The sequence below is a fragment of the Siminovitchia thermophila genome (genome assembly GCF_016909185.1).
Classification (GTDB): domain Bacteria; phylum Bacillota; class Bacilli; order Bacillales; family Bacillaceae_C; genus Siminovitchia; species Siminovitchia thermophila.
Genome location: NZ_JAFBFH010000010.1, coordinates 57,672 through 115,342, shown reverse-complemented (window position 1 = coordinate 115,342; position 57,671 = coordinate 57,672). Strand labels below are relative to the sequence as shown.

The following is a 57,671-nucleotide window of genomic DNA, read 5'->3' as shown; positions in this document are numbered from 1 at the left end:
ACAGAAATCGCTGAGGTTCATGACGGATTTAAAGTGATGGTAGATGGTCTAAATGAATCTTTTCAAAAACAAGTGGAATTAGAAGATGAACGGCGGTTTGTGATTTCTGCTGTTGCCCATGATTTACGGACACCGTTATTCGCCTTACGGGGTTATTTGGACGGCCTGGAGAAAGGCATTGCCGATTCGCCGGATAAAATGACAAAATATTTGGCGGTTTGTAAAGAAAAGTCGGCACAATTGGACCGACTTGTAGAGGAGCTTTTTACATTTACAAAGACAGAATATTTAGATGTGAAACTGAAAGAAAACACGATTGATCTTCCACTTGTGCTACAGAAGTCGATTGACAGCCTGAAACCTTTAGCTCGGAAAAAGCACATCTCGATTATCGTGAATCATTTTGGGGAGGATTGCGCAATCATGGGCGATTCGCACTTGCTGGAGAGAGCCATGAACAATTTATTGGATAATGCGGTCAGACATACACCATGCTACGGTAAAGTTTTTATCCAATGCTTTAAGGATGGTAACAAAGTGATCTTTACTGTTCGGGATACAGGGGAGGGTTTCTCCTCGAAGGACCTCCAACGAGTATTTGAACCACTATATCGTGGGGAAGCATCGAGAAATCGTTCAACCGGAGGCGTGGGATTAGGATTGACTATTTCACAAAAAATCATTAGGCGACATGGAGGTGACCTAATGGTAGATAACCATTCTGACGGTGGTGCACTCCTGAGAGGTTGGATCCCCTCCCATGGCTAAAAATCCTCTGTTTAAATGCTTGAAAGCCTATAGAGAACCTTGTTAATTGACTTCTTCTGACTATGGGTTCTTACGTAAGAAAAATTTCAGCCTTATCATATGACAATAGCTCCTGCGTTCTAGAACACTAATCATCTACATGAATATCCTGATATGGGAGGTGTTTCATATGAGAGACTCGATCAAGCGAATAGCTCAACAGTTTATCGTTTCCCACTTTCCTGAATCAGATATAGTCTTGATAGGTGGAAGTGCTGTTTATGGAAATTTAACAACAGAATCTGATATCGACTTAATTATTATGGATGAAACAGAAACACCAAGAATTGAATGTTATCACTTTCTTGGATGGAAAATAGAAGCATTTATTTTTACGGCTTTTTCTCTAGAGGTTGAATTTCAAACAGCTAGATATATAGGAATGCCCACCATCATTAAAATGTGTGCCGAAGGTCTACTTATAGAAGATAAACAAGGGAAGGGAAAGGAACTCCAAAAAGAGGCAAAAATACTTTATGAACAGGGTCCACAACTTTGGGATGAGGAGCAAATAAATAAAGCCAGGTATCAAATGACAGATTTTTTGTCAGACTTTAGAAGTTCAGAAGACTTCGAAGAAAGTTTATTTATTTTAAATAAGTTAATAAATACGTTAACTGAACTGATTCTAAGGGCAAATGGCCATTGGGTTGGTGAAGGCAAGTGGGTTGCCAGGAGCCTTAAATCATATGATAAAGACATGTGCGATAAACTAGCTAAATATACAAAAACATACATGAGTACAAATGATAAAACTGAACTAATTTCATTCATTCAATCTACACTTGATCATTATGGTGGAGAATTGTTTGTTGGTTATAAAAGATGCTTTTTGTAAGGGTTTCGAGGGGCGAGTGAATGAAGAAATCAATTGAGGAGGACAGAGTAATCCTATTCATTATTCGACAAGATTTAGCAAACTCCTGGTCGTGGCACCAAAAATGAAAGAAACTTTTCTAAAAGTAAACGATCCCTTGTGCTTCTATTAACTTTACCTTTTGACGATTCCCCTAACTTTGTGGCATAACCTATAATATCTTTCCATAAAGAGGGAATTTTTTTATGCCATTATTCATAGATAGTTTCGGTGGTCCACGTTTCCGTTTCCGTCGACGTCCCATTTTGAGAGCACGTTTTGTTTTCGCCGTGTCCCATTTATCTATTACTGGTTGCTACTTTTTTTGATAATAAATGTGAGAAGTTTGGATAGTCTACACTTAATTAGACAAATATTATAAGGTCATAAAAATACAACTTAAATCGGCTTAAATTGTTTCACACTGACCGTGGAAGTGAGTTTAAAAACAGCCTGATTGATCAAGCATTAGACATGTTTGGTATCAAACGGTCATTGAGTGAAAAAGGAACTCCGTACGACAATGCGGTCGCTGAGGCGACATTTAAGATCATCAAAACAGAGTTTGTTAGTGGAAGAGTTTTTCCTAGCCAACAATCACTTGAATTTGAACTTTTTGATTTTGTACATTGGTTCAACAATTTTCGTATACAGGATCGTTAAACTATCTTACACCAAATGAATACAAGTTAATGCACCTTTCATTTTTTGTACAGTTTAGTGTTGACATTCCATCTTACGGCACCTTGCATGCGGGATAAATTGTCCTAGTGTATAATAGGCAAGCTTTTAGCGTAGTCAAAATATGTAGACTCCTGCGGGAATAGCTCGAGCTGAAGATCCCGCAGGAAAGCGAGCTTTGCTTTCCGAGGAAGCTGAAGCCGTGCCCGCGGAAAGCGAAATATTTTGACGTAGCGATGATAGGGATTTTTTAACACAAATAAACCGAACAATTATAAATGAATGGTTCAGTTTTTTCTATTTCTTATTTGCTTGTGTCTAAGCCTTTTTTATTCCACAAAAGGACCATTTTGTACATAGTGTATAGAGGAATGAACGACGGAAAGACATATCTAAATGTATTGTTTGAAACTTTGTTTTATTTATAAACGTATATAATTGGAGGTGAATTTTATGGAGAAGGAGGTGAAGTTTATGGAGAAGAAAATAGGTATTTCTCTGTCTTTTTTGCTACTTGGTTTCGTTGTCAGTTATATCATAACATCAGCATTCGCTCATTATGGGATGAATACATCATCTTTAATAACTGGATTGCTTGTTGTCGGTGTTAGTGTTTTTCTAATTTCATTGTTTGAAAAGATTTTTCCCGGGAAATCAGAAGCCGCAAATTAATCACATCATCTATTTAACCTAAGGGAGTAGTTATACGAAGGACTATTCCCTTAGGTTGGTTGCGCTGTTTGACCACAGTCTTCCGCAATGGGGCGCAATTGTAGCGCGCTACTATTAGGAAATGGTCTCATACTTAGCTAAAATAAAAACCTCTATTTTGATCCATCCTTTTTCAAAATGGAGGTTTTTTTATTTGCCGTTAAATAAGGATTGAATAGGATCTTTTAATCAAATTTTATTCCAATTGTTGGGTTTCATCTTACTTAGTAAAAAGCATAGACGTATTTTTCATCGTTCCAATTCTTTTCTTTAAAATGATTACAGTCGTCATCATTACAATTTAAAGGATAGATTCATACATGTTCATAAAGGCAGGGAAGGGGCTATGCGATGACCTCATTTCATCAGGGAGCATTGAACAGATATTAATAGACATTTGCAAATTTTTTCCATAGCCAATCATCGCTATTTCTGCCATACGATCTCCAACAAAAACTGCCACTTGGCAGTTCACAAGCTTTTCCACTGAATCTTGTGGAACGGATACTGTTTAAGGACAGAGATCACGAAAAAAACAGGCCCCTGATCATCGGTTGATGAGGTAAGCTCGGTAGCGATATCCAATCCACTCAATGACAGCGATGGTGTCATCCTTCCCTATTATGTAACATACGGTCCCCCAAATGGCTTATCTTGCTCTCAAATATTTTTTTATTTTATTCAGCCAACTTCTCCCTTTTGTAAATCGCAATGATTACGATTTACAACACCTCATCACATTATTTACATTTCAAACCATTTTTTTTAGGAACCTTTTCTCCTCCAGGTCATATGGAAGAAGGAACAGGTGTAGCCTGCGGCACTGTATACCTATTTGTCATGACGTTAAATAAAACGGATTTTATTCAATCTAAAAAGGAAGATATGAACAAATGGAATGAGGGTCTGCGCTGATCTGTTTTAGCGGGAAAATATTGAAACTTCATTTCGTTAAGGTTAAAAGTCCGCCTCTCTGTATGAAGTGGGAGGGAGCAAGCCATTTTTACAACAGATGATAATTAAAGTAATTTGATAATAATTATCATTTTTGAAAAAGCTAAATGTCTGTTATAAATAGTAATGATAATCTTTATCAGTAATAATAGTTCTCAATTAGAATAATAAATTCTCAATTACACTTGACTGGAGGGGAGGAATTTAGTAATATATTTATATAATAATTATTATAAATAGCTTGGGCGAGTTTTAGATAAAAAGGGAGGGCGAGCAAATGAATTTATCAACACAATATGTAAAAGATCATTCAATCGTAAAAAGTAATAAAGTTTGGGGGAAAATGAAAACACATATTGAACTGATTGCGGCTATTTTTAGTGGCGTGTTGATCTTTCTCGGCTGGCTAATTGATATAAATGGTTATCAAACAACTTCCATTGCTTTTTTTATCCTCGCGTTTGTGATTGGCGGGTATTTTAAAGCAAAGGAAGGCATTGAAAGCACGATTCAGAACAAAGAGCTTAATGTAGAGATGTTGATGATCATGGCGGCGATCGGGTCTGCTATTATCGGATTTTGGATGGAGGGCGCCATATTGATCTTTATTTTTGCCATGAGCGGCGCCTTGGAAACTTATACGATGAATAAAAGCCATAAAGAAATATCGGCGTTAATGGAAATTCAACCTGAAGAGGCATGGCGGATCACTCCATCCGGTACGAAAAGGGTGCATGTTTCCGAGCTTGTGGTTGGCGACATGATACTTATTAAACCGGGGGAAAGGGTTCCATCCGACGGGGAAATTATGAAAGGCAGCACAACAATGGATGAGTCGGCCATCACTGGTGAATCCATGCCCGCTTCCAAAGGATTGGGCGATGAAGTGTTTGCGGGGACAATGAATGTGAATGGATCGATTACAGTACGGATTACAAAGCCGAATGAGGAATCACTATTTCAAAAGATTATCGAGCTTGTTCAGTCTGCCAAAAGTGAAAAATCGCCATCACAGCTTTTTATTGAGCGATTTGAAGGAAGGTATGTAAAGTTCGTTTTGGCCGCCGTTGTCCTTATGATGTTTCTGCCCCATTACCTTGTGGGCTGGAGCTGGACAGAGACTTTTTACAGGGCCATGATTTTGCTCGTTGTCGCTTCGCCATGTGCGCTTGTCGCCTCTATTATGCCTGCCACATTATCGGCTATTTCAAATGGCGCAAGGAAAGGCATTTTATTTAAAGGAGGCGTCCATCTTGAACAATTAAGCCATATTAAGGCGGTTGCTTTTGACAAAACGGGCACATTAACGAAAGGAAAGCCCGAAGTGGCCAATTTCGTTGTTCGGGAAGGTTTGGACAAAGAACCTGTTCTGCTTGCAGTGGCATCAATTGAAAGGCATGCCAATCATCCTCTCGCCAACGCCATCTTACAGTATGCCGAGAAGCATTTATCCGAATCGTTCATGGAACCTGAATCATTGGAAAATGTGGCCGGTTTTGGAATCAAAGCGTCCATCGACAATGCGGCTTGGAAGATTGGCAAGAAAAGTTTTGTTGATACGACTAGGGCTGATCAGTTCTTATTGGACGAAGCAGAAAAATTGGCAGACGAGGGAAAAACGATTGTTTTTGTTCAGAAGGAAGATGAGTTGGCGGCAATCATTGCTTTAAAAGATATGGTGAGAAAAGAATCGATGGATGCGATTGATCGGTTGAAAAGAATGGGGCTGTATACGGTGATGCTTACAGGGGACCATGTTAAAACAGCTCAAGTTATTTCCAAAGAGAGTCATGTCGACGACTATATAGCAGATTGCCTGCCGGAACAAAAGGCTACTTATTTGAAGGAATTAAAGAAAAAGTACGGGACTGTTGCGATGGTCGGGGATGGAATTAATGATGCGCCTGCACTTGCGACAGCCAACGTGGGGATTTCCGTCGGAGACGGGACTGATGTGGCCTTGGAAACAGCAGATATGGTTCTCATGAAAAATGATCTGTTGCGCATCCCGGAAGCGATACGCCTTTCGAAACGAATGAATCGGATCATCAAGCAAAATATATTCTTTTCCATCGGGGTTATTGTTGTGCTGATTTTATCGAACTTTACACAGTTGGTCGATTTGCCGTTGGGTGTCATTGGACATGAAGGAAGCACGATTCTCGTTATATTAAACAGCTTGCGGCTTTTGAAATAATGTGTGGTGTGTAACGTTTGAAAGATGTAAAACATAAGAAAGGAAAGGCCTGCTTTCAAGGTTGCCGGCCTTTCCTGTTTTTTGAGCGAACGTATTGGCGAAAAGTCTATTTGCCATAGCGAACGGGTGAGAGTTCGCCTGCACACTCGCCAAGTTTTGAATTTTTACTACTCTTTTTCTGTTTTTGCGGCATCATGACATTTTACATTTTTCGGTGTTTTAATCGGATCGATGATTTTATCGTCATGTACCCGGACTTGGTATGTTGTTCCATTGTATACATATTTAAATATCCCGTTATTAAAGTCTGTCCCTATATCCTTAAAAAAGATGCCATCGTAACAGACGTCTTTTTGATAGGCGAAACTGACACGGTAGCCATCTCCGTCTTCAAGTAAATAGCAGCGAACCCCGGGTTCGAAGGCCATATTTTCTTCGGTATGGACCGTTCTGTCGATGGATACGATATGAATATCTACAAAAGAGATGGCTCTTAAAAGGACGTTGACGAACGAACCACGTGTGATTTCTTCCCACCTGTTTTGCGCGGTTTGGCCGATCACAATTTGAGTAATATTGTGACGGTGGGCAACTTCGGCAATCACTTTGGCGGTTGGTCGCTTTTCATTATCTCTGAGAATAAAATTCTCTGCCCCCAATTCATCAGCCAGTTCTTTCCATCTGTCGACGTAGGCGGACTTTTCCGCATCGAATTCATCAAATGGGAGTGGGTCCACTGTTAATATATAAAAAGGGCAATCCAGCATATTGGCAATTTTAGAACCGCGTTTAATTAACCGCTCTCCATTTGGGCCGTAATACACACAGACGAGAATACTCTCATCCATCCGTCCCTTTATTTTTTTCATGACACATTTCACCTCGAAAGTAGATGATACATTTCATTTGTAACTGGCCAATACTCACGATATAAAACTCCTCTATTATAAATGATCGTTCGGGTAAATTCAATATTCACCCAAATATGTGAGTGGCCATTTTCAAAGAAACCGTCTGGACGATAGAGAAAACAGCATCTTCTGTGCGGAAATACCCGGTTTCGTGTATAATAGTGAAGGAAAATTCATCAAATACCCGACGGTGATTTATGCCTGTCCTCTTCATCGCAACGGGTCCAAAATAAAATCTCCTGCTTAACCAGCATAGGCTCAACACCTCTCTAACTGATATATATAATAAAGAGATCCTATGGTTTCCCATTATCTCGCGAGCCAACCAAAGAGTCAAGTACCGATGAAGGGCTTCCCAGATTTGTTTTTCGCTGCTTTGAATATCTTATGCCTGTTCGTATTTTTGTTTACCAGACGGGAGATAATCATTATTTAATGAGCTGCCACTGAAATTTTATGTTGAATGGGAGGCATGATTTTGTTCACTGCAAATACGATCATTCTTATTCCTTTTTTGGCTGCCATGATCCTTCCCTTTTTATACAAAAGAATATCCTTTCAGATCGGCTGGATCGTTCTTTTTGTACCGGCAGTTTTGTTTATTGTTCTTGGAAGTTACATTCCTTCCATAGCAGGCGGAAGCACTTATTACCACACGTTTTATTGGATTCCTTCACTTTCCATTGATTTTACTACATACCTCGATGGACTTGGCTTGATATTTGGGCTGTTAATTACAGGTATAGGCGGTCTTGTAATCCTCTATTCTATTTACTACTTATCCTCAGAGGAATCTTTACTGCATTTTTATATGTATGTACTGATGTTTATGGGGAGTATGCTTGGAGTTGTCTTTACCGACAACTTGCTTGTATTTTATGTGTTTTGGGAACTGACGAGCATTTCTTCTTTTCTGCTGATTGCTTTTTGGTTCCATAGAAAGAGATCGCGATATGGGGCGCAAAAGGCGATGCTGATCACAGTAAGCGGCGGATTGGCCATGTTGGTGAGCTTTATCATGATGTACATGATGGCTGGCACAATGAGTATTCGGGAACTGATCAAAACAATTGATGTGAATCATGAATTGTTTATACCGGCTCTGATATTGTTGCTGATTGGAGCGTTCACAAAATCGGCCCAGTTTCCTTTTCATATCTGGCTTCCGGATGCCATGGAGGCTCCGACGCCTGTCAGCGCCTATTTGCATTCTGCGACCATGGTCAAAGCGGGGATCTATTTAGTGGCCCGCTTTACTCCCGTATTTGGTGTGGAGGAGATTTGGACCTTGCTGATTACCGGGGTTGGACTGGCAACTTTGTTGTGGGGATCGATTACGGCTGTCCGCCAAACAGATTTGAAGGCATTGCTCGCGTATTCCACTGTGAGTCAATTGGGTTTGATTATGAGTTTGTTCGGGATTGGGGCCGCAGCCTTGCGCATGGGTTCGAGTACCGAAACGGCCATATATGCCCAAGCCATTTTTGCCGCTTTGTTTCATCTGATCAATCATTCCACTTTTAAGGGAGCGCTTTTTATGGTGGTGGGCATTATTGACCATGAAGTGGGAACGCGGGATATTCGCAAGCTTGGAGGGCTCATGTCCATTATGCCGATTTCTTTTACCGTTGCTTTGATTGGCGCCTTTTCTATGGCCGGACTGCCGCCTTTTAACGGCTTTCTGAGTAAAGAGATGTTCTTTACAGCTGTTTTGGATGCAAGAAACCTCCAGCTTTTTTCATTATCTGAATGGAGCGGGCTGGTTCCCGTGATTGCCTGGATCGCAAGTATTTTTACTTTTATTTACAGTATGATTATTGTGTTTCAAACATTTTTTGGTCGTTCTCGTTTGGAGAATGAAGAATTTCCTGTTCGCGAAGCTCCGTTTGGCATGTTAGTCTCTCCCCTTATTTTGTCCATTTGCATTTTGGGGATATTCTTTTTTCCGAATATTGTTGGAGATTACTTGCTGCGGCCGGCTTTGGCGGAAATTTATCCAACAATTCCAGAAATATCGGGCCTCATGAAACCTATTACGATTTGGCACGGTTTTAATGCCGAATTATTCATGACATTTGGTGTCGTTGTGTTGGGAATTGTGCTTTATAAGTATCTGTCAAGATGGAAAGGCCTATTGTATCTGCTTCCGTCAGCCTTGTCTTTCGATGCGCTTTACAACAAAACGCTGGAATGGGCGGAAAGTGCTTCTATACGCGTCACCGGTTCTTATATGACGGGAAAACTCTGGCATTATGTAACGTATATTTATCTCTTTTTTATCGTGATGATCGGCGGAGCCTTATTGATGACAGGAGCATTTTCTTTTGACACATCCGGTAATGCGGAAATCCGTTCATATGAATGGCTGATCGTTTTTGTTATGATGGCAGCTGGTTTAGCCCTTCCTTTAGCCAAATACAGGGTGACGGCTGTTCTGCTGAATGGTGTTCTCGGATACGGCATAGCCCTTTTATTTGTTATTTTCCGCGCGCCGGATTTGGCTCTGACGCAAATCGCTGTTGAGACTGTTACAACGGCATTATTCTTGGTTTGCTTCTATTTCTTGCCGGCATGGGAAAAAGAAAAGAGACCGGCTGGAACAAAGCTGTTCAATGTGATTATTTCCATTTCCGTCGGCGCCATCTTTATTATGGTGGCTTTGTCCGTTCAGAGTGAAAGATTGTTTCAAACGATTTCCGGCTATTATGAAAAAGCCTATGAACTAGCCGGGGGCAAAAATATCGTGAACGCGATTATCGGCGATTTTCGGGCATTTGATACAATGCTTGAAGTAGTGGTCCTTTTCATTGCCGGGATTGGCGTTTACTCTTTGACGAAGCTAAAGGCCGGCAGAGGGGGAGAGAATATTGGAGATCAATAATGTCATCCTCAAGACCGTTACTAAAATTGTCGTATTCATTATTTTAACTTTTGCTGTCTATTTGTTTTTTTCGGGACACCACACGCCAGGGGGAGGATTCATTGGCGGCCTTGTACTCGCTTCAGCATTTATTTTGCTGTTGCTGGCACACGATATAGAAACAATACAAAAAGGTATTCCCTTTGATTTTAAGCTTGTAGCTGCATTGGGAGTATTGATCGCCGTCTCTGAAGGCGCTGGTTCTTTATTATTTGGCAAACCTTTTTTGAGTCAGGCGTTTGCTTATATCGGCATTCCTTACTATGGCAAAATCGGGCTGGCGACCATTACGCTTTTTGAAGCAGGTGTCGCATTGACGGTGGTCGGTGTCGTTGTAACGATTATTTTGAGCATAAGTGAGGGTGTTTAACTATATGGAAACGTTAACGATTATTTTGGCGGGAGTCCTCGTTTCAGTGGCCACATATTTCATTCTTTCCAAGAATCTGTTGCGGGTGATTTTGGGATCGGCGGTCCTGTCGCATGCCGTTCATCTGCTTTTGATGGCCATGGGGGGATTGAAAAAAGGCAGTGTTCCGTTGCTGGGAGAAAAGGCGGAAGTCTATGCCGATGCACTTCCCCAAGCGCTTATTTTAACGGCTATTGTGATCAGTTTTGCCGTAACGGCGGTATTCCTTGTTCTGGCTTATCGTACTTATCAAAGCGCCAGATTAGATCATTCCGATTCATTAAGAGGTTCTGAACATGAATAATATTCTCGTATTACCGATGGTTCTTCCGATTTTAACGGGTATATTACTTGTGTTTTTTCGCAAGTTTATCCGAACCCAGCGCTGGATCAGTTTCGGGACGATGCTTCTTACAGCGGGGATTAGCCTGTACATTTTACACCTTATACAGACCAATGGGATATTGTCTCTACATTTTGGAGGATGGAAGCCGCCATTTGGAATTGTCTTTGTGGCTGATTCCTTTTCGATGCTTCTTGTCTTGACGACAAGCATTGTTACCACCATTTGTCTTTTGTTTTCCTTTTATTCCATAGGAGAATCATTTGAAAAAATGTTTTTTTATCCATTTGTCCACTTTATGGTGGCGGGTGTCAACGGTTCTTTTTTAACGGGGGATTTATTTAATCTATTTGTTTGTTTTGAAGTAATGCTTTTGGCATCTTATATCCTTATTTCCCTGGGGGGATCCAATAGACAACTGAGGGAGTCGGTCAAGTATGTAGCGATTAACGTATTGTCCTCTTGGCTTTTCCTTGTGGCAATCGCTTATTTATATGGAACGCTTGGGACGTTGAACTTGGCCCAGTTGTCCCAGCGGATTGCAGAAGCCGGACAGACTCCGATTTTAACGGTAATTGGTATTTTGTTTTTGATTGTTTTTTCCTTAAAATCGGCGCTGTTGCTTTATTTCTGGCTTCCCGGTTCTTACAGTGCGCCGCCGACTGCTGTTGCGGCTTTATTCGGCGCTTTATTGACAAAAGTGGGCATTTATTCCATGTTTCGCGTGTTTTCTCTGCTCTTTTATCATGAACCGCATATTACCCATACGATCATTGGAATCATGGCCGCAATGACGTTGGTCGGAGGAAGTATTGGTGCGATTGCGTATAAAGACATTCGTTATATTATTTCCTACAATGTTATTATCGGTGCGGGTTTTATTTTAGTCGGACTGGCGGTAGCTACACCGGCAGCCGTGGAAGGTTCCATTTTTTACCTTGTTCACGATATGATTACGAAGGCAATGCTGTTTTTGTTGGCGGGAACGATGATCACCTTGACTGGAACAAGTAAGATGAATGAAATGAGCGGGCTCATTCGTAATTATCCTGTGTTGGGATGGTTGTTTTTTATCGTTATGCTTTCATTGGCCGGCATCCCGCCGCTTAGTGGTTTTATCGGGAAAGTATTGATCAGTCAAGGTGCAATCGAAGGGGAATCTTATATTCTGCTTGCTTTATCCTTGTTATCGAGTATATTTGTTCTTTATTCTTTGCTTCGTATCTTTCTGCAGTCGTTTTGGGGAGAAACGATTATTGGTGAAGAAGAGGAGAAGCCGCTCAAAAAAGGCTGGATATATCCAAGTATACTGTTTGCTGCCGCCACGATCGGTTTTGGCTTTGGGGCAGAGTGGTTGGTCCCCTATGTACAAGATGCGGCATCCATACTTATGAATCCCGAAAAATATATTGAAGCTGTATTATATCAAAATCAATAAGAATGAACCCAAAAGGAGGTGGAATCATGCCTGCCCAATTTATTTTGAATTTGTTTATCGCCTTTCTTTGGATGGTCTTAAATGATGAGGATGAGCTAAGGTTTTCCACTTTCTTTACTGGTTTTTTGACTGGTATCGTCATTATTTTTCTTATGCATCGTTTTTTTGGACAGCAGTTTTACCTTCAACGTTTTTATTATGTAGTAAAACTGATTTTTATTTTTAATTGGGAGCTATTTTTATCCGCTTTTTTGGTTATGAAACATATTGTGAGCAGAAAGGTGGATATTAAACCAGGCATTTTTTCATATAAAACGGAGCTGCAGAGCGATTGGGAAGTGACAACGCTTGCCCTGTTATTAACGCTGACCCCGGGATCCGTCGTGATGGAAATATCACCCGAAGGAAATGTGTTCTATATACATGCCCTGGATATTGAACGTTATAAAGCATCATTATTGCGCTCGCTTGGAAAATTTGAAAAAGCAATTATGGAGGTAACCCGTTAATGATTAAAATCATGCTTACTGCTGCGCTTGTTCTCTTTTCTGTTGCCATTGCGATCGCGCTTTATCGCATTATCAGCGGGCCTTCCCTCCCTGATAGGGTCGTTGCCATGGATATGATTGTGGTAAATCTCATTTCGGCCGTTGCCATCATTTCGATTTTGCTGGAGACAAAAGCGTTTCTTGAAGTCATTTTGATTTTGGGTATTCTTGCTTTTATCAGTACGATCGCCCTCTCTAAATATGTTGAGAGGGGTGTTATCATTGAACGCAAGCGAAATCGGTGAGTTTTTGGTTGTATTGCTTATTTTAATAGGCAGCATAATAAGTGTCATTAGTGCATTGGGGATTATCCGCTTTCCTGATGTATATACCCGTTCCCACGCTGCCACAAAAAGCGCGACTTTGGGTGTGTTGCTATCTCTTACGGGAGCCTTTATATACATTTGGTTGACGGACCATTTTATAAGTGTCCGCCTAATACTTGGAATTTTGTTCGTTTTTATTACCGCCCCCGTGTCGGGACACTTGATTATCCGGGCGGCTTACCGCTCTCATGTGGAGATGACGGAAGATACTGTGGAGGATGAATTAAAACCCGTTTTAAATGATAAAAGGTAATGTTTAAGCCGATTTTACACGATAAAAGGAACTGTATATGAGTGAAAAATGCAATGTTTGCAGGAAAAAGATCATGCTTCTTTTTCCTGTTTTTTTATGATGTGCAGGTTGCTTCCGGCATACGGAGTGAGGTTGTTTTTATGAACATAAGAAATTGGGATCTTTTGTAAAGATTTAGGAAAAAATAACCATAATATGTTGAATTTTGTCAGGTGTTGTAGTATTTTTTAATAAACTACATCAATATTCATGATTTTTTTCCTATTTTTGTAGTTCTAAAGTCCCATCATTAAGCTTGGTTTTGAAAATCTTTTATCAGGAAAGGCGGTATGGGCTGGAAAGAACAATAGGTGTTTTCGGTATAGATATTTGAATATTAAAAATAATCCATGTGAGAAAGGTGTAGGGCAATGAAATTATTTAGCTGGTTCTATCATTTAAAAACCTCTGTCAAGTTGATATCTGTGTTTGTGATCCTGGCTGTTTTTCAAATTGGTATAAATTTATTAGGGTTGGCAAATATGGGGGAGATAGAAAAAAATGTTGATGACATGTATAAAGAGAGATTGGCGCCCGCGGAGTACTTATCTGAAGCGAGATTTCTTTTTCAGGAATTAAGGGTGAAGTGGCGTGATGTAACGATTACGGATTCCAGTGATGAATTAATGAAAGATGTGAACGGACTTAGGGAGAAAATAGAACAAAATATACAATTGTACGGCCAGTCCTCTTTAACGAAGGAACAGGAGGCATTATTGACGAAATTTGATCAAGCATATGAAGAATATAAAACTGCTTATGATGACTCTATTTACGCCATTATTGACAGAAAAGAAGATTATAATCAGTTTGTAAATGGGGATTTGGCTGATTCACAAAGGGCCTTAGTGGATATTCTTGATCAAATGGCAGACATGGATGCTGATGTAGCATTGGAACAGTATAAACACTCGCAAGAGATGTACTCTTTTACAAAAACGGTAACGATTGTCTCTAGTGTTATTACATTTTTGTTGAGTATTGGACTTGGCCTGTTCGTAGCACGCACGATCTCAGGTCCGTTGAACAAGGTAGTCGGTTTGGTTGAAAAGGTGGCTAGCGGGGATTTAACGGAAACCGTTGATATCAAAACAAGGGATGAAATCGGCGTCTTGTCACAATCAGTGAATAAGATGGTGAGCAATCTAAGAACAACGATCCAACACATATTAAAGGCCTCCGAAAATGTATCGGCCTCCGCGGAACAATTATCTGCCAGTACTGAAGAGATTGCGGGTACCAGCACTAATCAGGCAAATGCGGCTCAGACTATGAATGAATTGTTTAAGGAACTGTCAGACGCGATTCAATCTGTGGCTTTAAATACAGAACGCGCGGCTGAGCTATCAAACGAAACGAACAAGATTGCCCAAGAAGGAGGGCAAGTCGTCCATTCTTCGGTAGAAGGGATGAATGTGATCAGCAGCCAGATGTCCCGCTTGGAAGAAGATTCAAATAAGATAGGAGAAATTGTGGAAGTCATCAATGATATAGCTGATCAAACCAACCTTCTCGCTTTAAATGCCGCCATAGAAGCCGCGCGTGCTGGAGAACAGGGACGCGGATTTGCGGTTGTTGCCGATGAAGTTCGCAATCTTGCCGAAAGAAGCAGTAAAGCTACCAAGGAAATCGCAGATATTATTAAAAACATGCAGAAAAATACTGTGCAAAGCGTTCAAGCGGTTGAGGATGGAGTCGCTTTTACAGAAAAAACAGGAGAAGCTTTTGATCACATCATTCACATGGTTAACGACACCGGACAAAAAGTAACGGAAATTGCCGGAGCAAGTGAAGAACAGGCTGCCCAATCCGCGGAAGTGCTCCGGTTTATAGAAAGCATTTCGGCCGCCACCGAAGAAGCAACAGCAAGCAGTGAAGAAACGGCCTCGACTGCTACGGCGCTTGCTGACTTGGCGGAAGAGCTCAATCAGTCAGCGGCATCGTTTAAAATCAGTTAATAGGAGGTCAGTCCCATCATGGAGACTTGCCCATAAGAATACACTTTAACAGACTATACTCAACAATATTGCCATCACAACGGTTTTTAAAAAGGAGAGGGGGTGTCAAAGGTCGGATAAATCGACTGATGGCCCCTCCTGTTTTAAGTTTGATGAGGCCCGCTGTTTTTCGGAAACCCTCTCCCCTTTATGGGTATCACCATTGTTCAATAGACCGGGAACGATTTTATGGGCCAGATGAGCACGTCATGTTAGATTGAGTGAAAATTTGTTTTTCCATAAAGAACGTTTACAATGGTGTATAACAGTAATGTTCCGACGATCGCATGTATGGCACGAAACAGGTTTCCGATTTATATCACAAAGTCGTCCCATCTTTTTCCCGCACAAATAAACATTTTCCAAGTTTGACGATCGCTTAAGGAGAGTATCGCCATGAAAAGAACAGCATTTATATGTTTACTTGTCGCGGCGTTTTTGACAGCTGCGGTTATGTTGATTGAATTGGTCGTCCGTTCACCAATGTCATCACCGCTTATACTGTTTGATTCCAAAAGTGAAGCGAAAGTCCCCAAGCTTTTAACCGGATATTCCATTTACCACGGACATTATCTTCTGGAAATGCAAAGGGATACACAAAGCGATGAAGGACGTCCGCTTGCTTTTCGCATAGGAAGCGAAGATTATCAATTGAAGCAAATACATCCGGAAAATGTGTCGTTGCCGGCGGGACAAGAAATGAAGGTAATGACGAGAAGGGGGATTGATGTCGATATTAGTAATAAGACAAGCATTCAATCCAATGAACGGAGCTTCTTTTTTAATGAATATACAATAAGCCCTGCTGAAAGCGAGACATCAATTTCTATTCAATTAAGATCTGAGTTTGGTCTAGCTCTCACCCTTTTGATCTATTTCGGCTCATTTTTATTGCCAAGTATGCTGGCGTTGGCGTTTAATCATGTTTTTTCCTGGCGCCCTCTTTTTACACTGTTTTTCCCATTTATATTGGCCGGTCTTTTGCCTTTGTTATTAAACTATCACTTTACGATGGGGTATGGGTTGCTGTTAACCGGCTCTTATATTTGGAGCATTGTTTTGTGTATTTTCCTGCCGGCGTTTCTGGCGATTGCGTTGACGGCTGCTATATATCAATACACGTTGAACAGTGAAGAGGATGAGGTTTCCCTGCCGGAAATGGAAGAGACAGGCTTTCTTTATTGGACAAGGAGGGAGACCATTGGCATTTCGCTGCTGATGGGCGGCGGTATTGCCTATTTCTTCGCACTTTTTTCCATTCCTTTATCGGTATATGTAAATATTACTGAAAAATGGTATTTGTTTATCGCTTGGTATTTGTCGGTTACCTTCATGATCATGATCGTTTATACTGCTGGGCACCGTTTTATCGGAAACTATGAAAACATTGGGCTTCAAGAGCCGTTTGCTTCTTTGAAAAAAGCGGTAGAGCAAGCGTGCGGAACGAACGTCAATCTTTTTAAGAAAAAGGAATCCCGGGACGAGACAAATGCCTGGGTGTATACTGTTCCGTTTGCTTCCAAAAAAGGCATTAACATTTATATGACCGAAGGATTAATGAAAAACTTTACATTGGCTGAGTTACAAGCTATCTTATTTCATGAAATTGGCCATATTAAGCTGAAACATGGCCGATTAATCTTGGCGACCACTATTTGTGCAATGGTCGCAATTAGTTCGCTGATGTTTTTCGCGAGAAAAATCATGTTGGGATATGGATGGGGATATTATACTTTCTTGCTTTCGATCAGCATGGTTGGGGTCGTAATGCTTATGAAATGGCTCCCGAATAAAATCAGTAAACTGTTCGAACATCAGGCTGATGAATATGCCGTGAGACAATTGGGGGATGCGGAACTATATATTCGAACATTGGTGAAACTTCATGATATCAGCGAAGAAGAGGAAGGCGAATGGACGCCGAAAAGGAAAGAATGGAAGGAAATTCATCCATCCTTGCAAAAAAGAATTCATTATATTAAAGGTTTACATGGGGTATAGGGCGGTGTTTATGATCACTTGGATTTAACAGTGGATAAAGAGTTTATTTATACCCTTTCCAATTTTTTATGAATGAAGAATATGTGAAATGCATGGGGGAACGAGGTCAACCTTTGGTATGGCTTCTTGTTATACGACATTGCTTTTAAGCGAACCATTATGGTCGGTGATCGTTCGATGGCAAGCGCAGTAAATAATTGGCTTGCCGTGAATAAAAGTGCTTGGTAATATCCAATCATGAGAGTGCTTATGACTAACTTATTACTTGAGACTTCTATTTCGTGAAAAAATGAATGAAGCTTTTCAACGCTGTTTCCATTTTGTTTCTTATTTGTTTCAAGTTTTCTCTTACTTTTTCCTGTCGCGGTCGAATTATGGTCTATGGGAGAAAAACTCCACGGGATTTAACAGGAAACAATTTATCCATATGTAAGCCACTAATACGCTCCACGTTATTTCTCCATACATACAATACCCTATTTTCTAATTGATTTGGATTTTGTTCCTCATCATAGCCATAGCGAATGGATCATGTCTTTCATATGTGTTTTCCCTCCTAAATGACTCCGTTATAGGCGTCTGGATCACCGATTATTCTACATAATAAACAATTTCTTTTGAGCTGCATTCCTCCTGTTCCTACGTCATTCGATTTTCTCCTGGGTAAGGGGATTTTTTCCTCTTTTTGCATCTGATCGTGCGCCACAAACAACGATTGGTGAGACTTATGATTCTGTATTTTGGATTACGTATGCGGGTCTATTTTCCCAATAATGTTTATCCTGATTCAATTGGATTTTCAGTCTTTATTCCTGAAACTATTGGAAATTTTAACAAAATTACTAATTCTTAAGCATTGTTTTCTTCGGAATGTAAACAAAATTCAGAATAAAGTGATATAATCTTCTATGCTTAGACAATTTTTAGGGGGAGGGTAAAAATTGAGAGCAAAAAGGTTGTTGTCATTTCTTCTTGCTGTCACAAGTACTTTGGCGTTAACTGCCACTTCATTTGTTATCACCCCATTGGAAGCAATATCTGCAGAACCTGTTTCTGAAAAGGAAGTCGAGTTGGAGCAGGAAATGGCGCATGTCCAAATGATTGTCCCAGATCAAAAGACATTAGAAGAGTTGGTCGCCAACGGTTATGATATAGCAGGAATAAACACGCGGAATGATGATATCGAGGTTCAATTAGTTGTGAGCCAGGCGGAAATGGAATTGCTAAAACGTCAAGGCCTAACGGTAAAAGTTATTCAAACATCCGAAGAGGCAAAACAGCAGTTAAGGCAGCAGCAAAAGAAAATGCAGCGTCTCCAACAACAGGCGGAAGATAAATTGAACATTTTCAGATCGGATTATTTCAAGAACCAATCGGGAACATTTTTATACTTGGAAGTGAAGTCTAGCGCGGGTCCGGATGTCGCAATGACAGCTGAGTGGACAAACTCGAATGGTGAAAAAGAGACGGCAATGATGACAAGAAAAGTCGATTCCGGCGAGTATCTCTATCACTATGTCTTAAAAGATATTGAAGCGGTTCCGGAAAAGGTCACTATCACAACACAACTGGGCGGGAAGATTGAAACAACATTAAAAGAATGGATTGGTGATGGAACCCCTTCTGAAGATGAGTACTTCAGCGATTTTGTTGATCACTATATGACACCTATTGAAATCACCGAACGAATAGAACAACTGGCAAAAGAGTTTCCCGAACTGGCTGAAATCGTGACGCTGCCTAATAAAACAAACGGATATAGAAGAAAGGCGCAAGCGACAATTGGAAGCACGGTGAATTCAGCGTTCGTTTTGACATCACAGGCATGGGGGCATGAAGGCGGAAACGACATAGAGATCGATCTAAAGGCTCCCGATAAAGCAAATGAACATATAAGCGTTTCTGTTGAAGGTAATAAGATAACCGTTCGTTTGGGAACGGATGGTTCTTCCAAGCCAAACAGTACAGCTGATCAAGTCATTGCTGCCATGAATGGGGCGGCCGGTCAGCTAATAAAGGCGACAAGATATAGAAATTCAAACGGGACTGGAATCGTTCAACCAGAATCCGGGATCAAACTCTCAGACTTTTTGAATGCGCCGAAAGAGGTTTCCAGGGAGCCGCAAGAAGTGAAAGCCATCCGAATTGGAAAAGTAAGGGACGGTTCCAAACCGGGAGTATTGGGATACTCGCAGGAACATGCCCGTGAATGGGTAACCCCTCTCGTTTCTGTAGAAACTGCAGAGCGCTTGCTGCGAAACTATCATACAGATGAGAATACGAAAACACTTGTAGATAATTTGGATATTTTTATTGTGCCAAGCGTCAATCCTGATGGCGGGCTATATTCCTTCTACGATTATAATATGCAGCGAAGAAATTTGGTCAATTATTGCGGACCGGAAGGATCTGATTCCGCCAACAGAAATTCTTGGGGAGTGGACTTAAATCGAAATCACAAAGTCGGAACCGTGTATGAAGGCTGGATTGGCGGTTCAACAAACTGCCTATCTGATCTTTATGCCGGACCGGAGCCATCATCCGAGCCGGAAAGCCGCAATTTGACTTGGTTGGCAGAACAAAACCCGAACATTACATTTGCCATGAATATCCATTCACATGGCGGTTACTTTATGTGGTCACCTGGTGCATATGATGCGAATCGCAAGACACTCCCTCGTCCCACTGCCGGTCAGGAAGCCTATTTCTGGCAAGCATCCGAACATATTTTGAAAAGAATTAAGGAGCACCGTGGAACCGTTATTTTACCGGGGCGGACGGGACCGATTCCGGATGTACTATATTCTGCGGGAGGAAACTCTGCGGACACACTTTGGTATGAATATGGGATTTATGCGTGGAATTTCGAAGTGGGAGCTCCATTGTGGGATTCGGACACGAAACGTTGGGTCAGTGTCGGATTCCAGCCGGATTTTGAAGAAGGACATGCAGAAGCAATGGAATTTGCGAGCGGTTTGATCGGGCTGTTGGAAGTAGCTTATCAAAATGCCACCGATGAAACAAATCCTGAATCAACTCTTAGTGTTGAAGAAGGCACATATCATGAGCCGATCGAAGTGACGTTTAAGACGAGTGAACCGGCTACTGTCTACTATACACTTGATGGCTCAAGACCGACATTGGATTCCAATGTGATCAGAGTGGCTGGCACAAGAGAAGGGGCGGAAACGTTAACCATTGAAGAAACGACAACGATTAAATGGTTCTCGGTTGATGCCGCCGGAAATATTGAAAATGGCTACGATCCGGATGGTGAAGAAAATCAATATAACGAAGCCGCCATTGTCATCGACTATTTGCCGGAAGGTGTAACGGCCAATGGCATGAAGTCACTTGTGGAGCGTTTTGAGAAAGACGGAGAGTTCGCCGGTGAAGTCGCTGCCCGGGCACTCAAAACCCATTTGGCTGCGGTAGACCTTTACGAAAGGCAAAAGGATGCGGCAAAAGTAGCCAAGCATATGAAGAGCTTCCATACTTTACTTGAGCAGCAGGAGAAAAATGAACTCGTTTCTGCGAAAGTAGTACGAATTCTCAAGCCCTATTCCGACAAGTTGATTGAATTATGGGACCCGCAATTTGCTTCCGACAGGGCCATGAAACATCTTCAACATTTAAGTGTGGATATTGGTCCGAGAGTGACGGGGACTGAACAAGAAAAACAAGCTGCCCAATATATCAAAACAGAATTTGAAAAAATGGGTTACGAGGTGTCTACTCAAGAATTTGATATTCGCGGCGGCCAAAAATCGCAAAATGTCATTGCAGTCAATAAGCCAAAGGGAATTAGCAACCCTGAACTCGTCTATGTAACAGCGCATTATGACAGTGTGTCCCGCTCTCCCGGCGCGAATGACAATGGATCGGGAACCTCGACAATGCTTGAATTGGCAAGGGCGATGAAGCACTTGGAGACGACGAAAGAAATTAGATTTGTCGCATTTGGCGCGGAGGAGATCGGGTTGGTGGGCTCCAGATATTATGTCGGCCAGTTGCCGGCAGGAGATATCGAAAGAAGCATCGCCAATTTCAATTTGGATATGGTTGGCACAAAATATGAGTCAGCTTCCCAATTACATGTGAATACGGTTGATGGAAATTCCAATCTTGTTTGGGAATCAGTGAAAGCGGCATCTGAACAGTTAGAGATCGATGAGGGTATATTAAACCTTTATCAATTTAGCAGATCGGACCATGTGCCGTTTCATGAAGCCGGTATTGATGCCGCCCTATTTATCTGGATGGTTCCGGGAACCGCCGGCTTGGAGCCTTGGTACCACACGCCCGATGACAAAATTGAAAACATTAGTCCTGAAAGAGTGCAATTAGTCGGCAATGTTATTCAGTCGGCTGTAACGGAACTCATTACCCAAAAACAAGCAATTGAGAAAACAAAAGCTTCCTAGTGTAATCGTTTTTTGAAAGGGGTCAATAGGATGAGAGGTTATGAGAAAACAAAAAATTCACATATTTACTTTCTTTCCGTCATCTACTTGTTCTTTTTTATCACCTCTCATCTGATCACTCCGACCAATGCGTATTATACCCATCAAGAAAGCATTGTTGGAGAGATTGCAGTCATTGCGGAATTAGAAGAGCGCGGGGAGCCCGGCGCTCAATCGGAAGACCATGAACAAAATTCGCAGGCAGAAGTGACAAAAACTGGTGAAAAAGATACACAACACAAAACGGTTGAACAGGTGGAAAAAAAGGAGAACAAAGCAGGTAAGGTTGAGACAAAAAAGCAAACGGACAATGATGCGGCAGCTTCCAGCAAATTCAAGTCTGAAAATGAGTATTTGGATCATCCTGTTCCAACTGACATAAATGAGAAAGAAGAAAAGCAAGCGCTCAATGAAAAGACTCCGTAAATCGAATATGGACATGTTTGCGACAGACTGGGGTGAAACTTTGTGATGAACTGGCAAACAACCAAAAAGGCAATTGGCCATACTTTTTCCACCCTCATATTGCTGATTCTGGCTATTGTTTTATTAAACGTGGCCATATCTAAAGCATCCGGCAAAAATCCGAGCATCTTTGGGTATGAAATGAAAGCTGTTCTGTCCGGTTCAATGGAACCCGGCATTAAAACTGGCTCTATTATATTGATGAAGCAAAAGTCGCAAGGGGATCAATATAAAAAAGGCGACGTTATTACCTTTATTACGAAAGAGAATCTCCTCATTACACATAGAATTGAGGAAGTACATGCAAAAGGCCGCTATTTTACGACAAAAGGAGATAACAATAACGGCCCCGATTTGGATCCTGTCTATATCGAAAATATAATCGGACAGTATACAGGGGTGGCGATACCGTATGCGGGTTATATGTTCAAATGGACCGATTCTTCGTTAGGAGCCGCCCTCATCCTGTTTTTGCCGGGAATACTCTTAATCGGCTATGGCTTTTTGACCGTATGGAGAACAGTAAGAATGGCCAAAAGTTATCAAACAATCCGCTGAATAAATAATTTCTTGTTCTCATAAGGAACAATTGTATAAAAATGAAATCTTTTGGGGGAATGAACAATGGGAATGAAAAAACGTATTGGCATGGGGATAATGTCGGCGGCTCTCGGGATCGCGCTTATTGGCGGAGGAACTTATGCTTATTTCAGCGACAGCGAGGTGACAAACAACACCTTTGCGGCGGGTACGCTCGACTTGACTGTCGCTCCGACGGAAATTATCAACATTGAGAATATGAAACCGGGAGATTCTTTTATTCGTGAATTTAAATTAGGAAATGGCGGTACATTGGATATCGACAAAGTGTTTATTGAAACAGACTACACCGTAAGTGATCCGCAAGGGGACAATACCAAAGATTTTGCGGAGCATATTCAAGTGGAATTTCTCTTTAACGTAAACAATTTTAATGAAGTGATTTTTAAAACGACATTGGCCGAATTGAAAGAGATGACACCGGAAGCGATCAATCAACATATATTTTACCCCGAGCTTGGGGAAAAAGGACTTCCGGCCGGGAAGGCTCATGATTTTCTCGTTGAATTCAGCTTTGTAGATAACAAAGAGGATCAAAATCAATTTCAGGGAGATTCCTTACAGTTGGCTTGGACGTTCCAAGCGACACAAAAGCCGGGTGAAAAACGATAATTCATAGAGTTTGAGTTTTATAACTGCTTGGGAGTTCCCTTCGATTCAGTATGACAGATGCTTCACCGCAACACCATAAAGAGATGAATAAATCAAAAGGGAGAGATTCAATGTTAAGGACGCGTGTGTGTTTCATCGTCATAACTTTATTTCTCATGTTCTCCTTCAGTGGAATGGCAGGGGCAGCATCTGACAGCATCGTTGGTTCAGAAATAATGAAATATGATGAAATGGTGCAAGTTTTAGAACAATTGGAAGAACAAAGTGGCGGCAAGCTGGATGTGTTTACACTAAAGGAAATAGGGATTGAAGAAGGAAGAAGTGAGACAGGCAAGGATCTTTATATTGCAAAAATAGGTAATGGGAACAAGAAAATATGGGTTCAGGGACGCATTCATGGAAATGAGCCGTATGGAACAAACGCCACGCTGCGTCTGATTGAAAATTTGATAAATGAAAAAGATGCTTCCGACAAAAAAATCATGGATGAATTAACGGTTTATTTTATCCCCATGTACAATGTCGATGGCGCTGAAAGGAATCAGCGGGGAACGATCCTGTATGACCATGAAACAGGAGAACCGAAATTAGTAGATGGCAGAACAGTTACGGTTGATTTAAACAGAGACTGGGTTGAAGGCGGATTTCAGGCGATCGAATCGATCGGGTATTACAAATTCTGGACCCAAGTACAGCCTGAATTTATGATGGACATTCACCATCAGGGAAGCAAAAATTTCTATGGGACAAGTATCCCCGTATCTTTGTCACTCGGCATTTCTTTAAATCCGGGGGGACCAACATTGCCTCATATTCAGGGCGGACGATATGAGGATTTGACGCGCCAGGCGATGGTTACCGTATTCGATGCGATGAAACCGTATAAAGAGTACACCGTCGACCAATATATTACAGGCCCTAACGTCATTGATATCCGGGGCGGCGTTTCATCCGGTATGATGCTTGGTATTAATTATGAAGGTCTTAATCCGAATGGACACAGCAATCCCGCTGTTTTCTTAGAGACGTCCGGTCAATTTTTGGATGGGGAGCGCGAGCCTTTAGTTCAGCAAAATGTGATTGCGACTCATGCTTTTTTATACGGGCTGGCTTCCGGTGATTTGTATCAAGCCGATCCTGAACGGTGGAATGAAGTGCCAATCCGCCCAATTAGCGGCTTTAACACCGATTATCAGGGGATCATTCCTATCATTCCTCCCCGGCCGGAAATACCTGTAAAAGTATCTGCGCTTCATATAAAAGAAACGATTGAACGCTATGAGGAGTTGGGGAAATTTACGAACAGCGGTGCCGCGCAAGCGTTGAAGATGCACGCGACAGCTTTAAGCCATTATGAAGCCAAAGGTCAGATGGATAAAGTGGTTAAACATATGGCGGCTTTTCATCAGTTGCTTGACCATCATAAAGATGGCATGACGACTGGAGCGTATCAAATGCTGAAAGGAAATTCCGATTATTTCATCAATCAGCTTCATCAGCCTGACAATGGCTCGTCCGTTGCAAACGCCGGCTAAAGGCAATATGTGCGGAACTTTTTTGATAGCTGCGGGCTACGGCGACGTTTCATCCGGCATGTTGCTTGACATTCATTATGAAGGGGAATGCGGTTGGACGCAGCGCCTTTGAAACGAAAAGTAACAAAATGTCCTGCAACACAAAGGAGCAACTGTCTTTTTGAGATCAAACATTATTGAGGGGGAATGAAAAATGGGAATGAAAAAACGTATTGGCATGGGTATGATGTCGGCGGCTCTCGGGATCGCGCTTATCGGGGGAGGAACTTACGCTTATTTTAGCGATAGAGAGGTGACAAACAACACCTTTGCGGCGGGTACTCTGGACTTGACTGTCGCTCCGACTGAAATCATCAACATTGAAAATATGAAACCGGGAGACTCTTTTATTCGTGATTTTGAATTAGGAAATGGCGGCACTTTGGATATCGACAAAGTGTTTATTGAAACAGACTATACCGTAAGTGATCCGCAAGGGGACAACACCGAAGATTTTGCGGAGCATATTGAAGTGGAATTTCTCTACAACGTAGACAATCTGGATGAAGTGATTTTTAAAACGACGTTGGCCGAATTGAAAGAGATGACACCGGAAGCGATCAATCAGCATATATTTTATCCCGAGTTTGGGGATAAAGGACTTCCGGCCGGGGAGATTCACGATCTTGTCGTCAAATTCAACTTTATGGATAACGAAGAGGACCAAAACCAATTTCAGGGAGATTCCTTACAATTGACCTGGACATTCAACGCAACGCAAAAGCCGGGTGAACAGCGATAAGAAATAATTGGAGCAGGGTTTTCTGCTCCAATTTAGCTGAACTTTCATTGAATGATGATCGAAGGAGGCTTTTATATGAAGTCAGGCCGCTTTGGAAGATCTATTTCCCTTTTCATCATCTTTTTTCTATTAATGGGATTTTCACCAAAAAATTCAGCTTTTCAGACTATGAATCTGATAGATTCACCTGTTGCGACTCAAGATAAAGATGATATTAGTATTGCCAACATGAAAGCCCTTATGGAGATTTTTCAAAAAGATGGGGAATTTTCCACTCCGGAAACTTATCGTGCATTAAGCACCCATATGACTGCAGTGGGGCATTATGAGGAACGAAAGTTATATAAGAAAGCGATCAAGCATATGGAAAGCTTTCACATTTTGTTACACAAACACCACGAAAACAAGCATATTTCCAATCATGCGGCAAATATTTTAAAAGAGTATGCGGATGCCTTAATAAAAAAGTGGGAAGCCGTTTTTGACTCTGAGCGAGTCATGGATCATATACGGGAATTAAGTGCAGGAATTGGGCCGCGGGTTGCCGGAACGGAAGAAGAAAAGAAAGCGGCGGAATATTTGAAAAAGCAATTTCAAAGCTTTGGCTACGATGTTTCCATTCAAGAGTTTCCCATTAACAATCGAGTGGAAAGGACATTGCGCATTTTAACTGATAAAAACAAGGAACTCCCGGTGGGAGCGGCGAGTGGATCGGCCAAAACAGATGAGCATGGCATTACAGCCGAATTATATTATGCGAATCATGGACTTTCTGGAGACTTTTCTGATGAAGCAAAAGGGAAAATCGCATTAGTTCGAAGAGGTGAGAATACTTTCTGGGAAAAAGTGCGGAATGCGACGAATGCGCAAGCGGCAGGGGTCATCATTTATGATCATGAGGAAAGCCTTGCTCCACTACGACCGACGCTAAATAACAACAGCACCATTCCGGTTGTGGGTGTTACAAAAGTGGATGGCGAATCATTACGGGAGCAGCTTTCAAAAGGGTCGGCAAAAGCGAATCTCATCATTCGCACCCATACAAATCAAACATCACAAAATGTGGTGGCGGTGAAAAAGCCGTCCGATGTTACAAATCCTGAAATCGTTTATGTTACGGCTCATTATGACAGTGTTCCTTATTCGCCAGGAGCCAATGACGATGGCTCCGGGACTGCCGCTATTGTTGAGATGGCTAGGATGATGAAAGACTTGCCAACTGATAAAGAGCTGAGGTTCATTGCTTTTGGTGCGGAAGAAATCGGTTTGGTCGGTTCGCATTATTATGTCGATCACTTGCCAAAAGAAGACCTTGATCGTAGCGCGATTCATTTCCAGATGGAGATGATGGGCGCAAAATATGAACCGGCCTCATACCTGGCCTTTAATACTGTGGATGGCGAACCTAATATCGCTTGGGATTATATGAACGCCGCATTTGACAAATGGGGGAAAGATAAAGAAAAACTGATCCTGTTTCAGAGAGGGTTGTCAGATCATGTTCCATTCCACAATGCGGGCATAACGGCCGTATGCTTTAATATGGGAACCGCCAATGGCGGATTGGAGCCGGAGTATCACACGTCATATGACACGATCGAAAATATCAGTCCGGAAAGGCTCCAATTTGCAGGGGATATGATAAGTACGGCTATATTGGATTATGTGGCGGATCATCATCCCCAACAAACTCATTTAAAGGATGCTTCATAATGGCAAAATGGACTCTATCTTGATCTCTGGGGAGATGGAACGAGGGGGAAAAGAATGGGTAATCAAAATAAACTCGGCATTGGCCTAATGTCGATCTTGCTAGGCATTTCATTAATAGGAGGAGGAACGTACGCTTATTTCAGTGATCATAAAGTCTCTGGTAACACATTTGCATCGGGAACTCTTGATTTGTCTGTGAACCCTGAAACACTCATTCAAGTAAAAAATATCAAGCCCGGAGATTCTTTTCTCCGTGACTTTAAATTGGAAAACAAAGGTTCTTTGGACATTGGAAAAGTGATCATCGAGACAGACTATGAGGTTATTGATGCAAAAGGTGACAATACAGAAGATTTTGGTGAACATATTTCAGTAGAGTTTTTGTTGAATATGGATAAACACAATCAACCTATTTACAAAACGACACTGGCAAGATTAAAAAATATGACCCCGGATGCTGTTGCTACAAATATTACGATTCCCGCTTTTGGTGAAGAGGGGTTGCCCATTGGTTCCAGTGACCGCCTTGTTGTAAAGTTCCAATTTGTTGACAATGGCCAAGATCAAAATCAATTTCAGGGTGATTCATTGAATTTGGGATGGACGTTTATAGCGGTTCAAGCGGACGGGACTGATCATTAACAGTTAGAGGAAAAAGTGTACTCACATTGTTTCGAATACGCTTTTTTCTGATTGAACAAGACTCACGTCAATATAAAAAGGGGTTCTAGTAAATGGATGAGGGGCATTTTTTCACCACAATTGTTGCCGGATACTGTCGCAAGAGGTTTCTGATGTGGTTGCATGGAAGAAAAAATTCCCATTACCCGGCGCCGATCTGCATGCCGGTACTGTTTCGATTGGAGGTCCTTTTTATCTTTGGAAACAGTTTGACTGTATCAACCCGTTGAAAAATTTTTATCCCCCGATCCGAGTAAAGGGACTATGAATGAAAACTCCGCAAGGGATGGGCGACTTACAATATGGTAGTGAACCTTAACCTTGAACGTCGTGCTGCCTTTCGGGGAACAGGCGGTAAACAAGCCGAGGAAGCTGAAGAGACCTGTGGAAAGCGGAATATGTTGACGTAGCGATGATAGGGATTTTTTTAACACAAATAAACCGAACAATTATAAATGAATTGTTCGGCTTTTGCTATTTCGTATTTGCTTGTGTCCCAGTCTCATTTTCTTTTTAATAATATGGAGAAATCATGACATATACGAGTACGCCTGTAAGACTGACATATAGCCAAATCGGCATTGTCCAGCGGGCTATTTTTTTGTGGCGCTCATTTTCCATGTTCCAGGCGCGAGCGACGCTTGTTAACGCCAGCGGCACGATGGCAGCAGCCAGTAGCACGTGGGAAATGAGTATAAAATAATATAAAGCCGCCATCCAGCCCGTTCCTCCATACGAGGTGGAGGGAGCTAAAAAGTGATACGTGACATACGTGATGAGGAAAAGAAATGTCGTTGTGAAAGCAGCGTAAATAAATCTGCGGTGAACGGTGATATTCCGCTTTAAAATGGCGATAAGCGCCGAAAATAAAAATATAAACGTAAAGCTGTTTAAAATGGCGTTTATCAACGGGAGAATGGTAACATCAAACGCATCGAAGTTTTCCACTCCCGGCAGTCCGAATAGAATACCGATTGCTCCGATCAAGATGATGGAAATCGCCGTGATAGCAGGACGATAGTTTCGTTTTTTGTATACAACGGGGTTATTCATAGCTTGACACACTCCGTCACTTTTTATGTTTAGTGTATCATAATCTTTTTACCAGGGCGCAACGGGACGAAAAGGTTCACATTCTTTTCATGAATGATCGTGAAACGAAACAACAAGAGAAGAGGGTCCCTGGCTGTCAGACTTCTAACTTGTTAAATGGAAGAGGGCGTCCAAAGGTCGAAAAGTTGACTTCGGGGACGCCCTCAGAATAGATTATATTTTTTTGTCTAGCTTAAAGGTTGCAACCGAGGCATTTAGCTCCTCAGCCAGTTCAGTTAAAGCATTGGCTGTTGAAGCAGTTTCCTCACTGCTGGCAGCGGCTTCTTCTGTTGTGGCTGAAATGCTCTCAATATAGGAGAGTATTTCGGATGTCTGGGCAGATTGCTCTTCACTGGCGCTGGCAATTTCTGTTACTTTATTCCCGGTGTCATTAATCATTTGAATAATATTTTCGAAGGCCTCGCCGGATTGCTTTGTTGTCGCGACTCCTTCTTCAACGGATTTCACACTAAGGATAGTGGCGTCTTGCATATGTTTAATAATGTCGGATATTTCACTTGTTGCCTCACTGCTTCGTTCCGCCAGCTTGCGGACTTCGTCGGCTACTACGGCAAATCCGCGACCTTGTTCTCCCGCCCTCGCTGCTTCTATTGCTGCATTTAGAGCAAGAAGGTTTGTTTGATCGGCAATATCATTGATGACTTCTATAATTTCGCCAATTTTATTGGAATCTTCTTCGAGTGCGGACATTTGGACGCTCACCATATTGGCTCCCTCGACAGAGGAGTGGACGACTTGTTCTCCTTCTTGGGCAATTTTAATCGTCCTATTTGAATATTCCGCGGCTTGTTCCGTATTTTGGGCAATGGAAGCAATGGCAGCCGCCAATTCTTTAAATAATTCGTTGATCGTTTGCGCGGCATTCGCCTGATTTGTACTGGCGCTGGCGACTTCTTCAGTGCTGGCTGAAAGTTGCTCGGCGGAAGCTGATAAATTTTCTGAAGCACCTAAAATGTTTTGAATAGTGGCCCGCAAATTTCCAATCATCTTGTTTACAGAGCGGGCGAGAATTCCGATTTCATCTTTAGCCTGTATATCGACTGTTTCGGATAGGTCACCGTCAGCTACTTTTTCCACTAAATCAGCCACTTTTCCAAGTGGACGAGAAATGATTCTGGCAATGAAGATGCCGAACAATATACTTAGTAAAAAGATAAAAGCAATAATGCCTATCGTTATCATGAATGTAGTGGAATATACTTTTTGCGCGTCCTTTTGGGCTTGTTCGGCAGCAGCAGCGTCCATGTCCATAAGGTCATTCAATTCATTGATCAGCCCATTTTGAATATTTAGCAATCCGCCATTAAGGCTTAACAAATATTCTTCGCTTTTTCCTTCCGTCGCCAATTGGAGGGCGCGATCATATGAATTGTTGTGTGATTCCCAAATATTATTAAATCTGTATACTTTACTTTCCTGTTCTTCTGTTAATTCGCTTTTACTGTATGCGCTAACATGTCCTTCAATTTCTTTTCTGATTCTCTTAATATCTTCAACTAACTTTTCGGTTTCTTGTTGTGTCTTCGTCAAATACAAATCCCTGCTGGCCAATCTCAATTGTTGGACTAAATCCCGGGCTTCCGCCACTTCTTGTATTGGTTTCAAGTTATTGTTATACATGTTGGAAATGGAATGATTTAATGTGTTCATTTGAGTCAACCCGACCACTCCGGTTCCCACTTGAAGCAATGCGAGAATAAGGAAAGCTGTGATCAATTTTACTGCCGTTTTTAAGTTTAAAAACCAATTAAAAATCTTCATCTTTATTACACCAACCCCTACATAATATGAAAATAATATTTACTGTTAATAATGGTTAAAAAGGATGATTTAACCTTTTCGCATCACCTCTAAATGATCCATGTAAAGGAACGACCGTTCTTATTAGATGTATGGGGTCAAATGAAGGAAGGCGGCGTTGTTAACGAAGGCTTTGTTTAATCCGGCTCCTCATTCGACAAAATTTAGCAAAAAATTCAGTTCCTACATTATATTTAATCGGCATAAATTTTAAAAAATGAAGTCATCTCATGAAAGAAGTTTTTCATCATGTGATGAGAAGTAAATAAATGTAAATGTATGGATATAAATTGGGGATTACTGTAAATGTTTTCCAAATATATTTTCTGAATTGGAGTTTTTCCCTATAAAGGTTTCTCTTCGCCAATCTACAATTCTTTAATGTTCCTACCAGTCTCTCATGTATTGTTCTGAATTGCTATACAAATCGATCGATTTCGATCATATGGGACTGAAACGTACATTTTATTCTCCAAAGAGGGATACCCAGCCGAAGAAAATCTTTGTTAGAACCAAAGTTTCGACGTTTCCCGGTATCGCGGAGTTGACTTCTCTTCTTTACAGTGCGATTGTGCGCTTATTACGGTCAAATTTCAGAAAGTGTTGTCGGTTATATTTTTGGGTATTAAATAATGAACTTCAACTAGGGGGTGACTCTATGGTCAAACGGTCTTTTGCTGCATTGGCGAGTCTGGCCGGAATCCTTATGTTTGTTGCCAAACGGCGAAAGCGATCGGTGCCTAATCTGCCTGACATCCAGCTTGAGTCTATTGAGCAATCCACGAACGCCATCACGTTTCGTTGGAAAGAAGGAATAGGCTTCTACCGTTTGTACAGAGAAGGTCAGTTAATATACAGCGGTTCCGACATTTGTTTTTCGGATAAGGGGCTGGACCCGGCAACGAGTTATTTATACACCGTGGAAATGATGGAAATAACATCTGGACCAGTAAAAATCCAAACAGCGACAAAGCCGGAAAAAAATGATGAAAGTAATATTCTTAAGGATCTCATCGTAACGACTGTTGTATCGCGTTCGCTTATCAGTTTGGGTTGGGAGCCCATATCCGGGGTCAGTGAATATATAATCAGGCGCAATGGAGAAAAGCTTGCATGTGTTACAAATTGCTTTTACACGGACAAAACTGTCCGGCAGGATGCCGAGTATACATACTCGATCGAGGCGGAGCGAATCCTTCCGTATTCGGAAGAGGATTTAAATGAACCAAAATTTTTGGCGGCGGGAGTCATCGGATTTTTTAAACGAGGGCGAAAAAGGGAAAAAGACGCCACGATGGAGAGGTTCCGGATGACAAAAAAGATTCGTGCCATTGAACAAGTTTTACAGTCAAATGGAAAGGTTTCCGAAACTGAATGGCGTTTTCTTTATCAAACATTTTTAAACAATAAGTGGATAAAAAACCCCAACTTTTTTTCTCCGTATCGTTATTTTCAAGGGGACAATCGGGGGTTTGATCCCCATTCTTCCAATTACAGAACGAAAGCAGAAGTCCATGTGCGGCTTGGTGGAGGAACTCCGCACATACAGTTTGAGAAAGATGTGGGAGAAACGAGGGGATACGGATGGACGAAAAGAATGAAGGATAGAGCAACAGCATCCAGTGAGGGCATGGAAGTGGAAGAGATCGGGAAATCCAGTGAAAAAGCGATCTTTCGGCTTACACATTCCGTGAAAAACCCGCTTGTTGTTTCCCCCGGCTGTCGACTATGAAGTTTGTGCCACTTTTTGGCGGGATGGTTTGTATGATATTTCCGGGAAGCATGATCAGTCGCCTCACCATGAAGTATATGTTCAATCGGACGCTCAATCCCAAGCAGTATGGGAGCCTGTCCATCAGGCGCAGGACCAAGGCCTGGAATGGATGTCGGGGACGATGGCTTCACAGTATTGGCGGGTATCAAACTTGCAATAACAAATATTGAAATTTTTCAAAAAAAGATTACAATAAAGGATAGTAGTTGAATCGGCGTGCCAGGGGGAGCTTTTGGCTGAGAGTGGATTCGTTCCAGACCCTTAGAACCTGTTGGTTAATTCCAGCGCAGGGATGGTTATTTGAGGTGTGAAGGCAATGGAGTATTTCATTGTCTTTGTTCCCCTATGGTTACGGTCGGTTATTACATCATAGGGGGTTTTTTTATGGGAAAAAAGATGTCTTTACGCATTTTGATCGAGGTAGCGATCTTTGCGGCATTTGCGATGATGCTGGACATGATTCCATCGATTCAGGTAACGCCGGCGATCAAATTTTCGTTTGCCATGGTGCCTATTTTTATTGTGGCGCTTCGTTGGGGGGCTAAAGCCGGTTTTGCTGCAGGTTTTTTGTGGGGGATGTTGCAAGTAGTTTCCGGGGAAGCCGCGGGACAAATATTAACGCCTCTGCAAGGATTCATTGAATTTTTCGTTGCTTTTAGCTTTGTTGGAGCGGCAGGATGGTTTGCGCCTGCAGTGCAAAAGGCTGTAAGGTCTGAAGGAAAAACAAGGCTCGTACTGCTCTTGTTTGCAGCGATCTTTGTTGGCGGCTTTGCCAGATATACTTGGCATTTCATAGCCGGAATCATTTTTTGGGGTAAGTTTGCACCTTCGGGTCAATCCGCTTTTCTTTATTCACTGATTTCCAACGGCACTTCTTACATTATCTCTTCATTGGCATGTTTTATCGTGATCGCTTTGCTCGTCACAACGGCGCCCCGTTTGCTTCAAGTAAAATAATGGAAAAGGTAGAAAGCAGCGGCACAACCCACGGCCAAAGGGCTTGCTGCTTATTTTTTGTGAAAGTGAAAGTTCGGCTAAATCGTGTACTAGGGAATACGGAGGCTTCTATGATTAGCTTGTGAAGGATTTAGAAAAAGAATGATCGGGGGGCGAAGAAAAGGTCGTCAGAGGGGAAGTCCGCTCCCTCTCCCCGACTTGAAAGCGCAATATTGCTCTTGGCCCCGGCAAGGGCATGCCAACGGCGGCTTCATGACAAGACCGCTTTGGTGCTTTCCGGCGGTTGTATTCAGGGGGGAATGTTGGGAATATCGGCCCGAACAGTTTGAGCTTGGTCAAACGCCTGTCAAGTTGTATTCAGGGTGGAATGTTGGGAATATCGGCAGACAAACAGCCTCTTTCAAGAGTCTGGAATGAAAATAAAGCAAAAGTCGGAGGGAGCGCCATTTGAGCGAACCCCCTCCGGCCAAGTGCCGCTTTTGAGTCAAATCCGAAGTGGATGTGACAAGTTCTTTTGCTACGATAAAAATCGGGCGCGTATATCCGGCGGCGGAAGCATACAGCTTTCTTTTTTGCCAAACCATTTGTAACGGTTTTTCGCAATCAAGTCATAAAATAGATTGCGGATTGGATAAGGAGCGACCATCAATGGATATAACCATTTCCAAGGTGCGTTCAAATGGCTGCATATCCGCAGTGCTGCTGCCGATTTATAGTACACTTTGTTTTCGTCGATTAACATCATGCTGTCGATATGGGCAGGTACATCCTGGGCTTTTAATAATTTTTGGCCGATGTCGCTTTGTAAAGAAGCAAAGTGAATCTTTCCTTCTGGATCGTTTTGAATGATAAATTGGACACTGGCATCACAAAAATGGCACTCGCCGTCAAACAATACGATGGGATGCATCTTAACACCTCTTCCAAATGGAATCTCTTTTTACTTTAACCGATTTGGCGAAATTGAAACAACGGAAGAATGCGGTTTGGTTTACACAATCTATTTTATTGAAGTACTCTTAGTATAAAAGTGGAAAAGGAGATGAAGAGAATGGATTTACATAATTGGTATGAAAAAGGGTTGACGCCGGATGAATATATCGAAACACTTGAATATCACAAGGACGGCTTTTCGCGGGTTTATGATCAGTTTACTCCCCCGGAGGATGAGCACTTTTTTCAATCCATAAAAGACAAGCAATTGCGGGTCATTGTCTTGGCAGAACCTTGGTGCGGACATTGTATGCTGAACATCCCTGTTTTGCTCCGTTTGGCTGAAAAAACGGATATGCCGGTCCGCTTTTTGCTCCGGGATCAAAACTTGGAACTGATGGATCGATATTTGACGAATGAAAAACGAATTATTCCGATTTTTATTTTTATAGACGAAAACGGAAATGAAGTGGCGAAATGGGGACCGATTACAGATTTTACAAAAAAGTTTGTTGACGGGTTCAAAAAAGACTTGCCGCCGAAGGATGATCCAGGGTACGATGAAAAATTTAAAGTGATGGTAAAACAAGTGGCAAAATCTTTTAGGGAGAATCCGGACTTTTGGAACAACTCTTATGAGTCTATGAAAACAGCACTATATAACTATAAACCTTAAAAACAATTGGGACAAGCAATGCTCTTGAAGTGCTGCGAAAAGTGAAACGCTAATAAGGCCTGAGCCCGATATTGCATCAGGCTCAGGCCTTTTCGTTTTTGCCAAAGGTACAAAGCACTCGGAATTGCCGCAATTTTGGCATCAGTTTGCCAGCCAGATATGCAGGAGAAACATCTATATCAGAGGGAGATGGTGGAAATATATTTTCCCGGAAAGAAAAGTGGAAGGATGATGATTTTGCAGAAAAAAAGACAGTGTCAAGTCGCTGTTGTTCAAGCCGGCGCAGAAGTGATGGACAAAGTGAAAGGGGTCGAAAAGACGGTCCGGTTGATCAGAGAAGCGAGCCAAAAAGGGGCCAATATCATTGTGTTCCCGGAGGCGTTCATACCGGCTTACCCAAGGGGGATGTCCTTCGGAACGGTGGTAGGTTCCCGGTCTGATGAAGGGAGAAAGGATTTTTTTCGGTATTGGAACAATTCCATTACAGTGCCTGGAGAGGAGACAGTAGAAATCGGCAAAGCTGCCAAGAAGGCAAAAGCTTATGTTGTGATAGGGGTGATTGAAAAAGAAAGTGAATCCAGCCAGGGGACGCTCTATTGCACAGCGTTGTTTTTCGGCTCGGATGGGGAGCTGTTGGGAAAACACCGCAAGCTGAAGCCTACTGGGGCGGAGAGACTTATTTGGGGAGAAGGTGATGGAAGCACATTGCCCGTTTTTGATACACCGTACGGAAGAATAGGGGCACTCATATGCTGGGAAAATTACATGCCGCTTGCGCGCGCGGCCATGTATGATAAAGGTGTGCAAATTTACGTTGCGCCAACCGCTGACGGAAGGGATACGTGGTCTTGCACGATGAGGCATATCGCGCTGGAAGGAAGATGCTTTGTTTTGTCATGCAACCAGTATGCCACAAAGAGTATGTATCCGGAGGACCTTTCTTCACGCAAGGAAATGAACGAATGGCCGGAAGAACTCACCCGCGGGGGGAGTTGTATTGTGAATCCGCTAGGAGAATTTATTGTTGAGCCAGTGTTTGGAAAGGAAAAGATTCTCTACGCGGAAATTGATCTGGAAAAGATTGCCGAAGCGCAGTTTGACTTTGATGTCGTAGGCCATTATGCGCGACCAGATATTTTCCAGCTGACCGTGAACGAACAAGAGCAAAAAAACACAGTTTGGATCAAGTAGAACGATAGAAATCCTTTCAGGAAATAGGTATTACTTCTTGGAAGGGTTTTTATATTGCAAAGGTAGACATGGGGCTATCTGCACCAAAAGATTTAATCTGGCGTGTTTTGATGACGCTTTTTTAATCTGCTTCTTTTTTCAGCCGTTCTGACCATGTTATGGCGTTTTCCTCACTACAAGACTAATGTCGATTTGGGAAATCTAGCATTCTCGTAAAAAAAATTTGTAAAATATCCCAGATAATTAACCGAAAAGACCCTTTTCTATAAAGAATATTTAAATTATTATGAAAATATAAACAAAAGGGAGGGAAATGATATAATGCGTTGGAGTACAAGTAGAGTGGCCCTTAGTCTAGTATTGTCTCTTTTGTTAGTGCCGTCGTTTTCCCACCTCGACAATGATAAAGTATATGCCGAGCAGGTAACGGTTTCTGGACATGAATTGGAAGATGGCGTCACACGGCCCATCTATTCTTATTTGGACGCCATTAAAGAAACCGTTTTCATTCAATCGGAATTGGACAGTGATGAAAATGGAGAGCCGGATCGGATTGCGATTGACATTATGCGTCCAAAAGAAACAGAGGAAGGATTAAAGGTGCCCGTAATCATGGAGGCAAGTCCTTATTATGAAAAGTTGGGACGAGGTAATGAGTCCCAAGTAAAAGATCCGGATGGTTCCGGAACAAACGAAATGTTCCCTTTATTTTACGACAATTACTTCGTTCCGCGGGGATATGCGGTCGTGTTGCTGGATATGGTGGGAACAAACAATTCCGATGGCTGTCCCACAACAGGTGGATTTGAAGAGACGGAAAGCGTAAAAGTGGTCATCGAGTGGTTAAACGGAAAGGGAAAAGCGTTCGACAAAGATGGAAATGAAGTGAGTGCCGATTGGTCTGCTGGAAAAGTGGGAATGGTCGGCAAGTCTTACGATGGAACCTTGGCAAATGCAGTGGCCGCTACGGGTGTAGAAGGCTTGGAAACGATCGTTCCGATCGGTGCCATCAGCAGCTGGTATTATTATTATCGTTACGAAGGCATTCCGTTTTACCGCAACGGCCCCAGTGGTTTGGCAAGCAGGGTGACAAACAGTAAAAGGGTGCGGCAATGCGCACCGATTCACGAAAGAATAAGAGTCGCCGCTGACGATGAAACCGGAAATTACAATGAGTTTTGGGATGAGCGCAATTACTATAAAGATACAGGCAATGTCAAGGCAAGTGTTTTTATGATTCACGGATTAAATGACTATAATGTAAAAGCCAACCATTTTTCCAAATGGTGGGAAGCGTTAGCTGAAAACGATATACCGAGGAAATTATGGCTTACACAGACAGGGCATGTAGACCCGTTTGATTTTAGAAGAGCAGAATGGGTACAGACACTTCACCGCTGGTTCGACTATTGGCTGCTGGACATAGAAAACGGCATCATGGATGAACCGATTTTAGACTTGGAAACAGGTCCGGGTGAGTGGGAAACACATTCCAGTTGGCCGGCTGAAAATTCAACGTTTGTCAGAGTACGACTTGCTCCAGGAAATGAAAGTTTGCCAGGCACGCTGAAAACTGGACCGGTGAATGGAGAAGCTGTCCAAACATTCACGGATAACCCGGATCAAACTGACAAGCAGATGGTTCAAAATGAATTTACAGTAAAAGAGGACAGACTCATCTTTTTGTCTCCGGAACTTCAGGAAGATGTCCGGTTAAGCGGTGTTCCCGAAATAGATATTCGCACGGTCGTTGATAAGGAAAATACGAATCTTACAGCGCTGATCGTAGATTATGGAACAGATGTAAGGGTAGATCATCAAAGCAGTGATGAAGGGATCCGGACACTTTCCAACAGAACGTGCTGGGGTGAAAGTTCTCCAACCGACAGTGCCTGCTATCTGGAAACAGAATTAACAACAATTGAATCCCCTTATGAAATTGTGACACATGGATGGCTTAGCGCCAAGAATAGAAAATCGCTTGAACATCCTGTCTTTCTGGAGCCTGGAAAGAATCATCGCATCAAATGGGAAACCCTTCCAGAAGATTATGTGTTTAAAAAAGGCCATCGGATTGGAATTGTCATTGCCGGAAGCAATAAAGGAAGGCTCCTTACGGACCCAAACCGTGCTGCATTTCATGTTCATCTAGGAAAGAGTTTGGTAGAATTGCCGATCGTTGGAGGGAGAAAAGCTCTTGAAAACGCACTTGGAGAAACAACCCCAACAACTGCAACAGAAATTCTGTCGCTTGTGGAGAGTTTAAAAGAGGATGGCGAGATTCAAAATGAAGAGGAAGCCCGTGCTTTAACTACTCATATGGCGGCAGTTGAACTTTATGAGAAAAAAGGGCTCGGTGATAAAGTAGCGAAACATATGAATGGATTTATGTTGTTGCTGGACCAGCAACAAAATAATGGGCTAATATCCAATAAAGGCTATTATATGCTCAAAGAAGAAGCTGAATCACTTATTGAAAGCATGCCCTAGTTTGCCGGAAATAGGATGATATTTTTGAAAAATAGTTGTTTCCCGGCAACAGCCAGAGAGGCGATGCCGGGAAATTTTAAATGAATAGCAACGAAATAAACAAGTGATTGAAAATGAAAGAAGACTCAAATGTTATGGCAATAAAACTTGAAAACCATGATTAAATAAAGTATATTTAACCTAATCACATTTTTTACATAATTCCAAATAAAATGGCTTTTTTTTAGGAGGTGTGGACATATTTGAATGAAGTAATTTTAGAGATCAATCAATTACATACCCATTTCTTTACCGACACCGGCGAAATACCAGCTGTAAATGGCGTGAGTCTCAAGGTACATAAAGGAGAAGTGCTGGGAATCGTTGGGGAATCAGGATGTGGAAAAAGCGTCACGTCCTTGTCGATTATGCAATTGGTTCCAAACCCTCCAGGCAAAATTGTGGGAGGGGAAATCTATTTTTTAGGTGAAAATCTCGTAAAAGCTTCCAACAAGCGAATGAGAAAAATAAGGGGAAATGAAATTTCCATGATCTTTCAGGAGCCAATGACATCTCTCGATCCCCTGTTTACGATTGGAGATCAGATCATTGAAGCGATCCGAATCCATCAAAAAATCAGCAAAAAAGAGGCCAGGGCGAAATCGATCCAATTACTGAAACTCGTTGGTATTCCCCGGCCGGAACAAATTATCCATGAATACCCCCATCAGCTTTCGGGCGGAATGAGGCAACGCGTCATGATTGCGATATCGATGGCATGCGAGCCGAAACTTTTGATAGCGGATGAACCGACTACAGCTCTGGATGTAACGATTCAAGCCCAAATTCTTGATTTGATGAAGAAGTTAAATACAGAAAACGAGACTGCCATATTACTCATTACCCATGACTTGGGGGTTGTGGCCGAAATATGTGACCGGGTGTTGGTGATGTATTCCGGACAGGTTGTTGAAGAAGGTACGATGCGGCAAGTTTTAAAAGACCCGAAGCACCCCTACTCGCAGGGCCTGATCAAGTCCCTCCCCGTTTTACATAAAAAACAGCAAAAATTGTATTCTATTCCAGGTACAGTTCCACAGCCAAAAATTGGAGCAGTTGGATGTCACTTTGCGCCGCGATGCGAGTTTGCATTTGATCGCTGTTTTGTTGAAACGCCGGAATTGTATGCGCTTGCAGAAGGGAGGAGCAGTCGCTGTTTTTTATATGAGGGGAAGGAGAGTGAACAGGGAGAACATGCAAAAGCCACTCTTGGAAGTTAAGGGTTTAAAGAAGCATTTTGACATAAAAGGCGGCGTTTTGGGACGGAAAATTGGAGCAGTGAAAGCTGTTGACGAAGTTTCGTTTCATGTCATGCCGGGGGAGACATTTGGAATCGTCGGCGAGTCCGGGTGTGGAAAGTCCACTACCGGCAAGTGCATTTTACAATTGATGAAACCGACAGCCGGAAAAATACGCTTTGAGGGAAAAGAACTCACCACCATACCACCTGAAGAAATGCGAAAGTTAAGGCGGGATATGCAAATCATCTTCCAAGATCCGTATGCTTCCTTAAATCCAAGGCATAAAGTGGAAAAAATTATCACCGAACCACTTCTCGTTCATGGAATGGCGTCCGCAAAGGAACGAAAAGCCCGGATGAAAGAACTGCTCGAAATTGTGGGTCTAAGCATGTATCATGCTTCCCGCTACCCCCATCAGTTCAGCGGGGGGCAACGGCAAAGGATCGGCATTGCAAGAGCGCTTGCGAACAATCCGAAGTTGATCATATGTGACGAGCCCGTTTCTGCTCTGGATGTTTCCGTTCAAGCCCAAATTCTTAATTTATTGGAGGATTTACGTGAAACATTTCATTTGACTTATATTTTTATCGCGCATGATTTAAGTGTGGTCAAACATATCAGCCATCGTGTTGCCGTCATGTATTTGGGACGGATTGTGGAATTGGCCGAGAAAGACAAACTATACTCAAATCCGAAACACCCCTATACGGAAGCCCTTTTGTCGGCGGCTCCCGTACCGGACCCGGATGTAGCAAGAGAAAGGATTATTTTAAAAGGAGATGTTCCGAGCCCTTCGAGTCCGCCATTGGGGTGTGCTTTTCATACAAGATGTCCAAAGGCCATGGAAATTTGCAAAATCGAAAGGCCAGAATTTCGCAAGATGGAAGAAGGGCATTTTGTGGCTTGTCATCTTTATTAAATAGAAGGAATAAGCTTTATTAAATTCATTTTATGAATGAAAAGGGGGAAATGGGTTTGAAGAGACGATTAGCTCTTTTACTTTCACTTGTCACTGGACTAGCTTTGTTCCTTGCGGCATGCAGCGGTGGAGATCAGACCACATCAGATGATTCAAAAGGATCGGGGAAAAAAGAAAAAGATACTGAACAGGTGCTTATTTATGCCCGTGGCGGGGATTCCAGCAGTTTGGACTTTGCCAGCGTGTCTGATGGAGAAACCTCCCGTGTGACGAAAAATATTTACGAAAGCTTACTCGATTATGACAGAGAGTCATTTGAAATCGTACCCAAGCTTGCTAAGGAATGGGAAGTTTCGGAAGATGGATTGACGTATACTTTCTTCCTGGAAGAAGGAGTGAAATTCCATGATGGTACAGATTTCAATGCAGAAGCAGTAAAAATCAACTTTGAACGTTGGTCCGATCCGGAACATCAGTACAGCTTTGCCGATGACGGATATATTTATCCCTTATACGGCGCCATGTTCGGAGGTTATAAAGGGGAAGAGGGACATATCATCAAGGAGGTCAATGTAAAAGGAGATTATGAAATCGAGTTTGTTTTAAATGAGCCGTTAGGTTCTTTCTTGCAAAATATGGCCATGCACTACTTTTCCATTACATCCCCGGCCGCTTTAGAAGAACATGGCTCAAAAATTAACGAAAATCCGGTAGGAACTGGTCCATTCAAGTTTGCCAGTTGGACGAAGGATGACCAAATTGTCTTGGAAAAAAATGAAGATTATTGGAAAGAAGGATTGCCCAAATTAGATAGAGTTATTTATAAAGTCATTCCAGACACCGCCGCCCGCTTAATTGCCCTCAAATCGGGTGAAGTGGACATCATTGATGATGTAAACCCCGAAGATGCCGAAGGCATTGAAGCGGATGAAAATTTGCAGTTATTTACACGCAGCGAAAATAACGTAGGTTACTTGGGATTCAACAATCAAAAGGAACCGTTAAATAATAAGCAAGTACGTCAGGCGATCAATTATGCCATTGACAAACAGTCTATCATTGACGCATTGTATTCGGGTTACGCGACTCCCGCGAAGAATCTCATCCCGCCAACCTATTTGGGGTATAACGATGAAGTGGCAGGATATGATTACAATCCGGAGAAAGCGAAAGAACTGCTGGGCGAAGCAGGCTATAAGGATGGATTTGATATTGACCTATGGGTCATGCCTGTATCAAGGCCATATATGCCTGACCCAGAAAAGGTAAGCGAAATCATTCAAAACAATTTGGGGCAGGTTGGCATCAAGGTAAACATTGTCCGTGAAGAATGGGCGCCTTATTTGGAGAAAACGGCGAAAGGTGATCAAGAGTTGTATTTAATGGGCTGGTCGGGCACAAATGGCGACCCGAATTACTTCTTTGACAGCTTGATGCACAGTAAAGCGATCGGAGGAGAGAACAGAAACTTCTATGAAAATAAAGAAGTGGATAAATTATTGGATCAGGCACGGCTGTCTATAGAGCAAGACGAGCGGGCCAAACTATACAAGGAAGCGCAAGTGCTGTTAAGCGAAGACGCCCCGACAGCATTGTTGGTACATTCCAAACCGCTTGTGGCGGCAAAAAGCACCGTGAAAAACTTTATACCTCATCCATCCACGAGTGATCCGTTAGAAGAAGTAGAACTGGAATAAAGATCAATATAGGGCTGGGACAAAACCCAGTTCACTAGAAAAAAAGTGGCGCACACCACACGAGTTGGTGGGGTAATAGAGTCCTTCTATTACCCTATATTTTTATTTTTACAATCAAATGCACTTTCATCAATTTAGGAAATGGGGTGGATGTATGTATGCCTATATTGGCAGGCGTATTTTCGTGCTTATTCCTGTTTTGCTTGGAATGACGATTATTACGTTTGCGATTGTACATATGATTCCCGGAAATCCGGCACAAACCATTTTAGGGGAAGCGGCTAAAGAGTCGACAGTTAAGGAACTGGAAGAAAGGTTGGGCTTAAACAAGCCGTATCCCGTTCAATATGGAATCTATTTATCAAATGTGCTGCAGGGGGACTTGGGAACATCTTTGCGGACTAAAAATGACATATTGACTGAAATGCTGCCACGGTTGGGGGCGACCTTTGAGCTGACATTTTTCGCCATCTTATTTGCCATTATTATCGGAGTCAATGCCGGTATTATCAGTGCTTGGAAGCAAAATTCATGGTTTGATTTCTTGGCGATGCTGTTTGCCTTAATCGGTGTATCAATGCCTGTCTTCTGGCTGGCGCTCATGGAGCAGTGGCTGTTTGCCCAAGAGCTTGCATGGCTCCCTGCTTATGGAAGAGAGGCAAGCAAGGATCCCATTACACCCATCACCCATTTATATGTCCTCGATTCTCTTCTGCAAATGGACTTTGAAAAAACGGTGACAGTCTTAAAACACCTCGTTTTGCCAGCTATCGCACTCGGAACGATTCCAATGGCGATTATTGCCAGAATGACACGTTCCAGCATGTTGGAGGTAATGAAGTCCGATTACATTAGGACAGTCCGGGCAAAGGGGGCGGGCACGTTCCTGGTGATTTATAAACACGCATTAAAAAACGCCCTTATCCCTGTCATCACCGTCATTGGTCTGCAGGCAGGCGTATTATTGGGCGGTGCGATTTTAACTGAAACGATCTTTAGTTGGCCAGGTGTGGGACGTTATATATTTGAGGCGATTAATTATCGGGATTATCCGGTCATTCAAAGCGGAATATTGGTGATCGCTTTTATATTTGTCATTATTAACTTGATTGTCGATATTTTATATACCGTCATCGACCCCAGAATCAAATATTAATAAGGGGGATCAAATATGCAAACAAATGTTGAAATGGGGCCCTCAACACAAATTCCTCCCAAAAGGCCCGAGGAACCTGAAATGGGAGCCCCTCCCTCCCTTTGGCGGGATGCTTTGAGACAGCTTAGAAAAAATCGTTTTGCCATTACCGGTTTTTTTATCATACTATTTTTTGTTTTGCTTGGATTCATTGCCCCGTTCGTTACGCCTTACGGATTCGATGAACAAGTCATTTCCGACAGGCTGCAGCCTCCGTCTGCAACACACTGGCTTGGAACGGATGATCTTGGGCGGGATATTTTTACAAGAATTGCGTATGGCGCGAGACTTTCTCTTCAAGTTGGTTTCTTTGCGGTTATAGGCGCACTATTTTTTGGAACGATTTTAGGTGTTCTTGCCGGATATTATGGGCGTTGGGTGGACATGCTTATTTCACGATTTTTTGATATTTTGCTTGCTTTTCCGAGCATTTTATTGGCCATCGCTATTGTAGCCATTTTGGGAGCCTCTCTGCAAAACGCCTTGATTGCGATTGCCATCGTTAATATTCCGATTTTTGGGCGTCTTGTCCGTTCCAGGGTCATTAGTTTGCGGGAAGAGGAGTTTATCATGGCGGCGAGGGCCCAGGGAATGAAAAATGGCCGCATACTGCTCCACCATATATTGCCGAACAGCATGGCTCCGCTCATCGTACAAAGCACATTGGGATTTGGCACAGCCATTTTGGATGCCGCCGGGCTTGGTTTCTTGGGGCTCGGAGCGCAGCCGCCATTGCCGGAGTGGGGTAAAATGCTAGCGGATTCAAGAGATTTTATACAGCTTGCGCCGTGGACGTTGATTGTGCCGGGAGTCTGTATTGTGCTCGTTGTTCTCGGATTCAATCTTATGGGTGATGGACTGCGGGACGTTTTAGATCCCAAGATGAAAAACTAAAGCGAGGTACAATGAGTAGCTTGGTGATCATTTCTATGCTTTTCATCATATCCGCATGCAACGCAAAACACGCAAATAAGCGGTGAAAGTTGCAATGGAAACTGATGTGAGCTAAAAGAAAGATATAGACAGGAATTGTTAAGGGTGTTTGTCAACATATTGGAAGATTAAATGATAAAGAAATAGATGAAAAGGTAATAGAGAGCATAGGATCAACTGGGCGACCAGTTTGAGATGTGGCTGGCAAGTCAAGGGTTTCTAGGGGGAAGGGGCGGTGCGCATCGGCCTTTTAAACGAAAAGGCGATAGATGTGGTGGTAATATTTGAGAAAAATAGATAAAAGAGTACTATAAGCGCATGAAAACGGAGATTCAGGCTCCCCCTATTTTGGTAAAGAATGAAAAGACGGCCAAGGAAATAAAACAAACGTTTGATAAAGGAGAAAAATTTGAAGCGTTGGCAAAACAATATTCTACCGATACTTCCAATGCAAAAGCAGGAGGAAAATTAGAATATTTTACTGTCGGTGCGATGCTGCCGGAATTTGAAGAAGCCGTGTGTCAACAAGAGGGCGAGCCCGTATATAGGCAGGTGGATGAAAAAGCCGGGGACGTATGAGAAAAACGGAGAAGCGATTTTAGCGACACTCCAATAAAAAAGTAGATCTGAAACCACTCGTAGAAATGACGGGAATTGTGTAAGGGTGGATGTATTCAAGGATGTGTTTAAGGCGGATTACGTAAATTCAGAGGGATACATGGTGATTGCCTTTCCTTGCGAGCTTTTCGCCTAGAATAACACTGGCTTCAGCCCTATTATGTATGCGGGCTGAAGCCGGTTCACTTTCTTGAACGCACTCATCTACCGCTTCTTTCAAATGCCTATCGCTTTTGGCATTTTATTGCAGTTGACCGATAAAGATATGAATTTTAGGTGTTCTCGCCCTTTTTTAGAGTCATCAAAAAACTCCCCATCTGTCTGGATCAAGGGGAGAATATCGGTTTTATTTCATCATCATTTTGGTAATCAAAAGGTCATTGCCATTTTTTTATGAAGTAATCCGTGTCAGATTTCAAAGTTTGATAGGCGCGTTCTGACATATGTCCTTTTTGAAAATAGTGATCAAGCAAAGGGTAAAAACTTTTCATATGTTGAACTACCTTTTCAGCTTTGCCTTGCTGTTCGAAATGATGGATGGATACTAAATGAACCTGCAAGGAACGGGCGGCCTCATTATTTGTAAACTCCCCATCTTTCTCGAATTGCTGTACAGTTTTTTCCATGATGGCCGCGGTGATATTCAGATGTTGCAATTCACCATCAATTGGCAGGGTTATTTCACTTTCTCCAGGAAATATTGTTATTTTTGTTCCGGCCGGAGGACGGATTGTGAATTCATGGTCGCTTGCAAGAAGAATGATGCCCAGGCGATGCCCCGATTTAAACACATAGTCATCTGGCTGCATATCCCACTTGAATGTATATGCTTGATGAGGTGTTAGTGGTACAGATTGTGCGGCTGATTCCAGGTTTTGTGGGTCCATCCATCCCCGTGTGACGATTTCCGGTTTCGTTCCGCCATAATCGACAAGAAGTGCGGTCAAGTTGGCTACACGCCGGTCAATGCTTGCCTTCAATGTCACTACAGGTGTGCCGCTTAGACGGATGGGCTCTTTTAATACTGGTGAAAGATAAGCAAGGCGATTTTCAGACTTTATTTCCGGTTCTGCCGCAAGCTCAGTTGCTTTTTTCAAGGGGGTATCGGTCAGGCTTTCATGACTCGATGCATTTGCGAACGCTTCGCTGCTGAGAACTCCGCTATCTGTATCGGTGCCTTCCTTAAGATGCAGCTTTACGGAAGCTGCTTCAGGGGCAGGCCAGTCCTCTTGCTGATGCCACGTACGGTCTTCACGCTGGATGTCGACCTTCGGTTCGTCCATCAATCCGTTTTCAATTCCATATAGCCAGTAATCGAACCATCTATTTTCCGTCTGTTTCCAATTATTTGATGAAACCCCACTATGGCCTCCCTGATGGAGCCACATTTTTCGCGGTATGTTGTTTTGCTTTAGTGCTTCCCACCATTGTGAAAACTGCTTTGTCTTTACATTCCAGTCGTTTAAGCCATGGACGATCAAGACACTTGCTTTGATGTTATTCGCGTCATTCAAATAATTCCGCCTGTTCCAAAACTCGTTATAATCACCTGTTATACGGTCTTGTTTTTCGGTGAGCTGATCAATTCCTTGTTGGCAAATATCGGGATTTTTCCGTGTTAAAACATATTTAGCCAATACGTCGGCATCCTCTCCCTGGTAGCCGCCGGGAGCAACCACGGCGCCGTTTGCCCGGTAGTAATCGTACCAGTTGCTGATTGCCGCTATGGGTATAATCGTTTTCAGCCCTTCCACACCGGTAGCCGCAACGCCGTTTGGCAATGTGCCGTTATAGGAGACGCCAATCATGCCGACATGGCCAGTCGACCAATCGGCATTCACTTCACCCCCATCTTCTGTGAAAGCTTTAGCCCGTCCATTGAGCCAATCAATGACCGCCTTTGTTCCCATGATTTCATGTACATCGCCTACTGTTGGACAGCCGTCCGAGGCACCGCTCCCAATGCTGTATCCTAAAATGACCGCATAGCCTCTTGGAACATAATAATCTCCCAAAGAGCCAAGATTTGCTGCCGACGGCTTGCCGTCGATCGGAACCAAATCCATATCAACGTTGTGAAAATCAACTGGATTTCCGCCGGCCCGATATGGGCTCATTTCATAGATGACCGGCACTTTTATTCCGGGATCTGTATGCGGGCGCATGACACGAATAGCCACGCGGTCCCGTTTACCATCCCCATCGCTATCTGTTTCTGTTTCAACCAATAAGTTCTCGATGATGGCCTCATCAATGGGATAGATCGGCTTCGTCATTCCGTCTTCTAGTTCTATTTTGGTGTATTCTGTTGCTGTTTCCGGAACAAGTCCATTCATTTTGACTGGTTCCTTGGAGGAAGCAGTCGGTGAAATCTGATTGGCTGAAACTTCGGCGGTGCTTCCCAAAAGGATCATCAACATGAAGAGTGAATAGATGACCGGCCTTTTCATTACCCATCTTCCTCCTTTGGTGAATCGTTCATTTCGGTTTGCTCGTATTGCCGCGCAAATCCTGTTTCCTCCCCCGTTAAAAAATACAGTTTGAGTTATCCATAACATAACACTGTTGCTTAATTTAAACAATTTAAAATTATTGAAATAAATAAAATAGTAAGCAAGTAATCTGTTGTCGTTAGGATATATTGCCTATCATTTGCTTTTATGCTGTTTGGCAAAAGCGAAGCATCCAGTGCATACTCAGCCATCAAGGGAGAACGGATTCTTAAAGGTTTGTTCATACCTTGTAACCTTTTGCAAATGCTTTACAGGTCTTTATCACTATTTTTCATTAAGTCTCTAGAAATGGGTACAGAAAAGGAATAGATGTGATGATCCACACTTTCATTCAGAATATAATAAATATTAAGAATAAAGCATCACCTAAACCCTATTATGAAAAGTTTCAGTTGTTATTTAAGAAGAATGAATAATGTGTAAAAAAATGGGTTATAGGCGATGTTCTTATGAACAAAGGACCAGTCAGCCTTTATAGTACTTAAATATTATTCAGTATATTCTCAATTGTCGGAATTAAATTTAAATGGTATGCTTTTGTTAAAAATAAAAGGAGGTTGCTGGTTTGAGGCGAATAAATAGCATTTTTGTTGTTTTAGGTATTTTTTTGCTTTCAGTAGGCCTCACCTCACCTGTTTATGCTCAACAATCCGGGTTGGACACATTTCCGGAACCGGTAGATTCCGAGTCTTGGGTGTTGCCGGAACATATGACATGGGATGACTATCGACCCGTACCAGGGATGGATTGGAACAACGCGAATATTCAACCTGAAAGAGTGTTGAAAGGCGCATTGGTCGTAGTAGACTTTCCAGACCGGGAGTTTATTCTAAGTTCGGAAGAGGGAAGCGAGCATCATGGGAATCCGATCAATGGAAATATTCCCAGGGAAGAGGTGCCGAAGTATTGGGAAGATTCTTTAAACAAACCTCAACCTTTAAACAATCACCGGACAATTAACGAATACTGGATGGAAAATTCTTTTGGAAAATGGTCGGTGGACATTGATGCCTTTGGTCCTTACAGAATGGATCACAACGAATTTGAGTATGGCATGAATGAGTTTGGACAGCAGCCATTTTTACCACCGGATTATACGCCTAAAAGTACTTTTAGAACAGAAGCGATGAATAAGGCAAAAGCCGATATGGAAGCTTCGGGAGAAGAATATGATTTTACATTTATACTGCACGCCGGATATGATGAGTCAGGTGTTTGGCAGGAGTTTGGTGAAATGATGTTTGATGGTCCCGAATCTGTAAGTGATGAATATGGAGCGCCTTCCGAATATCCCGATATGCCAAATTGGGCTGCGACACGGTATGTTCCATGGACTTCATGGGTTGCCGCCAAAGGGATTTGGTCCCACGCTGATATAAGAAATGGCATATCTGTTCAAGGTGAAAACGATGGAATGGGAACCTTCGCACATGAATTTGGACATATTATGCAGTTGCTGGACAACTATAACAATCCATATGCCGACCCTGTTTCCCGCACGTATTCAGGTCCTTGGGAATTAATGAGTCGCGGCAGCTTTAATGGGCCAGGCGGCCCTCATACAAGATGGATGGTTCAGCCAACTTTAGGAGGTTCTGCGCCATCCCATCATATGCTGAGAAACAAGATTAAACAGGGCTTCTTGACAGAAGGCCAATATTTGAACGTCAACCGGGATGAATTGGCAGACACCGGTCCGGTGTTTGCGGACGTCCTTGCCCGCGCAGTCCCGAGCGGTGAGCAGTTTGGCCGGAGCGGCATATATGGCATCAATATCGAAATGGAAGATTTGACGCCGCCCAATTCCTTGCGGGATGATTGGCGCGCCGATATGCAACGGGGAGCGAAATGGTACGACAACTATACCTTGGAAGTGGTAGATCGTGTAGGGTTTGACTCATTTATACCAGACTCAGGAGTGCTGTTGGCCAAAACAAAGAACGCTGAATCCGCACCAAACATATGGGTGATTGATGCAAATCCGGAAGATATTGATCAGGTAGACTTCACGAGACCGAATGGTGAAAAAGCCATGTATTCAAAAGGAGACTATCGTCAGTTGGCAGATGCGTTATTTAAAGCAGGAACAGCGGATGGAGTGGTCAGCGAATACGTTGATGAGCATAACAGGCTCCACTTTTATATTCTTGATAAGAAATATGACGAAGATGGTGTGCTTTCTTACCGGGTGGCTGTCCGGCATTTGGATGGTGCGGGGGACTATAATCGTGGAGTAGAAGCGGTCAAGGACAAGGCGGAAAAAGCGGCTCCCGGAAAAGTGGCCACATACCATTTCAATGTGACAAACAGTGGGGATAGTGCTGACCTATACCGGCTGAATGCGGCAACAGAAGGCGGATGGAACACGATGCTCCAACACGAAGTGATTGAAGTGGCAGCAGGGCAGACAGTGAATGTGCCAGTCTATGTGCAAGTTCCGGAAGGCCAAGATTCGCAGACAGTGCTTTCTTTTACGGCAGTATCGGAAACAGATACGAATCAAGCCGTAACAATCCAACGTGTTGCCGGAACAAATGTCACTGCCAGCGATCTAGTTTCGTTGATTCAACAATTTGAGACTGGTGGCGAATTTGCCAACCAAGAAGCAGCTTGGGCTTTAAAAAACCATATGATCGCTGTAGAGCGCTTTGAAAAACAAGGAGAAAATGAAAAGGTGCTCAAGCATATGGGCGGGTTTGAGACTTTGTTAAATAACCAGTTAAAGAATCAATTGATTTCGGAAAAAGCTGGACAAGCCCTTCAGATTTATGCAGATGAGCTGATTGAAAAAGTTGGAAATGAATAATGGTATCTATCGTAAACGATATGTCTAACAAATATGTGCGTTCCTATAGAGGACGTGTCCGGAAGAACAAACAGACATTACCCTCGATTTTTATTAGGCTATGTTAAAGTGTTTGGTTCACTTTTGTGGGGAATTAACAAAAAGGGGTAATTCAAATGACCTTGGCCAACCGCAGAGACGTTACGACTTAGAAATACCGTATTCTAGCAGGAAAAATGAACTTGGAGGAAATGTACCTCCAAGTTCGTTCCTGTTATTACATTTTTTCTACAGATGTAGAGATTTTATGAATAATTTCTAATAAAGGTAATGTCCCATCGACAATGATATCCGAATTTGGCTTTATCGTTTTTAGCATCTCAAGATAACCCCGTCTTCCTTGTGCAATATAATTTTTCATATCCAACAATATATCATCAATAGAATTATTCTTAAAATCTCTCATCACTCTTCTTGCCATTGCGATATCCAAAGGAGTATCAATAAACACTGCGAAATCAATAAATTTACTCATTTTTGTGTGTTTATAGGCGAACGGAAAATCCAGCACAATGTAATCTAGTGGTTCGCTAAGTAGCCCTTCTAAATCTTTAATCAACGGAACCAAGTTCCAATCATCATAATTAGCTCCTCTGTCTACCCAATCGATCATGTCATCTGGACCTTCAAAATTGTAGTGATCAAAATAAAGTATTTTTGAATTTTGTAAGCTCTGGTTTAACTGTGTGGCTACTGTTGTTTTTCCTCCACCAGATACCGCAGCAATGGCAATGACAAGTGGAAGCTTTCCTTTATTCATACATTCACCCTTTATATCTTTTATACTATTTTACATTACAATTGGAATATTTTGTTACTAAACAAACCTAGTTACCATCATTCCTATTTTTTGCTTATCATATGAAACATTCTTTTCAAATCGACCTTTACCTTTAACATTATGTTGACATGATAGGAAAACATTAAAAAAACAGATTGATTAGGGAGGGGAAAATGACGTGTTTCGTCAAGGTAAAAAGGTGATATTGTCCTTGTTTGCGATCGGTGTCTTGATGCTTATGGGTTTGAGTCCTGCAACGGAGCAAGGAGATCGTTTTTCCATTGCATCAGCGAAAAGCGGACAGCTTGAGGTTGGTGATGTCAATATCGTTCCATTGCAGGTAACAGGACCGGCAAGTGAACGATTGAATCTAATCATTCTGGGAGATGGTTATACCGCTGATGAAATGGACAAGTTTCACGAGGATGTGGATCGGAATCAAAATGTCCAGTGGAGTGTTGAGCCGTTTCGGAGTTATCGGAATTACTTTAACGTATATATGGTAGAGACACCGTCCAAGGAATCAGGAATCAGTTGCGACCCGGATGATGGAAATGTCCGTCGGGATACTGTTTTTCATCTCCAATATGCGAATGAATGTCCGGCTGATCCGTTAGCGCGCGGTGTGACATACGGGGCTGGAGGAGTTGAAGCCAGGGATGCGATACTTAGAGATCATGTGGCTCCGCTTTTAGGAATACCTGAAAAATCTCAAAATATTCAAACGCTTGTTATAGCCAATACGTTTACTTATGGCGGGATCGGCGGCGTGCATGCCACAACAACTGGCGGAAGCCCGCAAGGACCGTTGGTTTCTTTGCACGAGTTGGGTCATTCCTTGGGTCAACTGCAAGATGAATATCCTTATTGGGGCAGAGAATATCCAGGTCTGCCGCATCCGAACAGCGAGCCAAGCTCTTTGCACCATACGCGGATGAGCTCAGAGGAAATGATGGCGCAAAAGGCAAAGTGGTGGCGTTGGTTGGGGGAAGAAAGCGAGTCTGGGGGGATGATTCGGGCTGCGGATCCGGACGGTTACGAAAGTGGTTCAACACGCGGGTCAAATGTTTGGCGTCCCAGCGAGCATTCTATGATGCGGTGGACTGGATTTTACTTCGATCAGGTTGGCAGGGAAATCATGACTCAGCGGATTACTGGAATGAGAAACGCCAATAAGATGCCGGTTAATTCAACGCCTGAAGGAGAAGTCGGCACCGAGGATGTACTATGGGTAGAGACAATGCATCCAAGATTTCATATGCTTGATGTAACGTGGGAGATTAATGGGAAAAGGGTGGCAGATACGAATAATAGCCGCTATTTAGAACTTGGGAAAGTGAATGTAAAAAAGGGAGACAGTATAAAGGCAACTGTGAAGGATACTACCGAATTTGTCCGAGACCCCGCATACTTGGATGGGCCGCGCATGACACAAACGAGAGAGTGGACAGTTGGAGCTCCGCTTCCGAAAAAAGATGTGGAGATTCAGTTCACCAACCATTCTACTACGCTTCATCATTTGACGCATGATGAAATCGTTTTTGTTGAAACAGCCAATCCTGTCGACAGGGTGTTACAAGTAACATGGGAGATTAATGGGAAGAAAATAGAAGACAAACATGATACCCGTCATCTCGATTTAAGCCAGTTCAATTTGCCGAAAGGATCATTTGAATTAAAGGCAAAGGTTATGGACCCGTTGGACTCTGGCGGGGGATCGGATACAGTTGGCTGGACTGTTGACAATGAACTTCCGCTAGCCGAAAAAACATTGTCTGATCCGCTGGCCATGTTAGGGACTGAACATTACGTATATTTCAATGAGTTTGATATGCTGCTTGATCCAAAAGATAATCAATCCGGGTTTGTCGTAGGCGAATTTCGGCTAAATAAAGATGGATGGTACAATTACTTTGGTTTTCCGGACGCCCCTCTGGGTACACCGTTTACATTTTCACATTCCGGAACAGTAGTTAAGGCACTCGTATATGGTAACTTGGGGACAGGAGGTCTTTCGAAGGCTGCTTTTGAGCAAACTTACAATGAGAATGATCCTGGAGGGCCGTTTGTTGCTGGATTTGGCACACATCTCGTTGAACATCGTGCAATTGATGCGGCGGGAAATATCGGCTTATCCAAAGACTTTCACGTGACTGTTTTGCCTGGCGGAAAACCAGCCTGTTCGGAAAAAATGACTGGAAAGCACCCAGGTAATGTAGTGGTGAAAGATGGGGTCGTCTGTATTGAAGATGCTGAAGTATCCGGGGGACTGACGGTCCAAGGAGGCGCATCAATCATAGTATCGAACAGCACAATTCATGGTGCCATTGAGAGTATAAATGCCGAAAGAGTTCAAATAGTCGAATCCACTGTCCAGGGGAAAACAACTGTGATGTCTACGAAAAGCGATGTATCCATTGTAGGCAGCTCATTTAACGGATCGCTTGCTTTGCTCGACAACAACCAAGTATCTGTGAACGAAAAATACGGAGAATACGGGCCGGTTGTAGTTGGAAACTCCGTTCATGGAACGCTCATTTCAGTGCATAATAACGCAAAAGTTGCTGACTTTGGAGCCTCGAATAAAGCAAGTGGGACATCTGATATAAATGCGCAAGATATCCTCTCTTTCATCAAGCATTTTGAAGTAGGAGGAGAGTTCTCCAATCCGGAGGCAGCCCGCGCATTAAAAACTCATATGATCGCTGTTGAGCTTTTTGAAGAAAAGGGAGAAGATGAAAAAGTACTTCAGCATATGGGCGGTTTCGAGACATTGCTTAATAACCAGCAAAAGAATCAATTAATCTCGGAAAAAGCCGGACAAATCCTTAACGCTTTTGCAAACGAGTTCGTTAAAAAAGTAGAAAGCTAATAAGGAAGGAGTGAATGTTTTTTAAAAGAAGGTGAAAAGAGCTTGCTTTCTGTCGGGGGAGACTTTTCCGCATTTGGCCGCTATATGGTGACATACACAATTCTGCTCGCACCTGATTGGGCGAAGTAGTCAGAAAGCTAACTTTGAGGTTCGGACAAAACCCTATAAAATTAAATAAGCCAGCGTGAAATCAAATTTACAAACCTTGATTTCACGCGGTTTTATTTTCACGATTTGTACGGGAATGTCAGTTTGTTTTTAACTTATGTACCAGGCTCTGTTTTTTGTTGGGGTCTTTCGTTCGCCAGTTTTCCATTCTCCAAATATAAAATTCTATCTCCCAGTTTTTCAGCTTCCTCGCGGTTATGAGTGACTAAAATAATGGGAATGCGCCAGAGCTGGTGGATGCGGAGCAATTCTTCATGGCTTTTTATACGCGTATGGTCATCCAATGCGGAAAACGGCTCATCCAAAAGCAGGGCGTCTGGTTCGGTGGCAATCGCTCTTACAAGGGCTACACGCTGTTTTTCGCCACCTGAAATTTCAGAAGGATATTTGTTTGCCAGATGTTCGATTTGCAGTTCTCTCATGAAGTCTTTGGCAAATGTTTCATTTTTCATGCCGTAAGAGATATTTTTCCAGACGGTCATATGTGGAAAAAGGGCGTAATCTTGAAACAAATATCCGATGTTTCTTTTTTGGATGGGAACGAGCGGCTTGCCGTCAAAAAATGTTGTCTCGTTCAAGCGGATGGTCCCGGAGTCGGGCTGGTTCAGTCCCGCAATACAATGTAGGATGGTTGTTTTCCCTGATCCGGAAGGTCCGAACAAGATGACGATTTCATTGGCTGCCGTGAACTGCACCTTCAAGTGAAAATGGGATCGTTTTTTTTGAATATCAACGGTAAGCACATTCGAACCCTCCATCAAGATTTCGTGTGTTTCATCATGTTCTTTTTACTCCACCAGTTTAGCCATAAAATGGCGCTGAATCCAAGGGCAACGATAATGATGACCCAAAAGGTGGCAAGCTCCATATCTCCAGATTCCACTGCGAAGTAGATGGCGAGCGGAATCGTATCCGTCACGTTCGGGATATAGCCGGCGATCATCAAAGTAGCGCCGAATTCACCGAGTGCGCGGGCGAAGGAAAGGACAGTCCCAGCGAGCAAACCCGGCCAGGCAAGCGGAAAGGAAATCGTCCAAAATACTTTCCATTTGGAAGCGCCCATCGTATAGGCGGCACTTTCAACATTCGGATCATATTGTTGAAAAGCGGCGACGGCACTTTGATACATCAATGGAAACGATACGACAATTGCTGCGATGAGGACTCCGTACCAGGTAAAAACAATTTGAAAGTCGAACCAGTCAAGCAACAGCTTGCCAATTATGCCATTTTTTCCGAAAATGTATAACAGGCCGAAGCCGACAACGGTTGGAGGAAGAACGAGCGGCAGCATAATGATGGCTTCCACTACGCTTTTTCCGGTAAAGGAATTGCGCCCAATCACCCTTGCAAGGACGACTCCTGTGATAAAGACGATGATTGTCGCGATAGCAGCCGTTTTAAATGATAATAAAAGCGGAGAGTAGTTCATATGTTCCATCATACCTTACCAACGTTATTTCTTGAATCCGTATTTTTTCATAATGTTTTGAGCTTCCTCTGTTTGCAAAAACGTTAGAAAATCTTCCGCTTCTTTTTCATGCTTCGTATTGGCGATGACGGCGCCCGGGTAAACGATAGGGCCATGCAAAGAATCGTCAACAGTGGCTAACATCTTGATTTTATCGGAATTCACCGCATCACTTTCATAAACAAAACCGATGTCGGCATTCCCGGTTTCCACATATGTTAATACTTGCCGAACGTCTTTTGCCAAAACAAGCTGATCTTTTAGCTCATTCCATTTATTCAAATGATGTAGTGCTTCTTCCGTATATTTACCTGCCGGAACGCTTTTAGGATTGCCAATGGCGATCTGCTCCACATCTTTCGCTGAAATTTGTGCTGCCGAAGTATATTGGATATCGGAATCCGCACTTGTAATCATGACCATTTTATTTCCTGTAATATTTGCTCGTGTCGAACGATTGATTAGGTCTTCTTTTTCCAATGTGTCCATCCATTCCTGGTTGGCAGAAAGAAAAATGTCAACAGGTGCGCCCTGCTGAATTTGCCGGGCTAATGTGCCGGAGCCGCCCAACTGCAAAGTGATATCGACTGTATGGTCTTTTTCATAGAGTTCTTTGATTTCTTCCAGTGCCTCTGTCAGACTGACTGCTGCGGAAACAGTCAATGGTATCTTTTTCCCTTCTGTTTCCTTGTCGACGTTGGTGGTTGTTTCCTTGCTGTTGCATCCTGCCAATAACAACGAAGCGACTAGCAAGATGAATATGGCGAACTTTTTCATCTGAATCCCCCAAAAAAGCAGATTTGGTTATATCTATTTATCATTAGTTATAACTAATTATAGTTAGCTTGAACATATAAGTAAATGATAAAATAGAGTGATTATATGTATTGAGGTGTTGTTGATGGCACACAATGAGTCTTTTACAACGGAAGAGATTGCCCGGCTCTTGAAAGTCTCCAAATTGACGGTTTATGACTTAATTAAAAAAGGGGAATTGAAAGCGTTCCGGGTAGGACGGCAAATGCGTGTGGATGCGAATGAGCTGGAGCATTACAAATTACGGACACTGGAAGTGAAATCTGCTCCGGAAGTGGAAGCTGAAAAAACGGTAAAAGGATCAGTGCGTCAAGTCGTGATCAGCGGCCAGGATAGCAGTCTCGATATTTTGGCCAGACAGATCGAATCGAACACAAACCAGTATCGT

At 42.6% G+C, this 57,671-nt stretch carries 45 protein-coding genes, 2 pseudogenes and 1 riboswitch (2 of these 48 cut by a window edge); of the genes and pseudogenes, 37 read left to right on the top strand and 10 right to left on the bottom strand.

What is annotated here, in order from left to right; translation table 11 throughout:
- The 5 genes and pseudogenes from JOC94_RS09020 to JOC94_RS09000 form a co-directional block, all read left to right on the top strand.
- On the top strand, positions 1-768 hold the 3' portion of the coding sequence (locus JOC94_RS09020) for a sensor histidine kinase (protein ID WP_077111301.1). 549 nt of this gene lie to the left of the window's left edge; the window shows 768 of its 1,317 coding nt (coding positions 550-1,317); the start codon falls outside the window, past its left edge; the stop codon is at positions 766-768.
- Between the two features lie 169 nt (positions 769-937).
- A complete protein-coding gene (locus JOC94_RS09015) occupies positions 938-1,645 on the top strand; it encodes a nucleotidyltransferase domain-containing protein (RefSeq protein WP_077111303.1) in 708 nt (235 codons plus the stop codon).
- Positions 1,646-2,053: 408 nt separating this feature from the next.
- Positions 2,054-2,424 (top strand): annotated as a pseudogene (locus JOC94_RS09010) (IS3 family transposase); the annotation flags it as partial.
- A 394-nt stretch (positions 2,425-2,818) separates the two neighbouring features.
- Positions 2,819-3,016 carry a hypothetical protein gene (locus JOC94_RS09005; RefSeq protein ID WP_139345711.1) on the top strand — a complete coding sequence of 66 codons (198 nt, stop codon included), beginning with the start codon at positions 2,819-2,821 and terminating at the stop codon, positions 3,014-3,016.
- Between the two features lie 1,270 nt (positions 3,017-4,286).
- The gene (locus JOC94_RS09000; RefSeq protein ID WP_077113619.1) at positions 4,287-6,206 is read left to right on the top strand and encodes a heavy metal translocating P-type ATPase; all 1,920 of its coding nucleotides are present in this window, start codon (positions 4,287-4,289) and stop codon (positions 6,204-6,206) included.
- Positions 6,207-6,373: 167 nt separating this feature from the next.
- On the opposite strand, the gene JOC94_RS08995 is transcribed toward JOC94_RS09000, so the two are convergent.
- Positions 6,374-7,075 (bottom strand): adenine nucleotide alpha hydrolase family protein, encoded by a 702-nt coding sequence (locus JOC94_RS08995; RefSeq protein ID WP_077113618.1) that lies wholly within the window; start codon positions 7,073-7,075, stop codon positions 6,374-6,376.
- A 520-nt stretch (positions 7,076-7,595) separates the two neighbouring features.
- On the opposite strand from JOC94_RS08995, the gene JOC94_RS08990 reads away from it, so the two are divergent.
- The 17 genes from JOC94_RS08990 to JOC94_RS08910 all read left to right on the top strand — a co-directional run bounded on the left by JOC94_RS08990 (position 7,596) and on the right by JOC94_RS08910 (position 28,202).
- Positions 7,596-9,998 carry a Na+/H+ antiporter subunit A gene (locus JOC94_RS08990; protein WP_268920966.1) on the top strand — a complete coding sequence of 801 codons (2,403 nt, stop codon included), beginning with the start codon at positions 7,596-7,598 and terminating at the stop codon, positions 9,996-9,998.
- Entirely contained in the window at positions 9,985-10,407 is a 423-nt protein-coding gene (locus JOC94_RS08985) for a Na(+)/H(+) antiporter subunit B (protein WP_077113616.1), read from the top strand. Before JOC94_RS08990 ends, JOC94_RS08985 begins: the two co-directional genes overlap by 14 nt.
- 4 nt (positions 10,408-10,411) lie before the next feature.
- Positions 10,412-10,750 carry a Na(+)/H(+) antiporter subunit C gene (locus JOC94_RS08980; protein ID WP_077113615.1) on the top strand — a complete coding sequence of 113 codons (339 nt, stop codon included), beginning with the start codon at positions 10,412-10,414 and terminating at the stop codon, positions 10,748-10,750.
- On the top strand, positions 10,743-12,227 hold the full coding sequence (locus tag JOC94_RS08975) for a Na+/H+ antiporter subunit D (RefSeq protein ID WP_077113614.1): 1,485 nt from the start codon (positions 10,743-10,745) through the stop codon (positions 12,225-12,227). The genes JOC94_RS08980 and JOC94_RS08975 overlap by 8 nt, the downstream gene beginning before the upstream one ends.
- 26 nt (positions 12,228-12,253) lie before the next feature.
- Entirely contained in the window at positions 12,254-12,736 is a 483-nt protein-coding gene (locus tag JOC94_RS08970; protein ID WP_077113613.1) for a Na+/H+ antiporter subunit E, read from the top strand.
- Entirely contained in the window at positions 12,736-13,020 is a 285-nt protein-coding gene (locus JOC94_RS08965; RefSeq protein ID WP_077113612.1) for a Na(+)/H(+) antiporter subunit F1, read from the top strand. The genes JOC94_RS08970 and JOC94_RS08965 overlap by 1 nt, the downstream gene beginning before the upstream one ends.
- The gene (locus tag JOC94_RS08960; protein WP_077113611.1) at positions 12,998-13,354 is read left to right on the top strand and encodes a Na+/H+ antiporter subunit G; all 357 of its coding nucleotides are present in this window, start codon (positions 12,998-13,000) and stop codon (positions 13,352-13,354) included. Before JOC94_RS08965 ends, JOC94_RS08960 begins: the two co-directional genes overlap by 23 nt.
- A 410-nt stretch (positions 13,355-13,764) precedes the next feature.
- Positions 13,765-15,351, top strand: coding sequence for a methyl-accepting chemotaxis protein (locus JOC94_RS08955; protein ID WP_205179134.1), 1,587 nt, complete (start codon positions 13,765-13,767; stop codon positions 15,349-15,351).
- 435 nt (positions 15,352-15,786) lie between these two features.
- Positions 15,787-17,391, top strand: coding sequence for a M48 family metalloprotease (locus JOC94_RS08950; protein WP_205179132.1), 1,605 nt, complete (start codon positions 15,787-15,789; stop codon positions 17,389-17,391).
- A gap of 941 nt (positions 17,392-18,332) precedes the next feature.
- A complete protein-coding gene (locus tag JOC94_RS08945; RefSeq protein ID WP_205179123.1) occupies positions 18,333-21,815 on the top strand; it encodes a M28 family peptidase in 3,483 nt (1,160 codons plus the stop codon).
- Between the two features lie 30 nt (positions 21,816-21,845).
- Entirely contained in the window at positions 21,846-22,280 is a 435-nt protein-coding gene (locus JOC94_RS08940; protein WP_205179121.1) for a hypothetical protein, read from the top strand.
- A gap of 45 nt (positions 22,281-22,325) precedes the next feature.
- On the top strand, positions 22,326-22,877 hold the full coding sequence (gene sipW, locus JOC94_RS08935; protein WP_205179119.1) for a signal peptidase I SipW: 552 nt from the start codon (positions 22,326-22,328) through the stop codon (positions 22,875-22,877).
- Between the two features lie 66 nt (positions 22,878-22,943).
- Complete coding sequence (locus JOC94_RS08930; RefSeq protein WP_205179117.1) at positions 22,944-23,531, top strand: CalY family protein; 588 nt, start codon at positions 22,944-22,946, stop codon at positions 23,529-23,531.
- A 110-nt stretch (positions 23,532-23,641) separates the two neighbouring features.
- Positions 23,642-25,066: a M14 family zinc carboxypeptidase gene (locus tag JOC94_RS08925; RefSeq protein WP_205179115.1), complete on the top strand. Its 1,425-nt coding sequence runs from the start codon at positions 23,642-23,644 to the stop codon at positions 25,064-25,066.
- A 193-nt stretch (positions 25,067-25,259) separates the two neighbouring features.
- A complete protein-coding gene (locus JOC94_RS08920) occupies positions 25,260-25,847 on the top strand; it encodes a CalY family protein (protein ID WP_077113602.1) in 588 nt (195 codons plus the stop codon).
- Between the two features lie 75 nt (positions 25,848-25,922).
- Positions 25,923-27,560 carry a M20/M25/M40 family metallo-hydrolase gene (locus tag JOC94_RS08915; protein ID WP_205179113.1) on the top strand — a complete coding sequence of 546 codons (1,638 nt, stop codon included), beginning with the start codon at positions 25,923-25,925 and terminating at the stop codon, positions 27,558-27,560.
- Positions 27,561-27,614: 54 nt separating this feature from the next.
- The gene (locus JOC94_RS08910; protein ID WP_205179111.1) at positions 27,615-28,202 is read left to right on the top strand and encodes a CalY family protein; all 588 of its coding nucleotides are present in this window, start codon (positions 27,615-27,617) and stop codon (positions 28,200-28,202) included.
- Positions 28,203-28,754: 552 nt separating this feature from the next.
- Here JOC94_RS08910 and JOC94_RS08905 read toward each other — a convergent pair.
- Positions 28,755-29,294: a DUF420 domain-containing protein gene (locus JOC94_RS08905; protein WP_205179109.1), complete on the bottom strand. Its 540-nt coding sequence runs from the start codon at positions 29,292-29,294 to the stop codon at positions 28,755-28,757.
- A 213-nt stretch (positions 29,295-29,507) separates the two neighbouring features.
- Entirely contained in the window at positions 29,508-31,115 is a 1,608-nt protein-coding gene (locus tag JOC94_RS08900) for a methyl-accepting chemotaxis protein (protein ID WP_077113597.1), read from the bottom strand.
- Between the two features lie 697 nt (positions 31,116-31,812).
- Between JOC94_RS08900 and JOC94_RS08895 the strand changes: the two genes are divergently transcribed.
- The 3 genes from JOC94_RS08895 (at position 31,813) to thiT (ending at position 33,885) form a co-directional block, all read left to right on the top strand.
- Positions 31,813-32,886: a fibronectin type III domain-containing protein gene (locus JOC94_RS08895; RefSeq protein ID WP_205179107.1), complete on the top strand. Its 1,074-nt coding sequence runs from the start codon at positions 31,813-31,815 to the stop codon at positions 32,884-32,886.
- Between the two features lie 28 nt (positions 32,887-32,914).
- Entirely contained in the window at positions 32,915-33,088 is a 174-nt protein-coding gene (locus JOC94_RS08890) for a hypothetical protein (protein WP_236017033.1), read from the top strand.
- A gap of 52 nt (positions 33,089-33,140) precedes the next feature.
- Positions 33,141-33,238, top strand: a riboswitch (TPP riboswitch).
- Between the two features lie 74 nt (positions 33,239-33,312).
- Entirely contained in the window at positions 33,313-33,885 is a 573-nt protein-coding gene (thiT, locus tag JOC94_RS08885) for an energy-coupled thiamine transporter ThiT (protein WP_077113595.1), read from the top strand.
- Between the two features lie 517 nt (positions 33,886-34,402).
- Here thiT and JOC94_RS08880 read toward each other — a convergent pair.
- Positions 34,403-34,795 (bottom strand): thiol-disulfide oxidoreductase DCC family protein, encoded by a 393-nt coding sequence (locus JOC94_RS08880; protein ID WP_077113593.1) that lies wholly within the window; start codon positions 34,793-34,795, stop codon positions 34,403-34,405.
- 141 nt (positions 34,796-34,936) lie between these two features.
- Between JOC94_RS08880 and JOC94_RS08875 the strand changes: the two genes are divergently transcribed.
- The 9 genes from JOC94_RS08875 to JOC94_RS08835 all read left to right on the top strand — a co-directional run bounded on the left by JOC94_RS08875 (position 34,937) and on the right by JOC94_RS08835 (position 45,778).
- Complete coding sequence (locus JOC94_RS08875) at positions 34,937-35,494, top strand: thioredoxin family protein (RefSeq protein ID WP_205179102.1); 558 nt, start codon at positions 34,937-34,939, stop codon at positions 35,492-35,494.
- 234 nt (positions 35,495-35,728) lie between these two features.
- On the top strand, positions 35,729-36,685 hold the full coding sequence (locus JOC94_RS08870; RefSeq protein ID WP_408021911.1) for a carbon-nitrogen hydrolase family protein: 957 nt from the start codon (positions 35,729-35,731) through the stop codon (positions 36,683-36,685).
- A 321-nt stretch (positions 36,686-37,006) separates the two neighbouring features.
- Positions 37,007-39,175, top strand: a complete 2,169-nt coding sequence (locus JOC94_RS08865; RefSeq protein WP_205179100.1) for a Xaa-Pro dipeptidyl-peptidase — start codon at positions 37,007-37,009, stop codon at positions 39,173-39,175.
- A gap of 242 nt (positions 39,176-39,417) precedes the next feature.
- Positions 39,418-40,434 (top strand): ABC transporter ATP-binding protein, encoded by a 1,017-nt coding sequence (locus JOC94_RS08860; protein WP_205179098.1) that lies wholly within the window; start codon positions 39,418-39,420, stop codon positions 40,432-40,434.
- Entirely contained in the window at positions 40,409-41,374 is a 966-nt protein-coding gene (locus JOC94_RS08855; protein WP_205179097.1) for an ABC transporter ATP-binding protein, read from the top strand. Before JOC94_RS08860 ends, JOC94_RS08855 begins: the two co-directional genes overlap by 26 nt.
- A gap of 50 nt (positions 41,375-41,424) precedes the next feature.
- Positions 41,425-43,071 (top strand): ABC transporter substrate-binding protein, encoded by a 1,647-nt coding sequence (locus tag JOC94_RS08850; RefSeq protein WP_205179095.1) that lies wholly within the window; start codon positions 41,425-41,427, stop codon positions 43,069-43,071.
- Between the two features lie 154 nt (positions 43,072-43,225).
- Positions 43,226-44,227, top strand: a complete 1,002-nt coding sequence (locus JOC94_RS08845) for an ABC transporter permease (protein ID WP_077113588.1) — start codon at positions 43,226-43,228, stop codon at positions 44,225-44,227.
- Positions 44,228-44,308: 81 nt separating this feature from the next.
- Positions 44,309-45,160, top strand: coding sequence for an ABC transporter permease (locus JOC94_RS08840; RefSeq protein WP_236017041.1), 852 nt, complete (start codon positions 44,309-44,311; stop codon positions 45,158-45,160).
- Between the two features lie 357 nt (positions 45,161-45,517).
- Complete coding sequence (locus JOC94_RS08835; protein WP_077113587.1) at positions 45,518-45,778, top strand: peptidylprolyl isomerase; 261 nt, start codon at positions 45,518-45,520, stop codon at positions 45,776-45,778.
- Between the two features lie 416 nt (positions 45,779-46,194).
- On the opposite strand, the gene JOC94_RS23510 is transcribed toward JOC94_RS08835, so the two are convergent.
- Together JOC94_RS23510 and JOC94_RS08830 are read right to left on the bottom strand one after the other, a co-directional pair.
- Positions 46,195-46,443: an FIMAH domain-containing protein gene (locus JOC94_RS23510; protein WP_408021910.1), complete on the bottom strand. Its 249-nt coding sequence runs from the start codon at positions 46,441-46,443 to the stop codon at positions 46,195-46,197.
- A 39-nt stretch (positions 46,444-46,482) separates the two neighbouring features.
- Positions 46,483-48,267: pseudogene (locus JOC94_RS08830) on the bottom strand (Xaa-Pro dipeptidyl-peptidase); the annotation flags it as partial.
- A 628-nt stretch (positions 48,268-48,895) separates the two neighbouring features.
- On the opposite strand from JOC94_RS08830, the gene JOC94_RS08825 reads away from it, so the two are divergent.
- Complete coding sequence (locus tag JOC94_RS08825; protein ID WP_205179091.1) at positions 48,896-51,136, top strand: M6 family metalloprotease domain-containing protein; 2,241 nt, start codon at positions 48,896-48,898, stop codon at positions 51,134-51,136.
- Between the two features lie 256 nt (positions 51,137-51,392).
- Here the strand turns inward: JOC94_RS08825 and JOC94_RS08820 are convergent, their stop codons facing one another.
- Entirely contained in the window at positions 51,393-51,935 is a 543-nt protein-coding gene (locus JOC94_RS08820) for a nucleoside/nucleotide kinase family protein (RefSeq protein WP_077113584.1), read from the bottom strand.
- Between the two features lie 199 nt (positions 51,936-52,134).
- On the opposite strand from JOC94_RS08820, the gene JOC94_RS08815 reads away from it, so the two are divergent.
- Complete coding sequence (locus JOC94_RS08815; RefSeq protein WP_077113583.1) at positions 52,135-54,828, top strand: M64 family metallopeptidase; 2,694 nt, start codon at positions 52,135-52,137, stop codon at positions 54,826-54,828.
- A 263-nt stretch (positions 54,829-55,091) separates the two neighbouring features.
- Here JOC94_RS08815 and JOC94_RS08810 read toward each other — a convergent pair whose 3' ends face one another.
- Genes JOC94_RS08810 through modA form a run of 3 tightly spaced genes read right to left on the bottom strand, consistent with a single transcriptional unit; the run spans position 55,092 to position 57,244 of the window.
- The gene (locus JOC94_RS08810; RefSeq protein ID WP_077113582.1) at positions 55,092-55,739 is read right to left on the bottom strand and encodes an ATP-binding cassette domain-containing protein; all 648 of its coding nucleotides are present in this window, start codon (positions 55,737-55,739) and stop codon (positions 55,092-55,094) included.
- Positions 55,740-55,753: 14 nt separating this feature from the next.
- Positions 55,754-56,428: a molybdate ABC transporter permease subunit gene (modB, locus tag JOC94_RS08805; RefSeq protein WP_077113625.1), complete on the bottom strand. Its 675-nt coding sequence runs from the start codon at positions 56,426-56,428 to the stop codon at positions 55,754-55,756.
- A 24-nt stretch (positions 56,429-56,452) separates the two neighbouring features.
- Positions 56,453-57,244, bottom strand: coding sequence for a molybdate ABC transporter substrate-binding protein (gene modA / locus JOC94_RS08800; RefSeq protein ID WP_077113581.1), 792 nt, complete (start codon positions 57,242-57,244; stop codon positions 56,453-56,455).
- Positions 57,245-57,368: 124 nt separating this feature from the next.
- Here modA and JOC94_RS08795 point away from each other — a divergent pair, with 124 nt between their 5' ends.
- A protein-coding gene (locus JOC94_RS08795; RefSeq protein ID WP_205179089.1) for a substrate-binding domain-containing protein crosses the window boundary here: on the top strand, positions 57,369-57,671 show its start. Its footprint extends 618 nt past the window's final position; 303 of the gene's 921 nt are visible here — the first part of the coding sequence; it begins with the start codon at positions 57,369-57,371; its stop codon lies off the right edge, out of view.

Coding starts and splice junctions, on each gene's coding strand:
- JOC94_RS09015 (WP_077111303.1), top strand. CDS start 938: ATGAGAGACTCGATCAAGCGAATAGCTCAACAGTTTATCGTTTCCCAC.
- JOC94_RS09005 (WP_139345711.1), top strand. CDS start 2,819: ATGGAGAAGAAAATAGGTATTTCTCTGTCTTTTTTGCTACTTGGTTTC.
- JOC94_RS09000 (WP_077113619.1), top strand. CDS start 4,287: ATGAATTTATCAACACAATATGTAAAAGATCATTCAATCGTAAAAAGT.
- JOC94_RS08995 (WP_077113618.1), bottom strand. CDS start 7,075: ATGAAAAAAATAAAGGGACGGATGGATGAGAGTATTCTCGTCTGTGTG.
- JOC94_RS08980 (WP_077113615.1), top strand. CDS start 10,412: ATGGAAACGTTAACGATTATTTTGGCGGGAGTCCTCGTTTCAGTGGCC.
- JOC94_RS08975 (WP_077113614.1), top strand. CDS start 10,743: ATGAATAATATTCTCGTATTACCGATGGTTCTTCCGATTTTAACGGGT.
- JOC94_RS08970 (WP_077113613.1), top strand. CDS start 12,254: ATGCCTGCCCAATTTATTTTGAATTTGTTTATCGCCTTTCTTTGGATG.
- JOC94_RS08965 (WP_077113612.1), top strand. CDS start 12,736: ATGATTAAAATCATGCTTACTGCTGCGCTTGTTCTCTTTTCTGTTGCC.
- JOC94_RS08955 (WP_205179134.1), top strand. CDS start 13,765: ATGAAATTATTTAGCTGGTTCTATCATTTAAAAACCTCTGTCAAGTTG.
- JOC94_RS08950 (WP_205179132.1), top strand. CDS start 15,787: ATGAAAAGAACAGCATTTATATGTTTACTTGTCGCGGCGTTTTTGACA.
- JOC94_RS08940 (WP_205179121.1), top strand. CDS start 21,846: ATGAGAGGTTATGAGAAAACAAAAAATTCACATATTTACTTTCTTTCC.
- sipW (WP_205179119.1), top strand. CDS start 22,326: ATGAACTGGCAAACAACCAAAAAGGCAATTGGCCATACTTTTTCCACC.
- JOC94_RS08930 (WP_205179117.1), top strand. CDS start 22,944: ATGGGAATGAAAAAACGTATTGGCATGGGGATAATGTCGGCGGCTCTC.
- JOC94_RS08925 (WP_205179115.1), top strand. CDS start 23,642: ATGTTAAGGACGCGTGTGTGTTTCATCGTCATAACTTTATTTCTCATG.
- JOC94_RS08920 (WP_077113602.1), top strand. CDS start 25,260: ATGGGAATGAAAAAACGTATTGGCATGGGTATGATGTCGGCGGCTCTC.
- JOC94_RS08915 (WP_205179113.1), top strand. CDS start 25,923: ATGAAGTCAGGCCGCTTTGGAAGATCTATTTCCCTTTTCATCATCTTT.
- JOC94_RS08910 (WP_205179111.1), top strand. CDS start 27,615: ATGGGTAATCAAAATAAACTCGGCATTGGCCTAATGTCGATCTTGCTA.
- JOC94_RS08905 (WP_205179109.1), bottom strand. CDS start 29,294: ATGAATAACCCCGTTGTATACAAAAAACGAAACTATCGTCCTGCTATC.
- JOC94_RS08900 (WP_077113597.1), bottom strand. CDS start 31,115: ATGAAGATTTTTAATTGGTTTTTAAACTTAAAAACGGCAGTAAAATTG.
- JOC94_RS08895 (WP_205179107.1), top strand. CDS start 31,813: ATGGTCAAACGGTCTTTTGCTGCATTGGCGAGTCTGGCCGGAATCCTT.
- thiT (WP_077113595.1), top strand. CDS start 33,313: ATGGGAAAAAAGATGTCTTTACGCATTTTGATCGAGGTAGCGATCTTT.
- JOC94_RS08880 (WP_077113593.1), bottom strand. CDS start 34,795: ATGCATCCCATCGTATTGTTTGACGGCGAGTGCCATTTTTGTGATGCC.
- JOC94_RS08875 (WP_205179102.1), top strand. CDS start 34,937: ATGGATTTACATAATTGGTATGAAAAAGGGTTGACGCCGGATGAATAT.
- JOC94_RS08865 (WP_205179100.1), top strand. CDS start 37,007: ATGCGTTGGAGTACAAGTAGAGTGGCCCTTAGTCTAGTATTGTCTCTT.
- JOC94_RS08855 (WP_205179097.1), top strand. CDS start 40,409: ATGCAAAAGCCACTCTTGGAAGTTAAGGGTTTAAAGAAGCATTTTGAC.
- JOC94_RS08850 (WP_205179095.1), top strand. CDS start 41,425: ATGGGTTTGAAGAGACGATTAGCTCTTTTACTTTCACTTGTCACTGGA.
- JOC94_RS08845 (WP_077113588.1), top strand. CDS start 43,226: ATGTATGCCTATATTGGCAGGCGTATTTTCGTGCTTATTCCTGTTTTG.
- JOC94_RS08840 (WP_236017041.1), top strand. CDS start 44,309: ATGGGAGCCCCTCCCTCCCTTTGGCGGGATGCTTTGAGACAGCTTAGA.
- JOC94_RS08835 (WP_077113587.1), top strand. CDS start 45,518: ATGAAAACGGAGATTCAGGCTCCCCCTATTTTGGTAAAGAATGAAAAG.
- JOC94_RS23510 (WP_408021910.1), bottom strand. CDS start 46,443: ATGGAAAAAACTGTACAGCAATTCGAGAAAGATGGGGAGTTTACAAAT.
- JOC94_RS08820 (WP_077113584.1), bottom strand. CDS start 51,935: ATGAATAAAGGAAAGCTTCCACTTGTCATTGCCATTGCTGCGGTATCT.
- modB (WP_077113625.1), bottom strand. CDS start 56,428: ATGAACTACTCTCCGCTTTTATTATCATTTAAAACGGCTGCTATCGCG.
- modA (WP_077113581.1), bottom strand. CDS start 57,244: ATGAAAAAGTTCGCCATATTCATCTTGCTAGTCGCTTCGTTGTTATTG.